The sequence below is a fragment of the Cellulomonas sp. H30R-01 genome (assembly GCF_010119915.1).
GTDB classification, from domain to species: Bacteria; Actinomycetota; Actinomycetes; order Actinomycetales; family Cellulomonadaceae; genus Cellulomonas; species Cellulomonas algicola.
On record NZ_CP048210.1, the window covers coordinates 3,389,964 to 3,446,971 of the forward strand.

The 57,008-nt window shown below is 74.9% G+C and carries 50 protein-coding genes and 1 tRNA gene (2 of these 51 cut by a window edge); 17 read left to right on the forward strand and 34 right to left on the reverse strand.

Annotated elements, in window-relative coordinates; genetic code table 11:
• Positions 1-565, reverse strand: partial view of a YdeI family protein gene (locus GXP71_RS15150; protein WP_162353322.1) — the 5' portion only. It extends 14 nt beyond the left edge of the window; 565 of the gene's 579 nt are visible here — the first part of the coding sequence; its start codon is at positions 563-565; its stop codon lies beyond the left edge, outside the window.
• Between the two features lie 51 nt (positions 566-616).
• On the opposite strand from GXP71_RS15150, the gene GXP71_RS15155 reads away from it, so the two are divergent.
• A complete protein-coding gene (locus GXP71_RS15155) occupies positions 617-1,315 on the forward strand; it encodes a GPP34 family phosphoprotein (RefSeq protein ID WP_162353323.1) in 699 nt (232 codons plus the stop codon).
• 104 nt (positions 1,316-1,419) lie between these two features.
• Here GXP71_RS15155 and GXP71_RS15160 read toward each other — a convergent pair whose 3' ends face one another.
• Together GXP71_RS15160 and GXP71_RS15165 are read right to left on the reverse strand one after the other, a co-directional pair.
• The gene (locus tag GXP71_RS15160; protein ID WP_162353324.1) at positions 1,420-2,487 is read right to left on the reverse strand and encodes a hypothetical protein; all 1,068 of its coding nucleotides are present in this window, start codon (positions 2,485-2,487) and stop codon (positions 1,420-1,422) included.
• Between the two features lie 3 nt (positions 2,488-2,490).
• On the reverse strand, positions 2,491-4,035 hold the full coding sequence (locus GXP71_RS15165) for an RNB domain-containing ribonuclease (protein WP_162353325.1): 1,545 nt from the start codon (positions 4,033-4,035) through the stop codon (positions 2,491-2,493).
• Between the two features lie 151 nt (positions 4,036-4,186).
• Here GXP71_RS15165 and GXP71_RS15170 point away from each other — a divergent pair, with 151 nt between their 5' ends.
• From GXP71_RS15170 to GXP71_RS15185, 4 genes are all read left to right on the forward strand, one after another.
• Positions 4,187-5,236, forward strand: a complete 1,050-nt coding sequence (locus tag GXP71_RS15170) for an alpha/beta hydrolase (RefSeq protein WP_162353326.1) — start codon at positions 4,187-4,189, stop codon at positions 5,234-5,236.
• Between the two features lie 241 nt (positions 5,237-5,477).
• Complete coding sequence (locus tag GXP71_RS15175) at positions 5,478-6,482, forward strand: acyl-CoA dehydrogenase (RefSeq protein ID WP_238402439.1); 1,005 nt, start codon at positions 5,478-5,480, stop codon at positions 6,480-6,482.
• Positions 6,476-7,945 carry a bifunctional PIG-L family deacetylase/class I SAM-dependent methyltransferase gene (locus GXP71_RS15180; RefSeq protein WP_162353327.1) on the forward strand — a complete coding sequence of 490 codons (1,470 nt, stop codon included), beginning with the start codon at positions 6,476-6,478 and terminating at the stop codon, positions 7,943-7,945. The genes GXP71_RS15175 and GXP71_RS15180 overlap by 7 nt, the downstream gene beginning before the upstream one ends.
• The gene (locus tag GXP71_RS15185) at positions 7,942-8,739 is read left to right on the forward strand and encodes a glycosyltransferase family 2 protein (protein WP_162353328.1); all 798 of its coding nucleotides are present in this window, start codon (positions 7,942-7,944) and stop codon (positions 8,737-8,739) included. Before GXP71_RS15180 ends, GXP71_RS15185 begins: the two co-directional genes overlap by 4 nt.
• A 102-nt stretch (positions 8,740-8,841) precedes the next feature.
• On the opposite strand, the gene GXP71_RS15190 is transcribed toward GXP71_RS15185, so the two are convergent.
• The 13 genes from GXP71_RS15190 to GXP71_RS15250 all read right to left on the reverse strand — a co-directional run bounded on the left by GXP71_RS15190 (position 8,842) and on the right by GXP71_RS15250 (position 22,367).
• Positions 8,842-9,711, reverse strand: coding sequence for a DMT family transporter (locus GXP71_RS15190; protein WP_162353329.1), 870 nt, complete (start codon positions 9,709-9,711; stop codon positions 8,842-8,844).
• A 91-nt stretch (positions 9,712-9,802) separates the two neighbouring features.
• Entirely contained in the window at positions 9,803-10,264 is a 462-nt protein-coding gene (locus tag GXP71_RS15195; protein WP_162353330.1) for a hypothetical protein, read from the reverse strand.
• Positions 10,265-10,394: 130 nt separating this feature from the next.
• Positions 10,395-10,883, reverse strand: a complete 489-nt coding sequence (locus tag GXP71_RS15200; RefSeq protein WP_162353331.1) for an SRPBCC domain-containing protein — start codon at positions 10,881-10,883, stop codon at positions 10,395-10,397.
• A complete protein-coding gene (locus GXP71_RS15205) occupies positions 10,880-11,206 on the reverse strand; it encodes a helix-turn-helix domain-containing protein (protein ID WP_162353332.1) in 327 nt (108 codons plus the stop codon). Before GXP71_RS15205 ends, GXP71_RS15200 begins: the two co-directional genes overlap by 4 nt.
• A gap of 89 nt (positions 11,207-11,295) precedes the next feature.
• Positions 11,296-12,048, reverse strand: a complete 753-nt coding sequence (locus GXP71_RS15210; protein ID WP_162353333.1) for a hypothetical protein — start codon at positions 12,046-12,048, stop codon at positions 11,296-11,298.
• Positions 12,049-12,053: 5 nt separating this feature from the next.
• Positions 12,054-13,106 (reverse strand): hypothetical protein, encoded by a 1,053-nt coding sequence (locus GXP71_RS15215; protein WP_162353334.1) that lies wholly within the window; start codon positions 13,104-13,106, stop codon positions 12,054-12,056.
• Between the two features lie 178 nt (positions 13,107-13,284).
• Positions 13,285-14,724, reverse strand: a complete 1,440-nt coding sequence (locus GXP71_RS15220; RefSeq protein WP_162353335.1) for a DUF2252 domain-containing protein — start codon at positions 14,722-14,724, stop codon at positions 13,285-13,287.
• Between the two features lie 71 nt (positions 14,725-14,795).
• Positions 14,796-14,887, reverse strand: a tRNA-Ser gene (locus tag GXP71_RS15225).
• Positions 14,888-14,985: 98 nt separating this feature from the next.
• Complete coding sequence (locus GXP71_RS20420; protein WP_238402440.1) at positions 14,986-16,026, reverse strand: PIN domain-containing protein; 1,041 nt, start codon at positions 16,024-16,026, stop codon at positions 14,986-14,988.
• Between the two features lie 143 nt (positions 16,027-16,169).
• Positions 16,170-16,781 (reverse strand): ATP/GTP-binding protein, encoded by a 612-nt coding sequence (locus GXP71_RS15235; RefSeq protein WP_124342967.1) that lies wholly within the window; start codon positions 16,779-16,781, stop codon positions 16,170-16,172.
• A complete protein-coding gene (locus GXP71_RS15240) occupies positions 16,762-17,139 on the reverse strand; it encodes a DUF742 domain-containing protein (protein ID WP_124342968.1) in 378 nt (125 codons plus the stop codon). Before GXP71_RS15240 ends, GXP71_RS15235 begins: the two co-directional genes overlap by 20 nt.
• Positions 17,140-17,161: 22 nt before the next feature.
• On the reverse strand, positions 17,162-17,611 hold the full coding sequence (locus GXP71_RS15245; RefSeq protein ID WP_162353336.1) for a roadblock/LC7 domain-containing protein: 450 nt from the start codon (positions 17,609-17,611) through the stop codon (positions 17,162-17,164).
• 85 nt (positions 17,612-17,696) lie between these two features.
• Positions 17,697-22,367 carry a sensor histidine kinase gene (locus tag GXP71_RS15250; protein WP_162353337.1) on the reverse strand — a complete coding sequence of 1,557 codons (4,671 nt, stop codon included), beginning with the start codon at positions 22,365-22,367 and terminating at the stop codon, positions 17,697-17,699.
• 225 nt (positions 22,368-22,592) lie between these two features.
• Between GXP71_RS15250 and GXP71_RS15255 the strand changes: the two genes are divergently transcribed.
• A complete protein-coding gene (locus GXP71_RS15255) occupies positions 22,593-23,570 on the forward strand; it encodes an NAD(P)H-quinone oxidoreductase (RefSeq protein WP_162353338.1) in 978 nt (325 codons plus the stop codon).
• Between the two features lie 20 nt (positions 23,571-23,590).
• On the opposite strand, the gene GXP71_RS15260 is transcribed toward GXP71_RS15255, so the two are convergent.
• Complete coding sequence (locus tag GXP71_RS15260) at positions 23,591-24,823, reverse strand: AGE family epimerase/isomerase (protein ID WP_162353339.1); 1,233 nt, start codon at positions 24,821-24,823, stop codon at positions 23,591-23,593.
• A gap of 76 nt (positions 24,824-24,899) precedes the next feature.
• Here GXP71_RS15260 and GXP71_RS15265 point away from each other — a divergent pair, with 76 nt between their 5' ends.
• Positions 24,900-25,505, forward strand: coding sequence for a bacterial proteasome activator family protein (locus GXP71_RS15265; protein ID WP_162353340.1), 606 nt, complete (start codon positions 24,900-24,902; stop codon positions 25,503-25,505).
• 4 nt (positions 25,506-25,509) lie between these two features.
• On the opposite strand, the gene GXP71_RS15270 is transcribed toward GXP71_RS15265, so the two are convergent.
• The 6 genes from GXP71_RS15270 to serS all read right to left on the reverse strand — a co-directional run bounded on the left by GXP71_RS15270 (position 25,510) and on the right by serS (position 32,258).
• Positions 25,510-26,385, reverse strand: a complete 876-nt coding sequence (locus GXP71_RS15270) for a DMT family transporter (protein WP_162353341.1) — start codon at positions 26,383-26,385, stop codon at positions 25,510-25,512.
• A gap of 145 nt (positions 26,386-26,530) precedes the next feature.
• Entirely contained in the window at positions 26,531-27,478 is a 948-nt protein-coding gene (locus GXP71_RS15275; RefSeq protein ID WP_124341070.1) for a carbohydrate ABC transporter permease, read from the reverse strand.
• A complete protein-coding gene (locus tag GXP71_RS15280; RefSeq protein ID WP_124341069.1) occupies positions 27,475-28,464 on the reverse strand; it encodes a carbohydrate ABC transporter permease in 990 nt (329 codons plus the stop codon). Before GXP71_RS15280 ends, GXP71_RS15275 begins: the two co-directional genes overlap by 4 nt.
• A gap of 146 nt (positions 28,465-28,610) precedes the next feature.
• Positions 28,611-29,987, reverse strand: coding sequence for an ABC transporter substrate-binding protein (locus GXP71_RS15285; protein ID WP_124341068.1), 1,377 nt, complete (start codon positions 29,985-29,987; stop codon positions 28,611-28,613).
• Positions 29,988-30,183: 196 nt separating this feature from the next.
• A complete protein-coding gene (locus tag GXP71_RS15290) occupies positions 30,184-30,978 on the reverse strand; it encodes an HAD family hydrolase (RefSeq protein WP_162353342.1) in 795 nt (264 codons plus the stop codon).
• A complete protein-coding gene (gene serS / locus GXP71_RS15295; protein WP_162353343.1) occupies positions 30,975-32,258 on the reverse strand; it encodes a serine--tRNA ligase in 1,284 nt (427 codons plus the stop codon). The genes GXP71_RS15290 and serS overlap by 4 nt, the downstream gene beginning before the upstream one ends.
• Positions 32,259-32,487: 229 nt before the next feature.
• On the opposite strand from serS, the gene GXP71_RS15300 reads away from it, so the two are divergent.
• Together GXP71_RS15300 and GXP71_RS15305 are read left to right on the forward strand one after the other, a co-directional pair.
• Positions 32,488-33,648 carry a diacylglycerol kinase family protein gene (locus tag GXP71_RS15300; RefSeq protein ID WP_162353344.1) on the forward strand — a complete coding sequence of 387 codons (1,161 nt, stop codon included), beginning with the start codon at positions 32,488-32,490 and terminating at the stop codon, positions 33,646-33,648.
• A gap of 416 nt (positions 33,649-34,064) precedes the next feature.
• Entirely contained in the window at positions 34,065-34,688 is a 624-nt protein-coding gene (locus tag GXP71_RS15305) for an SdrD B-like domain-containing protein (RefSeq protein ID WP_162353345.1), read from the forward strand.
• Positions 34,689-34,724: 36 nt separating this feature from the next.
• Here GXP71_RS15305 and pheA read toward each other — a convergent pair whose 3' ends face one another.
• A complete protein-coding gene (gene pheA / locus GXP71_RS15310; protein ID WP_162353346.1) occupies positions 34,725-35,729 on the reverse strand; it encodes a prephenate dehydratase in 1,005 nt (334 codons plus the stop codon).
• Between the two features lie 80 nt (positions 35,730-35,809).
• On the opposite strand from pheA, the gene GXP71_RS15315 reads away from it, so the two are divergent.
• Positions 35,810-38,401, forward strand: coding sequence for a hypothetical protein (locus tag GXP71_RS15315; RefSeq protein WP_238402441.1), 2,592 nt, complete (start codon positions 35,810-35,812; stop codon positions 38,399-38,401).
• On the opposite strand, the gene GXP71_RS15320 is transcribed toward GXP71_RS15315, so the two are convergent.
• Both GXP71_RS15320 and GXP71_RS15325 read right to left on the reverse strand, forming a co-directional pair.
• The gene (locus GXP71_RS15320; RefSeq protein ID WP_162354388.1) at positions 38,316-39,056 is read right to left on the reverse strand and encodes a glycosyltransferase; all 741 of its coding nucleotides are present in this window, start codon (positions 39,054-39,056) and stop codon (positions 38,316-38,318) included. The two genes, GXP71_RS15315 and GXP71_RS15320, sit on opposite strands and share 86 nt — an antisense overlap.
• 460 nt (positions 39,057-39,516) lie before the next feature.
• Positions 39,517-40,341, reverse strand: a complete 825-nt coding sequence (locus GXP71_RS15325; RefSeq protein WP_162353347.1) for a DUF5926 family protein — start codon at positions 40,339-40,341, stop codon at positions 39,517-39,519.
• Positions 40,342-40,490: 149 nt separating this feature from the next.
• Here GXP71_RS15325 and pgm point away from each other — a divergent pair, with 149 nt between their 5' ends.
• Entirely contained in the window at positions 40,491-42,167 is a 1,677-nt protein-coding gene (gene pgm, locus GXP71_RS15330; protein WP_162353348.1) for a phosphoglucomutase (alpha-D-glucose-1,6-bisphosphate-dependent), read from the forward strand.
• Positions 42,168-42,315: 148 nt separating this feature from the next.
• Here the strand turns inward: pgm and GXP71_RS15335 are convergent, their stop codons facing one another.
• The gene (locus GXP71_RS15335) at positions 42,316-42,834 is read right to left on the reverse strand and encodes a hypothetical protein (RefSeq protein WP_162353349.1); all 519 of its coding nucleotides are present in this window, start codon (positions 42,832-42,834) and stop codon (positions 42,316-42,318) included.
• A 134-nt stretch (positions 42,835-42,968) separates the two neighbouring features.
• Between GXP71_RS15335 and GXP71_RS15340 the strand changes: the two genes are divergently transcribed.
• Both GXP71_RS15340 and GXP71_RS15345 read left to right on the forward strand, forming a co-directional pair.
• A complete protein-coding gene (locus tag GXP71_RS15340) occupies positions 42,969-43,295 on the forward strand; it encodes a monooxygenase (RefSeq protein WP_162353350.1) in 327 nt (108 codons plus the stop codon).
• A gap of 56 nt (positions 43,296-43,351) precedes the next feature.
• A complete protein-coding gene (locus tag GXP71_RS15345; protein WP_162353351.1) occupies positions 43,352-44,077 on the forward strand; it encodes a hypothetical protein in 726 nt (241 codons plus the stop codon).
• Between the two features lie 244 nt (positions 44,078-44,321).
• Here the strand turns inward: GXP71_RS15345 and GXP71_RS15350 are convergent, their stop codons facing one another.
• The 4 genes from GXP71_RS15350 to GXP71_RS15365 all read right to left on the reverse strand — a co-directional run bounded on the left by GXP71_RS15350 (position 44,322) and on the right by GXP71_RS15365 (position 49,493).
• Entirely contained in the window at positions 44,322-45,719 is a 1,398-nt protein-coding gene (locus GXP71_RS15350; protein ID WP_238402442.1) for a UDP-glucose/GDP-mannose dehydrogenase family protein, read from the reverse strand.
• Between the two features lie 47 nt (positions 45,720-45,766).
• Positions 45,767-47,287 (reverse strand): glycoside hydrolase family 26 protein, encoded by a 1,521-nt coding sequence (locus GXP71_RS15355; protein ID WP_162353352.1) that lies wholly within the window; start codon positions 47,285-47,287, stop codon positions 45,767-45,769.
• Positions 47,280-48,785: a glycosyltransferase family 2 protein gene (locus tag GXP71_RS15360; RefSeq protein ID WP_162353353.1), complete on the reverse strand. Its 1,506-nt coding sequence runs from the start codon at positions 48,783-48,785 to the stop codon at positions 47,280-47,282. The genes GXP71_RS15355 and GXP71_RS15360 overlap by 8 nt, the downstream gene beginning before the upstream one ends.
• Before the next feature lie 417 nt (positions 48,786-49,202).
• Complete coding sequence (locus GXP71_RS15365) at positions 49,203-49,493, reverse strand: GNAT family N-acetyltransferase (RefSeq protein ID WP_162353354.1); 291 nt, start codon at positions 49,491-49,493, stop codon at positions 49,203-49,205.
• A gap of 75 nt (positions 49,494-49,568) precedes the next feature.
• Here GXP71_RS15365 and GXP71_RS15370 point away from each other — a divergent pair, with 75 nt between their 5' ends.
• Together GXP71_RS15370 and GXP71_RS15375 are read left to right on the forward strand one after the other, a co-directional pair.
• Entirely contained in the window at positions 49,569-50,975 is a 1,407-nt protein-coding gene (locus GXP71_RS15370) for an MFS transporter (protein ID WP_162353355.1), read from the forward strand.
• A gap of 143 nt (positions 50,976-51,118) precedes the next feature.
• Positions 51,119-52,228: a phosphotransferase family protein gene (locus tag GXP71_RS15375; protein ID WP_238402443.1), complete on the forward strand. Its 1,110-nt coding sequence runs from the start codon at positions 51,119-51,121 to the stop codon at positions 52,226-52,228.
• 162 nt (positions 52,229-52,390) lie between these two features.
• Here the strand turns inward: GXP71_RS15375 and GXP71_RS15380 are convergent, their stop codons facing one another.
• Positions 52,391-52,732, reverse strand: a complete 342-nt coding sequence (locus GXP71_RS15380) for a YciI family protein (RefSeq protein WP_162353356.1) — start codon at positions 52,730-52,732, stop codon at positions 52,391-52,393.
• An 83-nt stretch (positions 52,733-52,815) separates the two neighbouring features.
• Positions 52,816-54,096 carry an MFS transporter gene (locus GXP71_RS15385; RefSeq protein ID WP_162353357.1) on the reverse strand — a complete coding sequence of 427 codons (1,281 nt, stop codon included), beginning with the start codon at positions 54,094-54,096 and terminating at the stop codon, positions 52,816-52,818.
• A 330-nt stretch (positions 54,097-54,426) separates the two neighbouring features.
• Between GXP71_RS15385 and GXP71_RS15390 the strand changes: the two genes are divergently transcribed.
• Entirely contained in the window at positions 54,427-54,930 is a 504-nt protein-coding gene (locus GXP71_RS15390) for a gluconokinase (protein WP_238402444.1), read from the forward strand.
• Between the two features lie 277 nt (positions 54,931-55,207).
• On the opposite strand, the gene GXP71_RS15395 is transcribed toward GXP71_RS15390, so the two are convergent.
• Complete coding sequence (locus GXP71_RS15395) at positions 55,208-55,555, reverse strand: YtxH domain-containing protein (protein ID WP_162353358.1); 348 nt, start codon at positions 55,553-55,555, stop codon at positions 55,208-55,210.
• 241 nt (positions 55,556-55,796) lie between these two features.
• On the opposite strand from GXP71_RS15395, the gene GXP71_RS15400 reads away from it, so the two are divergent.
• Positions 55,797-57,008: the 5' portion of an APC family permease gene (locus GXP71_RS15400; RefSeq protein ID WP_162353359.1), read on the forward strand. Its footprint extends 213 nt past the window's final position; 1,212 of the gene's 1,425 nt are visible here — the first part of the coding sequence; it begins with the start codon at positions 55,797-55,799; its stop codon lies off the right edge, out of view.

Sequence of the window (57,008 nt, forward strand, 5' to 3'; positions counted from 1 at the left end):
GCTCGCCGGCCGCGGCCTTCACGGCGATCTCCTCGACGCGCGCCGCGCGGGTCGCAGGGCGCTTCGCGTCGACCAGCCACACCAGGTGCAGCCGCTTCACCGAGCGTGGGTACGCGTCCCACGTCGCGCGCGCGCCGGGGTGCGCGTCGAACGCGGCGGCGAGGTCGGGCGGGACGACGAGCGCCTCGACGTCGTCGAGCAGCGTCCACGACCCGTCGGCCTTCGCGGCGTCGACGACGGCCGTGCCCGCGAGGAGCATCCGCCCCTCGGCCTCGAGCCGGACCAGCCGCTCCTTGTTGGTGCGCGCCCACCCGGACCCCGGCTTGCGGCGCGCGAACCACTGCGCGGTCCGCTCGTCGTCGAGGGACCGCTGCGTCGCGTCGATCCAGCCGACCGTGAGCGCCTCCTCGACCGCGGCCTCGTACGGGACGGACGGCCGGCCCGTGGACCGGCGCCACGACACGAGCCACACGCCCGTCTCCGTCGCGTGGTGCGCGAGCAGCCAGTCCCGCCACTCCTCGACCGTCTCGACGTGCAGCTGCGGCGCGTCCTCCTGACCCGTCATGGGCCCGATTGTCCCCTCCCGGTGCGACACCGGCGCGACTACGGTGACGGCATGCTGCTGCTGGCCGAGGAGACGTTGCTGCTGCTCACCGACCCGGTCACCGGGCGGGCCCTCACGTCGGGCGAGCGGGTGGGCCTCGCGGCGGCCGGTGCGGTGCTCGTCGAGCTCGTCCTGTCGGGCCACGTCGACATCGCCGGACCGGGCCACCCGCTCGTCGCCCCCGGGCGCGTCGCGGTGCGACCGGTGCCCGCGACCGGCGACCCCGTCCTCGACGAGGCGCTGCACCGGCTCGCGCTCGACGCGCGGCCACGCAAGCCGCAGGAGGTGCTGCCGCGCCTCGCGAAGGGGCTGCGGGACGCGCTGCACGACCGGCTCGGCGCCTCGGGCGTGCTGCGCGCGGAGCCCGTGCGGGCGCTCGGCGTCACCTGGACGACCCGCTGGCCCGCCGTCGAGCCGGCCGGGCCGAGCGCCGCGCTGCGCACCCGGGTCCGCGACGTGGTGGCGGGGTCGCGCGCGCCCGACGCGCGCGACGCGACGCTCGTCGCCGTCGTCCACGCGGTCGGCCGGGTGCCGGACGTCGTGGGCGACCTCGGGCTGTCCCGCGGCGAGGTCCGGCGGCGCGCCGCGGCGGTCGCCGAGGGGCAGGTCGGCGGCGAGGCCGTACGTCGCGCCATCGCCGCGGCGGAGGCGGTGACCGCGGCGGTGGCCGCGGCGACGACCGCGTCGGTGATCGCGACGACGAGCAGCTGACCCGCGACGACGACCGCGTCGGTGATCGCGACGACGAGCAGCTGACCCGCGCCGACGACGCTGGGCGGTCCGCCGTCGGGCGTCGACCCACCGGCTGACCGCCGTCAGGCGCCGTCGAGGTCCGCGAGCGCCTCCTCGGCCCGCTCGACCGCCCGCGTCGCGTCCGCCTCGGCGCGCTCCGCGTGCCGCAGGTCCCGCTGCGCGGACGTGACCTCCTTCTCCCGCGCGTGCAGCGTCGACGTCGCGCGGGTCTCGGCCTCGTCGGCGCGGGTCGACGCCTTCTGCGCCGCGGCGAGCCGGTGCCGCAGGTCGACGAGCGCGGCGTTGAGGTCGTCGACCTCCTGCCGCGCGTCGGTGGCCGCCTGCTCGGCGTCCGCCGCGGCCTGCTGTTGCTCGTCACGCTCACGGGTCGCGTCGTCGAGCTGCTCCCGGGCGGTGCGCGACGCGTCGGCGGCCTCCTCCCGCGCGCGCCGGGCGTTCGCCACCGCGTCCTCGCGCTCGCGCCGACGGCGGCGGTCGGCAGCGGTCTCGCGCGGCTCCGGCTCGGGGTCAGGCTCGGGTGGCTCGACGACGCGCAGGTGCGCGCGGCTGCGCGGGGCGCTCGTCTTCGCGGCGGCGCCGCCGTCGTCGGCGTCGGTCGCGCGTGCCGACGGCGCCCGCGACGCGCGGGACGGCGCGTCGGTCGGCTCGCCCGACGCGATCCCACCGAACCCCACGAACTCCCGCCCGGCCGTGAGGCGACCCGACGTCACGTCGCGCGCGATCCCGGGGTCGGCGAGCGCGGCGGTGAGCGTCGCGTCGACCTCCTGCGCGACCGCGTCGCCGACCTTGTGCCCGGCCTGCCTCCCGAGCGCCTTCGCGCGGCCCACCAGCGAGGTCACGAGCGCACGACGCTGCCGCGACAGGTCGCGCATGCCTGCGCCGTCGAGCGAGCGCTCGGCCTCCCGCAGGCTGTCGCCGAGGGCGACGAGCTGCTCCGCGAGCCCCGGGACGTCGCGCAGCAGCGCGTTGACGAGCCACGCCGCGACCGTCGGCTTGCGCAGCGCCGTGATGTCGGCGGCCAGGTCCCGGTCCCCCGCCGCACGAGCCTCCTTGGCAGCGGCGTCGCGACGGGCCACGAACTGGTCCGGCGGCGCGCCGTAGAGGTCGTCGGCGACGTCGTCCAGGTCCACGGGTCAGCCCTCCGCGGCGCGCGAGGGCTGCTCGGGCGTGCCCGCCGGGTGCACGGTCGCCCCGGGCGCGGACGCGCGTGCGGCCGGCTGCCCGTCGAGCGCGAACCGGACGGCCCGTCGCGCCGCCGACACCTCGGTGAGCCGCACCCGCACGTGCTGCCCGACGGGCAGGTCGGTGCCCTCGACGCGCGCCCGCACCACGGGGTCGCGCAGCTGCACGACACCCGACGCGCGGTCGTCGTGCGCGTCGACGACGACCCCGTCGAAGACGTCTCCCACGCGCCCGGTCAGGAGCGCGGCCTCGAGCAGGTCGAGGCACCCGCGCTCGTACTCGTTGGCCCGCCGGTCGCCGCCCGCCATGAGCCCGGGCAGGTCGGGCAGCGCGGACCGCGCCCAGTCCGGCACCTCCTGCCCGGCCACGAGCGCGACGCACGTCTCGCCGACGAACCGGTCGACGAGCCGCCGCAACGGCGCGGTCGTGTGCGCGTACGGGGCCGCGAGCGCGGCGTGCTGCTCCTGCTCGGGCACCTCGCCGTCGAACGCGACGTACGCCGCACCGCGCAGCAGGGTCGTCGCCTCGGTGAGCAGCGCGGCGTGCGCGGGGATCGCCGCGTCGAGGCCACGGACGACGTCGCCGACGGGCGCGCCCTCGGGCCACGGGACGTCGAGCGCGTCCGCCGCGCGCCGCAGCCGGGCGACGTCCCGCGGGTCGGCCGGCGGGAGCGTGCGCAGGACGCCGATGCGGCCGTCGAGCATGAGCTGCGCGGCGCACAGGCCGGTGAGCAGCGAGATCTGCGCGTTCCACTCCTCGGCGTCGAGCGTCGAGCGGCTCACGAGCGCCCAGTGACCGTCGACCCGCTGCACCTCCTGCTCAGGCGTCGGCAGCGTGATCCCGCCGCGGGCGCGTTCCGCGTCCTGCCGGAGCCGGCCGACGTCCCGCAGCAGTGCGAGGGTCCCGTCCGCGGTCCCCGCGTCGTACGCCTGCTGCACCTCGTCGTAGGTGAGCTGCGCGCGCGAGCGGACCCGGGACCGCCGCACGTCGACGGCCGTCGGGGCGCCGCCCGCGTCGAGGTCGATCGTCCACAGCAGCGCGGGCACGTCCTGGTCGGGCAGCAGGCTCGCGGCCCCCTCCGACAGCGCGGGCGGGTGCAGCGGCGTGCGGCCGTCGGGCGCGTACAGGGTGACGACGCGGCGGCGCGCCTCGGTGTCGACGGCGCCCCCGGGACGCACCCACGTCGCGACGTCGGCGATCGCGTACCGCACGCGGAACCCGTCGCCCCGCCGCTCGATGTGGACCGCCTGGTCGAGGTCGCGCGAGCCCGGCGGGTCGATCGTGACGAACGGCACGCCCGTCGCGTCGGGCAGGTCGGCCGGCGCCCCGGCGGTCGCGGCGGACTCCGCCTCCGCGACGACGTCCGCGGGGAACGCGGCGGGGACGTCGAGCTGGTCCCGCAGGTCGGCGAGGCCGCGCTCGACGTCCGCGTCGACGGCGTCGGCGGAGCGTGCGACGGCCGGCGGCGGGGCGAGGTGGACGCGGCGTCGGGGCACCTCGCGAGCGTAGGACGGTCCCGCCGCTCCCGCAGCGCCGTCGGGCGGTGACCTGCGACGACGACCGTGGGCCGCCCGACCGACGCGGTGCCGCGGCGCGGTGTCCCGACGGGGTGTCCCGACAGGTGGTGGCCGCCCTAGGCTGCCCGCCATGACCGTGCCGCACGAGGCCACGACCGGGGACACCGGCACGAGCCGCACGCCGGTCTCCGCCGCACGCCCGGCGGGCCTGCGCGGGTTCGCCGGGCGCGCCGCGCTCGGGCTGCTCCGCGCGTCGCTCCTGGTGAGCCCCCGCCCGACGGTCCTGCTGGTGCGTCGGCAGTTCGCGCGCGGCGTCGTCGACCGCACCGCCCGGCTCGACGCGCAGGCACCGGCCGGCGTCACCGCGGTCCTCGACGAGCCGTACGGGCCCGGCGCCGACGACGTCCTCGACGTGTTCCACCCCGCCGACGCGGCCGGGCCGCTCGCGACCGTCGTCTGGACGCACGGCGGCGCGTTCGTCGGCGGCACGAAGGACGAGCTGCGCGGCTGGTTCCGGCTGCTCGCGAGCCACGGCGTCACCGTCGTCGCCCCGCGGTACACGCGCGCACCCGAGGCGCGTTACCCCACGCCCGTCCGGCAGGTCGCCGCGGCGCTGCGGCACGTGCAGGAGCACGCCGCACGGTTCCACGTGGAACCGTCGCGCCTGGTGCTCGCGGGCGACTCGGCGGGCGCGCAGATCAGCGCCCAGGTCGCGACGCTCACGACGGCGCCGTCCTATGCGCGCACCCTCGGCGTCGAGCCGACCGTGGACCCGGCCCAGCTGCGCGGCGTCGTGCTGTGCTGCGGCGTGTTCGACCTCGCCCGGCTCGATCCGCGGTCCCCGCTGCGGGACGTCCTGCGCGCGTGCGGCTGGGCGTACAGCGGCAACCGGCGCTTCCTCGACGACGAGGCGTTCCTGTCGTCGATGTCCGTGGGGCGGCACGTGACCGCGGCCTTCCCGTCGACGTTCGTCACCGTCGGCAACGCCGACCCGCTGCGGGGCCAGTCGCTCGCGCTCACGGCGACGCTGCAGGACCACGGCGTCGACGTCGAGACCCTGTTCTTCCCCGACGACCACACGCCCGCGCTGCCGCACGAGTACCAGTTCGAGCCCGGCAGCGCCGACGCCGACGCCGCGCTCGACCGCATCGTGCGGTTCGTGCGCCGCTGCACCGCCTGACGACCCCGACCGACGCCCCGCGTCCCCGGGCGAGCGCCCGCCGGGCTCCGACGACCGTCCCGGGAGGCCGCCGGGCGCCGACGCGAGCCACGACGAGGCGCCCATCGGCCGACCCCGCCGGGCGCGTCCGCACGGGCGACATCGCTCGCTCCGGTTGCAGGCGCGGCCACCGCACCGCACGATCACGTCGCCACTCGCCCCGTTGCAGCCACGCGAACCGGAGGGCCGTCCGACGATCCCCGTGCACCTCGACCCCGTCCCGCGCGTGCGGGAGCGCGGCGACGTCGACGTCCCCCGGACCGTCGACGACGCGCTCGCCGCCGTGCGCACGTGGTCCGACGACCTCGTCCCGGGAGCCGGCGCCACCGCGCGGCTCTGGGAGCTGCTCGCGACGCTGGCCGCGTCCGACCTCGCCGTCGCGCGGGCCGTGGAGCCGCACCTCGACGCCCGGGCGATCCTCGGCCAGGCCGGGGTGCGACCCACGGTGGCGGGCGACGACGCGACGTGGGGCGTGTACGCGGCCGAAGGTCCGGGCGTCCGGCTCGACGCGGTCGAGGGCGACGACGGCTGGCGGCTGCACGGCGTCAAGCCGTGGTGCTCCCTCGCCGACCGGCTCGACGCGGCGCTCGTGACGGCCCACCTGCCCGACGGCGGGCGGGGGCTGTTCGCGGTCGCACTGCGCGGCGCGGGGGTCACGTGCGGCGACGAGCCGTGGGCCGCGCGCGGGCTCGTCGAGATCCCCAGCACGTCCGTCCGGTTCGACGACGTCCCCGCCGAGCCCGTCGGCGCACCCGGCTGGTACCTCACGCGACCCGGTTTCTGGTGGGGCGGGGTCGGCGTCGCCGCGTGCTGGTACGGCGGTGCGGTCGGGCTCGCACGACGCCTCCACGACGGCGTCCGGGGGAAGGACGCCGCGCTCCTCCACGCGCACCTCGGCGCGGTCGACGAAGGGCTGCAGTCGGCACGACGCGCGCTCGCCGAGGCCGCGGCCCTGGTCGACGCCGGGACGCTCGACGCCGAGGCGGGCCGCCTGCTCGCCAAGCGCGTGCGCGGGACCGTCGCGCGCGTGTGCGAGGACGTCCTGACGCGGGTCGGGCACGCGCTCGGCCCCGCGCCGCTCGCGCTCGAGCCCGAGCACGCCAAGCGCAACGCCGACCTGCAGGTCTACGTGCGGCAGCACCACGCCGAGCGGGACGACGCGTCCCTCGGCGCCGCGCTCGCCGCGAGCGGCGAGGCACCGTGGTGACCCGCGACGCGAGCGCCCCGACGACGGGCGACGCCCCGGGCGCGGGTGCGGGTGAGCGGACCAGCGTGGACGACCGCGACGCCTCCGCGGGTGCGGCGGCCGGGCGGGTCGTGTTCGAGGGCCGGGACGCCCCGGCAGCCTCCCGCGACGCCTGGGCCGCCGACGCCCGGTGGGCCGACCTGCCCGCGCTCGCCCTCCCGGCGGGCCGGACGGTCGTGGTCGCCGCGCACCCCGACGACGAGTCGCTCGCGGTCGGCGGGCTGGTCGCGGAGCTCGCGGCGCGCGGCAACCCGCCGGAGGTCGTCGTCCTGACGGACGGCGCCGCGTCGCACCCCGGTTCCCCGACCCTGAGCCCCGCGGACCTCGTCGCCCGCCGCGCCGACGAGGTGCGTGCGGCGGTCGCGGTCCTGTCCCCGGCGTCGCCCGTGACGCTGCTGGGCCACCCCGACGGCGGCCTGCGCGAGGTGCGGGCCGCCGCCGAGGCCGACCTGCGCCGCCTGCTCGGCACGGCGCCGGTGGACACGCTCGTCGTCCCGTGGCGCGGCGACGGCCATCGCGACCACCGGGTCGCGGGCGAGATCGGCGCCGCGCTCGCGCACGAGACCGGGGCGCGGCTCGTCGAGTACCCGCTGTGGATGTGGCAGTGGGCGACGCCCGACGACGCGCGCGTGCCGTGGGAGCGGCTGCGGGTCGTCGACCTCGCCGACGGGTCCGTCGTCCGGCGGCACCGGGCCGTCGCGGCGCACCGTTCGCAGGTGCACCCGTCGTCCGACGACCCGCGCGACGCGGCCGTCGTGTCGCCCGACCTGGTCGCCGCGCTCGACCGCGACGTCGACGTGCTCGTCGTCGACGACGCGTCCGCGACGACGCTGGGGCAGCGCTACTTCGACGCGACGTACGCGCGCCGCGACGACCCGTGGGGCTTCGAGGACCGCTGGTACGAGGAGCGCAAGCGTGCCGTGACCCTCGCGGCCCTGCCCGACGCCCGCTACGGCCGGGTGCTCGAGGTCGGCTGCTCGATCGGCGTGCTGACCGCGGACCTCGCGACGCGCGGCGACGAGCTGCTCGCCGTCGACGTCGCACCCGCCGCCGTCGCCCGCGCCCGCGAGCGCGTCGCGTCCGCCGCGCACGTGCGCGTCGAGGTCGGCGACGTCGCCGCGCGCGTGCCCGACGGCCCGTGGGACCTCGTCGTGCTGTCCGAGGTCGGTTACTACCTGTCCCGTGCCGACCTGCTCCGCACGGCCCGCGCGCTGCGCGCGTCGCTGGCACCGGGCGGCACGGTCGTGGCCGTGCACTGGCGGCACCCCGTCGCCGACTACCCCCTGACCGGCGACGAGGTCCACCGCGTGCTGCGGCACGCCCTCGACCTCTCCCCGCTGGTCCGTCACGAGGAGGCTGACTTCGTGCTCGACGTGCTCGCCGCCGACCCGCGGTCCGTGGCCCGACGGACGGGGCTCGTATGAGCGTCCGGCACGTCGCGGTCGTCATCCCGGCACGCGACGAGGAGGACCTCGTCGGGCGGTGCCTCGCGTCCGTGTCGGCGGCCGCACGCCGGCTCCCGTCGGACGTGACCGTCGACGTCGTCGTCGTGCTCGACGGCTGCGTCGACGGCACCGCGGACGTCGTCGCGTGCTTCCCGGCCGTCCGCACGGTCGTGACGCGCGGCGGCAACGTCGGGCGGGCTCGTGCGGCCGGGGTGCGCGCGGCGCTCGGCCAGGTCCGCGGCGACCTGGCCGACGTGTGGGTCGCGTGCACCGACGCCGACTCGGAAGTCCCCGAAGGCTGGCTGACCGACCACGTGCGCCTCGCCGACGCGGGCGCCGACGTGGTCGTCGGGACGGTCCGCCCAGACCCGCGCGACCTGCTGGCGGACGAGGTCGTGCAGTGGCAGGGCACGCGCGTGCCCGGGCGGCCGAACGGCCATGTGCACGGCGCGAACCTCGGTGTCCGGGCGAGCGCGTACGTCGCCGCGGGGGGTTTCGCGCCGCGGCGGGAGCACGAGGACGTCGGGCTCGTCGCGGCGCTGCACGCGGCGGGGGCGCGGATCGTCGCGTCGGACGTGGTCGACGTGCTGACCTCGGGCCGGCGCGAGGGCCGGTCGCCGGGCGGCTACGCGGGCTACCTCACGTCGCGCTTCCCCCGGGCGGCGTCCACGGGCGCCGACGTCCACGAGCCGGTGCTCGACCCCGTCGGTGCCGACGTCCCCGCGACGAGCCGGGTCACCGAGCCGGCGACGCTGCTCGTCGCGGCCGACTGAGCGCACCGCTCGGCGTCGCGGGCCGGACGACGCGCACGTCGCGACGGGTGGAGCACGCCGTGCGTCGCAGGACCGGGCGGACCCGCCCGTCGCCGCGTCGCGTCACACGGCGCCCGGGGCGACCAGCGCACCGACGCCGGCGAGCACGACGGCCGCGCCCGCGAGCCGGTGCGGGCCCGAGCGCTCGCCGAGCAGCAGCCAGCCGGCGAGGCTGCCGAACACGATGCTCGTGCAGCGCAGTGTCGCGACGAGCGCGACGGGTGCGTCCTGCATCGCGACGAGCACGAGGACGTAGGACAGCGGGACGAGCACCGCGACGGCGGCCGCGGTCCGCCAGCTGGTGCGCAGCACGGCCACGCCCTGCGCGCGGCGCCGCCAGCACAGGGCGGTGAGGACGAGGCACTGCAGCACCGCGGTGCCGACGTAGTACACGAGCGGGTCGGCCCCGACGACGTTGATCGCGTGGTCGTCCCACAGCGTGTACCCGGCGATCGTCACGCCCACGAGGACGCCGTACGGGGCACCCGAGCCGGTCGTCGCTCCCGCTGGACCGGCGCCGCCGCGCGCGACGACGGCGACGCCGACGAGGATCGCGACGACCCCCGCGACCGCGAGCCACGTGAGTCTCTGGTGCAGCGCGACGACCGCGACCGCGACGACGACGAGGGGCCCGACGCCACGCGCGACGGGGTAGGCGACGTTCATGTCGGCGTGCGCGTACGCCCACTGGAGCGCGAGCGCGTAGACCATGTGCAGGACCGCGGACACGGCGCTCGCGCCGGCGACGGCGAGCGTGAGCCCGGTGCCCCGGACCACGACCGTCGCGGCGACGGGCACGAGCAGCACGACGGACAGGACCGAGTAGACCCACACGAACACCGGGCCGCCGCCGGGCACGCGCTTGACGAGCAGGTTCCAGACCGCGTGCGCGAGCGAGCTCGTGAGCACGAGGACGACGGCGACCGCGCTCATCGTCCCCCTCCCCGCCGCGGGCTGACGCCTCGCGCGCGGTGCACGAGCATAGGGGCCCACCGGGCCCGGTCGGCGACGGTCGGCGGGTGCCTCAGACCTCCGGGCGCGCCTCGTGGCCGGGTCGGCCGTGCGTCCGGTTCCGCTCCTTCAGCTGCGCCTCGTAGACGTGCCGGCGGCCCTCCATGAGCCGTTCGCGCGTGCGCCGCTCGGCGTCGGCGAACGTCCGGTAGTACCCGTCGTCGAACTCCTCGACGATCTGGAACGTCCAGCGCCCGTCCAGCACGTTGCGCCCGACGACCTCGGCGCGGAGCTCGTCCGCGACGTCGGGGTGGCCCGCCTCGGCGAGCTGGTCGAGCGCCTCGGCGAGCTCGGCGTCCGCGCGGCCCACGAGGCGGTGGAAGGCGTACAGCATGCCGCGGGCGTGCTCGATGACCTCGAACGCGGCGGTCACGCCGCCGACGGCCTCGACGACCTCGTCGCTGACCCCGGGGGGCGGCAGGTGGTCGTCGGTGGGCCGGTCGGGCGTGCGGGTGTCGGTGGTGGCGTCGCTCATCGCCCCATCGTCGGTGGCGTCGGCGCGCCGCGCTCGCCGTGCGTCCCCGGTGCGCGGCCGGGCGCGGGCGTGACGAGGGCCGCGGCGCCCACGTCGCGCGCCACGGCCCGTCGTCGTGCAGGAGTCCCGGTCAGTCCTCCGCGAGGATCGCGTCGACCTGGCCGAGCGCCCCCACCATGCCCTCCTCCATGCCCATGCTCACCATCTGCTCCATGGCCTGCGCCGACGGGAACTGCGACGTGATCGTCATGAGCGTGCCGGGGAACGCGCCGTCGAGCCTGACGACCGCGCGCGTGACGAGGCCGTCGTCCTGGGGCGCGCCGGACTGGTCCGCGAACCCGTCGTCGAACGTGAGGGCGTTCGGGGCGTCGATCGTGACGAACTCCCACCAGCCGTGGGCCTTCTCCCCCTCGGGGCCGGTCATGTAGTACTGCGCGCGGCCGCCGGGCACGAAGTCGTGCGACGTGAACGTGGCGGGCCAGGTCGGCGGCCCCCACCACCGCTCGAGCTTGCGCGGGTCCGACCAGACCTGCCACACCTTGTCGGGCGTGGCCGTGAACTCGGCCTTGATGGTCAGGGTCAGCGCCTGCGGGTCCTTGTGGCTCTCGACGACGGTCATGCGTCCTCTCCTTCGTCCAGCAGGGCGTGGATGCGGTCGATGCGTCCGCGCCAGATCTCCTCGTAGACGTCGAGGAGCCGGGCGGCTGCCCGGATCGCCTCGACGTTGCCGCGCACGAGCCGCTCGCGGCCCTGCGTGGTCTTGGTGACGAGCGCGGCGCGCTCGAGCACGGCGACGTGCTTCTGGACGGCGGCGAAGCTCATGTCGTACCGCCGGGCCAGCGCGGACACGGACTCCTGCTCGTGCAGGACGCGCCGGACGATGTCCCGGCGGGTCCGGTCGGCCAGGGCCGCGAAGACCCGGTCGACGTGCGCGGTGTCCATTCCTACAACCATGTGGTTGTACGTTACGCGCGCACGGCCGGCGCGGCAAGGGAGAGGACGGGCGGACGTGCGGGCGGGGCGGCCGCGGCTCAGGCGAACGCGACGTGCTGCGGGTCCGGCGCGATCAGCAGCGCCCCGTCGCCGTCGACCTCCCGCACGCCCCACAGCCGCCGGAAGCGGTCACGACCCGTGCGGTCCACCACCTCGTCGAGCACCCGCTGCGCCCGGTCGCGCGCCCCCAGGACCCACAGCGCCGTCGCCGCGAGCGACCCGCGCACCGGCGGCGCGTCCGCCGCGGTGGCGAGCGCCTCGAGCGCGTCGACCGCCGACGTCCGCCCCTCGTCCGCGAGGGCCCGCAGCGCGCTCGACACGACCGCCGGGTCGCCGTCCCCGGCCGCCGCCAGCAGCGCCGCCTCGCGTGCGTCGCCGGTCGGCAGCGCCGCGTACCAGCGCACGGCCGCGACCTGCCGCTCCAGGTCGGCGCTCGTCTCCTCGCCCACGACCGCGCCCGGCCCGTCGATCGGGACCGGCGGGCCGTCGTCCCGGACGACCGCGAACACGAGCGCACGCTCACGCTCCAGCACCGACGGGGCCAGCGCCTGCGACCCGTCGAAGTCCCGCGACGGCGGCGGCAGCGCCACGACGCCGTCCGACGCGCGACGGGCGTCGCCGAGCAGGACCGTCGACACCTCCAGGTCGCCCCCGCGCCCCTGACCGAGCGCCACGAGGTCCGCCCGCGCGCAGCGTGCCCCGACCGTCGACCGCGTCCGCCGGTCCAGGTGGTCGAGCCACGCCGCCGGCTCGTCCGCGAACGTCGTGACGGGGGTGACGATCGATCCCATGGCGGTCAGTAGGTGATGAGGTCGGCCGACGACTTCGTGCCGATGCTCGTCGAGCCGTTGCCGATCGTGATCACGATCCCGGCCGGCGTGGTCCGCGTGCCCGCCGCGCCGAACGAGTGCCAGCCGTTGCGGTCCCGGATCCCCGTCTTCATGAAGAGCGTGTCGTAGATCCCGGCCCACTTCGTCTGGTCGTTGCCGAGCCCGGCGTGCGTGAGCTTCGCGGTGATCTCGTCGAGCACCTTCTTCTCCGCCTCGGCGGCCGATGCCATCGGCGGGAACGTCTTGCCGATCACGTGGTCGGTCAGCACCTGCTCCGCCTCCGTGAGGGAGATGTCCCGCGCGTGCTTGATGTCGTCCGCGTGCTCCGCCTCCGCCTGGCTGTTGCGCGCCGCGATCGCCGCGCTGAGCTCGAAGAACACGTCCTTCCCGCCCTGCTGACCGGTCGTCTTGTGGGTGCCCGCACCGACGAACTGGCAGATGTTCGTGCCCTCGTCCATGTGCTGCAGCCACGTCGGCGAGCACGTGTACGTCGCCGGTCCGGCACCGCCCGGCACCGCCTTCGTCCCGAAGTCGAACTTCGGCGCCTTGAAGCCCGTCGGGGCCGTCGTCAGCCCGAGCCGCATCGGGTTCGGGGCGCTGCCGCCGTTCTGCACCGTCGCGATCGCCGTCGCGGTCGGCGCCGTTGCGAGCGCCTCGAACCCCTCGCCGGCGGCGAGCGACGTCGCCGGCACCTCGACGGGGGACGCGAGCCCCGACGCCTCGAAGACCCGGTCGCTGCCTGCCTCGACGGCCGGCTGGTCGGGCAGGAGGACGACCGACTCCGCCGCCCGCAGCCCGCGTGCGACGGGAACGTCCACGGGCAGCCCGCGCGCCGACATGCGCTCCACGTACGCCCCGACGGCCCGGTTGCCCGCCCGGCGCTGCAGGTCGACGAGCGCGGGGTCGTCCCGGTGACGCCGCGACGCGACCCCGCCGTCATGACCGCGCCCCACCCACGACACCCGCTCGTCGCGGAGCTCCGTGTCGCGGTGCGCTCGCACGGTCTGACGGCCCCTCATCGCAGCGCCCCCTCGGGTGAGGTGTCCGATTTTCGACACTAGACCCGGCGTCTGGACCCGACAAGGTCGACCCTCTGCCACCCGGCGCCCCGCCGTCGAGGCGCCCTCTCGTCCCGTCGTCCAGGCGTCCCGTCGTCCAGGCGTCCCGTCGTCCGGGCGTCCAGGCGTCGCGCGGGTGTCAGACGCCGCGGACCACAGGCAGCCGCCCGTCGTCGACCGCCTCCTCGAGCTCCGCGTGGTCCGCCTCCGTGCGGTCCGCGTACGACGCCGCGAAGTCCGCGAGCGCCTCGTCGGCCGCCGACGACCCGCCCAGGTACGCGCCGATCGCGATCGCGTCCCCCGACCGCGCGTGCGCCCGCGCGAGGGTCCACGCGCACAGCCGTCCGTAGACCTCGAGCCCCGCCGGTCGCGCGCCGGTCATGTCGAGCCCGCCCTTCCAGTCCCGCAGCTGCCGCACGTAGTAGTCGCGCGCGACCCCGTCCGGGCCCGCCGACCGCTGCCACCCGAGCATCACGTCGCTCACCGCCTGCATGAGCCGCTGGCCCTCGACGACCCGCTGGCCCTGCTGCGCGTACCCGCTCCGTCCGACGTGCGGCTCCAGGACCGAGGCCTGCGCCTCCTTCGCCTGCAGCACCAGCACGTCGTCGGAGTCCACGCCCTGCAGCAGCACGACGAACGCACGCGTCCCGACGCTGCCCACCCCCACGACCTTCCGCGCCATGTCCACCACGCGGTACCGCTCCGCGAGCCGCCGCCGGTCCGGCGCGAGCGACGCGCGGTAGTCGACCAGCAGGTCCGCGATGCCGCGCCGGAACACGGGTGCGGCGTCCGCCGGCAGCACGTCCTCGAGCGTCGACACCAGCGGCGGGTCCGCCACGAACCGCCGCTCGTCACCCTCCACGCGCGTGAGCCGCGCCGCCGCCTGCAGGTGGTCGCGCCGTCGCGCCTTGTCGAGCGCCGTCCGCGCCCGCCGCACCATGCGCTCGTCCTGCGGCACCGCGCCGACCAGGTCGCCCAGGTCGATCCGCGCGTACCAGACCGCCAGCGCCGTCTGCCCCGCGAAGTCCCGCACCGCCTCGCGGTACGCCCGCGCCGCGCTCACGACGATCTCCCGCCGACGCCGCCGCCCGACCTCGAGCGTGCGCGCGACCACCTCGAGACTCGCGAGCAGGCGCTTCACGTCCCACTCGAACGGCCCGGGATGCGTCTCGTCGAAGTCGTTGAGGTCGAACACGAGGTTGCGCTCGGGCGACCCGTACGTGCCGAAGTTCGCGACGTGCGCGTCGCCGCACAGCTGCACCCCGAGCCCCGAGTCCGCCGACGCGCCCAGGTCCGCCGCCATCACGACCGCCGACCCCCGCAGGTACGCGAACGACGACTCCGCCATCCGCCCGTACCGCACCGGCACCAGGTCGGGCAGCCGCGTCGTCGCCTGCGCCTCCAGCAGGTCCAGCGCGCCCGGCCGCCCACCGCGCCCCGCGACCTCCGCGAGCGCCGAGCGGGGCACCCGCTTGCGCGCGGCGCGCCCTTCCGCAGCCCGGGCGACACGCTCCGCCGAGGGGGGCGCGGCACGCTCCGCCCGACGGCGCCCGGCTTCCAGCCCTCGTTCCTCCGTCATCCGTCGACGGTAGGCCCGCACGCCGCGGCGCATCCTCGTCCCCGACGGGTGACCCCGACGTCGGGGTGGGGCGGAGGGCGTGGGATTCGAACCCACGAGGACGGGGGTGTCCCGCCCCAACGGTTTTCAAGACCGTCTCTTTCGGCCGCTCAGACAGCCCTCCCGACGCTGCTGGGTCCGCCTGCTCGAGGCCCGCGCGCTGGGGACGATCCTCCCACAGCGGCTCCGTGCGCCGACCCCCGTTCCGGGCCGGCGCGACGGTCACGACGACGCCCGCGCGCGCTCCCACCAGCCGGCCGGCCACCCCGGGCTGACGACCTCGAGCCCGTGCAGCACGGCCACCTGCGCGAGCTGGACGTCGTACGTCGCGACCGCCCCCACCTGCGCGTGCGCGACCGCCGCCCCCACGTGCAGCGCGACGAACGACGGCAGCACCGCCGCGACGCGGGCGGCCGCGTGCAGCGACTGGTCCGAGAACCGCACCACCTCGACGCGGTCCGTCACGTCGTGCGCGACTCCGTGCGCCTCGACCCCGCGAGGGCGTGCGACGCGGCGCAGCTCGCTCACGCCCAGGAACGTCGTGACGAGCCGGTCCTCGTGGTCGGCGACCCACGCGAGCCACGCGTCACGCGACGGCGCGCCGGCGAGGTACCGGCTGAGCGCCGACCCGTCGACGTAGACCCGCGGACGCGCGCGACGGGCGACCAGCGACCACGGCACCGGCTCGGGCTGGGCCGACGGTCCGGCCGACGCGTGGTCGGCCGCGTCCGCGCCGGCGGTGGTGCGCAGGTCGGCCGTCGGCTCGCCGGCCGCCGGTCGGCCGAGCGCCACGCCGTCGAGGGACGGGTCGTCGAGGGACGGGTCGTCGAGGGACGGGTCGTCGAGGGACGGGTCGTCGAGGGACGGGTCGTCGACGGCAGGTTCGTGGGTTGCCGGGTCGTCGGCTGCCGGGTCGCCGACGGCCGGGTCGTCGGCTGCCGGGTCGCCGACGGCCGGGTCGTCGGGGGCCGGGTCGTCGGGGGCCGGGTCGCGGACGGCCGGGTCGTCGGTGGGCGGGTTGCCGGGCGGCTGCACCGGCCCGAACGGGTGCGGGGCGCCGCGGACGGGCGTCGGTGTCGCGGTCGGCGCCCACGGCACGGGGCGGACGGTCGTGCCGTCGTCGCCCGGTGTGCGCGGCTGCGGCAGGGCGGAGACCCGGACCACGGCGTCACGCGAGCGTTCCGCGGCGCGACCGTCGAGCAGCACCGCGCGCCCGAGCACCGGACGGCGCTCGGGCGGTTGCGGGGGGACGACCGACGGCACCCCTCCATGATCCCGCACCGCGTCCGGGACCCCCGCCGTCGACGGGACCGTCGTCGAGGCGACGGTCGCAACGGTCACGAGGGCCGGACGCGCCGACGGCCGGCCCCCGTGCGGGGACCGGCCGTCGATCGGTGCGGGGTGGCTCACCGGTTGCGCAGACGCTCCATCGCGAGCTGCACGAGCGAGATGAGCGCCTGCTTGGTGGCGGCACGCGACCGGGCGTCCGTGTAGAGCACGGGCACGTGCGCCGGGATGGCGAGGGCCTCACGGACGTCGTCGAGCTGGTGCTTGGCGACGCCGTCGAAGCAGTTGACACCCACGACGAACGGGATGCCACGGCTCTCGAAGTAGTCGACCGCCGGGAAGCACTGGTCGAGACGGTCCGTGTCCACGAGGACGACCGCACCGATCGCGCCGCGGACCAGGTCGTCCCACATGAAGAGGAAGCGGTCCTGGCCCGGCGTGCCGAACAGGTAGAGCCACAGCTGGCCCGGCAGCGCGATGCGGCCGAAGTCCATGGCGACGGTCGTGGTGGTCTTGCGGTCCGACACGCCACCGGCGTCGTCGACGCCGACGGAGTGCTCGGTCATCGCGGCCTCGGTGTTGAGGGGCTCGATGTCCGAGATGGACCCGATGAAGGTCGTCTTGCCGACGGCGAAGCCGCCCGCGACGACGATCTTGACGACGGTGGGTGCGACAGACCCCGCGGTCCCCGCCGGAGCGGCGACGGCGGCGTCAGAGGGCGGAAATGCCATTGAGAACACTCTCCAGCACGCTCAGGGACAGGGCGGGGGACTCACCGGTGTTGACCTCGACCGGCTGAGAGGTGTGCACGCGCACGTACTGCTGGTCGGAGAGGTCGGACACGAGGATCCGGACCACCCCGAGAGGGAGGTGGAGCAGAGCCGACAGCTCCGCGACAGAGATGTAGGTGTGCGCGGCGTGCTGCAGGATCGCCCGCTTCTCGGGCGGCAGCCCCGCGCTCGTGACGGCGCCCGGCATCACCTCGACCAGCGCCTCGAGAGGCAGGTCGGAGCGCGCCGAGCGCACGCGGCCGCCGGTGACGGCGTAGGGCCGCACCGTCCTGGCCTCGTACTCGATGTGCTCACTCATGTTCGAGCCGTCTCCGTTCGGGTCAGGCCACGGGGGCGCGGGTCGCGCCGTCGACGGGGAGCTGGCCGCGCATCTCGGAGATGAGCTGCGGGGTCAGGGTCGCCTCGGTGCGCGAGACGAGCATCGCCATCTCGTAGCCGATGAGGCCGACGTCGCAGCTCGACTCGGCGACCACGGCGAGGACGGAGCCGTTCGAGACGCTCATGAGGAACAGGAACAAGTGGTCCATCTCGATGATCGCCTGACGCACCTCCCCCGCACGCAGCTGGCGCGACGCGCCACGGGTCAGGCTCGACATGCCGGAGACGATCGCCGCGAGCTGGTCGCCGCTGGTGCGGTCGAGCTGCTCCGACATCGCCATGAGCAGACCGTCCGCCGACACCACGAGCGTGTGGCGAGTGCCGGGCACGGTCCGGACGAAGTTGTCCAGGAGCCAGCCGAAGTTGGCTGCCTCGGTGCTGAGCGCGGTCACACTTCCTCCTTGCTGGTGCAGTCGGTGACGACTGCGGGGTGAGACGTCACCTGGGCGGAGACGGCTGGTCGGGAATCGTAGGCCGTCATGAGGCCTGGCCGTTGGGGCCGGTGGGGCCGTCCGAGGCACGACGGCCACGGCTGGTCCCGGACTGGAAGCTCGACAGGCGGGAGCGGAGCTGGTCCGCGTCACGCTGGACGGGCTTGCCCTCGTCCGCGGCCGGGACGGCCGACGGCACAGCTGAAGGAACACGCCGCTGCAGGGTCTCACCGGTCATGCCCATGGAGGCGGGCCGGTAGGCCGACAGCTGGCTGAGCTCGGACAGAGCCTGCTCCTGGATGTCGGACCGCATCGCGAGCATCGCGGCGACCTCGTCGTCGAGCGTCCCGATGCGGGGCGCGACCGACGGCGGGAGCGACGGGTGCGGCACGGTCGCGGCGGGAGCGGCAGCCGCCGGCGGGCGGGGTGCCCACTCGGGCGGCGCCCACCCGGCAGCCGGGCGCTGCTCGGTCGCGGCGGAGGCCGGGACCGGAGCCGGGGCCGGTGCGGGCGCCGGGGCGGCCGGTGCGGACCACGTCGCCGCGGCCCACGAGGGCGTGGCGGCGGGCGCGGGCGGCTGCTCGGCGTTCCAGGCCGACGTGCGGGCCGGGGCGGACTGCTCGGCGACCGGCGCGGGCGCGGCGGGCGTCGGCGCGGACGCCGTCTCGACGCCGTCCTCGCCCTTGCGACGGCCGAACAAGCCCCAGCGACGCTTCGGCTTGTCCTGCTCGCCACCCTGGACGAGGTCGTTGAAACCGGCGCTCGGTGCGGTCGGCTGCGCGGGCGCCTCGACCGGGAGGAACGCGGGCTGCGCAACGTTCCAGGCGGGCTGCTCGGCGGCGGGCTCGGCGGCGGCCGGCGGCTCGGCGACGGGCGGCTGCCACGCGGGCTGCTGCTCGGCGACGGGTGCCTGCCACGCCTGCTCGGCGACGGGTGCCTCCCACGCGGGCTGCTGGTCCGCGGCCGGCGGCTGCCACGCGGGCTGCTGCTCGGCGACGGGCGCCTCCCACGCGGGCTGCTGCTCGGCGACCGGCGCCTCCCACGCAGGCTGCTGCTCGGCGACCGGCGCCTCCCACGTGCGCTCGGGCTCGTCGTCGGGGACCAGCCGGACCGGCTCGAACGTCGGGGCGGCGGGCTCGGGCTCGGCGACCGGCTCGGCGACGGGTGCGTGCGCGGACTCGGCGGCCGGGTCGGCCGTCTCCCACGCGGGCGCCTGCCACGTCGGCGGCTCCCACGCGGGCGCTTCCCACGCGGGGGTCGGCCACGCGTCGGCCTCGGCGGCGGGCTCCTGCGGCTCCGCGACCGGGGCGGCCGTGGGCTCGGGGACGACCGGGACGGCGCCCGTGTGCCAGGCGCGCGCCTCGTCGAGAGCCTTCTCGAACGGGACGTCGGTCTGCGGCGTCGCGGAGCGGCCGGCCCAGCCGGCGTACCCGCTGTAGGACGTGAAGCCCTGCAGGCGCGAGGTCCAGACGGGCGCGTCGGCGGCGGGAGCGGCCGGGGCGGCGGGTGCCTCGTCGACCGGGGCGGCCCACGACGCGGCAGGAGCGGCCGCGGCGGCGGCGCGCGTCGGCAGCGCGGAGGGGGCGGCCGGCGCCTCGGGGGCGCTCCACGACTCGGCGGCCGGTGCCGCGGTGGCGGGCGTCGCGTCGGGCTGCGCGAACGTCGGGGCCCAGGCGGGCTCGGCCTCGGCGGCGGGCGTCGGGGCCCACGCGGGCTCCTCGGCCTCGGCAGCGGGCGTCGGCGCCCAGGCCGGCTCCTCCACCTCAGCGGCCGGCGTCGGCGCCCAGACGGGCTCCTCGACCTCAGCGGCCGGCGTCGGCGCCCAGACGGGCTCGACCTCGGCGGCAGGAGTCGGCGCCCAGGCCGGCTCCTCGACCTCGGCAGCAGGGGCCGGCGACCAGGCCGGCTCCTCGACCTCGGCGGCAGGAGTCGGCGCCCAGACGGGCTCCTCGACCTCGGCAGCAGGGGTCGGCGACCAGGCCGGCTCCTCGACCTCGGCAGCGGGCGTCGGCGCCCAGGCCGGCTCCTCGACCTCGGCAGCAGGCGTCGGCGACCAGGCCGGCTCCTCGACCTCGGCAGCAGGCGTCGGGGCCCACACGGGCTCCTGCACGTCGGGGGTGGCCTCGACGGCGACCTCGTCGGTCCGCTCGGTGTCCTCGGCCTGCTCGGCCGGCGTGGGCGACCACTCGTCGTCGTCGGCCAGCTGCGGGACGACCATGGGCTCCGGCGAGGCGGAGTGCGCCCCGAGGGACATCCACGGCGCGCGCACCGGGTCGGCGGGACGGCCGTCGTCGTCCGAGGCGAGCCCCGGGATCTCGATGCCGGAGGCAGGGGTACCCGTCGCCAGGTCGCCGCGACCGCGGAACCCGGAGAACAGGCCGGCACGGGCGGCGGGCGAGGACGGCGCGGCCGGGGTGGGCGTGGCCTCGGGCTCGGGGGTCGACGCCCACGCGGCGGTCGAGGCCCGCGAGCGGCTCGGCAGACCGGCGTTCAGCGGCGTCGTCGCGATCGTCGGCGGCGTCCACTCGCCCCCGGCAGAGCCGAGGTCGGCGCTGAGGTTCCCGGACGGGACCTCGGGCAGGACGATCTTGTCCTCGTCGAACGTCTTCGCGGAGCGCGTCGGCAGCCCGCTCGGCTGGCCGCCGCCACGGACGGGCAGCGCCGACGGCGCGACCTCGTTCTCGCCCGTGTCGTCGGTGCGCTTGCGGCGCGGCAGGCCGAGGCCCGTCTGCCCGTCGGTGAGCGAGGCGAGGTCGACCTCACGCACGACCGGCGCGTCCTCGACGGCCGGGGCCGGCGCGGCGGGGAGCTGCGCGGCCTGCTGCGGCGCGGACGGCGCGCCGTAGAGCGCGGTCTCGGTCGCGGCGAACAGCGTCGACGGGAACCGGACGATGGTCTCGGTGCCGGTGCCCTGCGAGCTCTTGTGCAGGCGGACCTCGGCGCCGAGACGCTGCGCGAGGCGGCCGACGACGAAGAGGCCGAGGCGCTGGGCGCCCAGGGCGTCGCTCGCGGAGACCGACACGATCTTCGAGTTCGCCGCCGCGAGCTCGGCCTCGGTCATGCCCAGGCCGTGGTCGAGGATGCGGACGTAGACGTGCTGGCCGGACACACCGGTCGTGACCGTGACGGGCGTCTCCGGCTCGGAGAAGATCGTCGCGTTCTCGAGGAGCTCGGCGAGCATGTGCGCGGCGCCCAGGGCGTTGAAGCCCAGCATGTGCGGGTCGACCTGGAGGTCGAGCTCGACGCGGTCGTACTGCTCGATCTCGGAGGACGCGGTCCGGATCACGTCGGACAGCGGCATCGCGTCCCGCAGGCGCCGACCGGAGTCGATGCCGGCGAGCACGAGGAGCGACTCCGCGTTACGACGCATGCGGGTGGCCAGGTGGTCGAGCCGGAAGAGGTTCGCCAGCGTCGACGGGTCCTCCTCCGCACGCTCGAGCGAGTCGATGAACGACAGCTGGCGGTTGAGCAGCACCTGGTCGCGGCGGGCGACGTTGACGAACATCTCCGCGATCGACCCACGCAGTGCGGCCTGCTCCTGGGCGACCTGGACGGTCGTGGCGTTCACGGAGTTGAACGCGTCGGCGAGCTTGCCGACCTCGTCGCGGGAGTTGACCGGGATCGGCTGCAGGACGATCTCGGGGCCCTCACCGGGGACGGCCACCTGCTCGACGAGCTTCGGGAGCTGCTCGCGGACGTCGGCGGCGGCGGCGGTCAGGCGCCGCAGCGGCGTGACGATCGCACGGGCGATGACGAGGGCGAAGAACAGGGACAGCGCGGCGGCGGCGACGGCGATCGCGATCGTGTAGACCGCACGCGTCTCGGACGCGGTCGCGGCGTCGTCGGCGATCTCGGACGCGCGCTTCAGGACGGCGTCGTTGACGCTGACGAGCGACGCGAGCTGCTGCTGGATGTCACCGGAGTACGCGGCAGGGTCGATACGGTCGAAGCCCTGCGAGTTGCCCTGCTGCATCCACGTACGCATCGACGTGAAGGACGAGGAGGGGTCACGGGCGGGCATCGCGATGCCGTTCTCGCCGAGCCGCTCGACGGCGGCACGGGCACGGGCACGCGACACCTCGGTCGTCGTGACGAGGTTCTGGTAGACGCGGGCGCCGGCGGCCTGCGCCTGGCGGGCACGCAGCAGGCCCTGCCCGGCGAGCATCTCGGTGACGAGGCCGTCGGCCGTCGCGGAGACGTCGCGGTACGCGGTGACGTACTGCGCGAGCGTGCGGTCGTCGAGGACGTTCGCGACCTGCTCGACGAGGTCGATCTGGCCCTTGATGATGGCCTCGTAGCTGTTGGCCGTCTGGTTCCGGTCGCCCTTGCCGTCGACGAGCGTGCGCACCTGCGGCAGCGCCGTGTTGTGCGCGAGCTGCACCTCCTGGAACTGCCGCACCACGGAGGGCGGGAACTCCTCGAGGTCGAGCTCACGCGTGATCGGCCGGACCTTCGCCAGCATCGAGTCGGTCGCGGACCGCGCGGCCGCGATCTCCTCGACCGGCGCGGCGTTCACCGACAGCACGCGCTCCGTCTGGATCGCGCTCGCGAGCGGGGCGTACGCCTGGAGCGCCGCCACGGCACCCTCGGCCGCCCGCACACGCTGCGCCTCGCGGATCGCGTCGTACGAGATGAACGCCCCAGCGCCGAACAGGACGAGCATGGGCACGGCAAGGACAGCCAAGATCTTGGCGCGGATGCCAAGCCGTCGCAGCATGTCGTTCCTCTCCTCCACCCGACACGGGTGTTGCCACCGGGGGGCGTGTCGGCCCTGCGTCCTGTCGGAACCCTCGAGGGGGTCCACCGCCACCATCGGCTCCTGGACACCGGACCATTAGCCCGCGCCAGAGTTTGCCACGGACCTCACCCGATGGGATACGCCGGGACGGGGCCAGGTGCGCACCCTATCTGCCGCGTCCTGACGGGCCGCTAGGGTGCGCAGATGAGGGCTGTCGTCGTCACGGAGCCGGGTCCCGCGGACGTCCTGCGGGTGGCCGACGTGGACGAGCCCGTGCCGGGCCCCGCCGAGGTGCTCGTGCAGGTCAGCGCGGCAGGGGTCAACCGGGCGGACCTCCTCCAGCGCGAGGGCCGCTACCCCCCTCCGCCGGGTGCGCCACCGTGGCCGGGCCTCGAGGTGTCGGGCGTCGTCGTGGCCGTGGGGGACGCCGTGGCGGGTCGCTGGGCGCCTGGCGACCGGGTCGCCGCGCTCCTGGCAGGCGGAGGTTACGCCGATCGGGTGACGGTCCACGCCGACCTGTGCCTGCCCGTGCCGGACTCCGTACCCCTCGAGGACGCCGCCGCGCTGCCCGAGGCGGTCGCGACCGTGTGGTCGAACCTGCGCGCGGCGCACCTGTCGCCGGGCGAGACGCTCCTGGTGCACGGCGGGTCCGGCGGGGTCGGCTCGGTGGCCGTGCAGCTCGGCCGAGCGCTCGGCACGCGCGTCCTCGCCACGGCGGGCGGCCCGGACCGGGTCGCGCGCGTCCGGGGGCTCGGTGCGGACGTCGCGCTCGACCACCGGGAGGACGACCTGGTGGGCCGCGTGCGCGCCGCGACCGACCACCGCGGCGTCGACGTCGTGCTCGACGTGCTCGGCGCGGGCGCGCTCGCGGACAACCTGCGGCTGCTCGCGGACGGCGGCCGCCTCGTCGTCATCGGGATGCAGCAGGGCCGGCGCGCGGAGCTGGACCTCGGCCTGCTGCTCGCGCGGCGCGCGTCGGTCATCGGCACGACGCTGCGGTCGCGCCCGCACGCGCAGAAGGCCGCGATCGTCGACGGGGTCGCGCGGCACGTGTGGCCGCTCGTCGCCGACGGCACGGTCCGGCCCGTCGTGCACGCGCGCGTCCCGCTCGCGGACGCCGCCGAGGCGCACCGCATGATGGAGCGCGGCGAGGTCTTCGGGAAGGTGCTGCTGGTCCCCTGAGCGCCGCGCCGCGACCGGCGTCAGTCCAGCAGGCCCGCCGCGAGCGCCGGGACGATCACGGGCGTGAGCGGCAGCCGCGGGACCAGCGTCGCCTGGACCGCGTGGTAGAGGTCGGCCTTACCCGCCCACACCGTGCGCGACACCGTGTTGTCGGTCCCGAGCTCGTGCCACCACGACCCGCCCTCGCGGTCGAGGTGGTGCGCGCCGACGTACTCCCACCACTGCGTGTAGAGGTCGTCGTACCGCGCCTCGCCGGTCGCGGCGTGCAGCGCGGCGGCCGCGGCGACGGCCTCGGCGGCGACCCAGTGCATGCGCTCGCGCACGACGGGCGCACCGTCCCAGTCGACCGTGTACACGAAGCCGGGTGCGCCGTCGACGTCCCAGCCCTCGCGCACGCCGGCGTCGAACAGCGCGACGGCGTCGTCCAGCAGCCACGTCGGGGCGACGTCGCCGCGCGCGGTCACGGCGGCGCGCGCGTGCAGCGTGAGGCGCGCCCACTCGAACCAGTGGCCGATGGTCGCGCCGTAGGGGCGGAACGGGTGCGCGGGCGTGTCGGCGTTGTACTCGAGGTCGGCGACCCAGTCCGCGTCGAAGTGCTCGGGGATCCGCCAGGAGTTGCCCTTCGCGAACCCGTCGACGACGCGCTCGACGATCCGCAGCGCACGGTCGAGCCAGACGCGGTGCCCGGTGACGTCGGCGGCCGCGAGGTACGCCTCGACGGTGTGCATGTTCGCGTTGACGCCGCGGTAGGTGTCGAGCGTCGTGAACGTGCGGTCCCACTGCTCGACCGCGAGGCCCGCCTGCTCGTCCCAGAACCACCGCTCGGAGACCGCGAGCGCCTCGTCGAGGAGCTCGCGCGCGCCCGGGCGGCCCGCGGCCGTCGCGCTCGACGCGGCGAGGATGACGAACGCGTGCGGGTAGGCGGCCTTGTCGGTGTCGCGCGGGGTGCCGTCGCGCTCGACCTCGGCGAACCAGCCGCCGTGCTCGTCGTCGTGGAAGACGCCGCGCAGCGCCGTGAGCCCGTGGTCGACGAGCGCCGCCGAGCCGGGGCGTCCCAGCAGGTGCCCGATCGCGTACACGTGCGTCATGCGGCACGTGATCCAGAGCTCGAGCGGGCCGTCCTGCGCGCCGCCCTGCTCGTCCTGCCGCGCGAACCCGCCGCCGGGCAGTGCCGACGCCCTCCCGAAGTCCAGCAACCGGTCGGTCTCGCCCTCGAGCCACCGGGCGTGCGCGGGCGTCGTCAGCCAGGACATGCGTCAACCCTACCGACGGTGGACCGGCGACCGGTCCAGGCTGCACGCCGCAGGACGGGCGGGACACAATGCCCGGATGAGCGACGACGAGGCACGTGACGAGGTCGGCACGGAGCAGCACGCACAGGGTCCGACGGGCGCGGGGCCGCGCGTCGTCGTGGTGCCGGTTCCCGGGGCCGGCGACGGCGCGCCGGACGACGGCCAGGACGAGGGCCGGGAGGACGTCTCCGACCTCGTGGGCGAGCCCGCCAAGGTCATGCGGATCGGCACGATGATCAAGCAGCTGCTCGACGAGGTCCGCAGCGCGCCGCTCGACGACGCCGCCCGCGCGCGCCTGGCCGAGGTGCACGAGCGGTCGCTCCAGGAGCTCGAGGACGGCCTGTCCCCCGAGCTCGTGGCCGAGCTGCACCGCATCACGCTGCCGTTCGTCGACGAGCAGACGCCGTCGGACGCCGAGCTGCGGATCGCGCAGGCGCAGCTCGTCGGGTGGCTCGAGGGGCTGTTCCACGGCATCCAGACGGCGCTCGTCGCGCAGCAGATGGCGGCGCAGGCGCAGCTGTCGCAGATGCGCCGCGCGCTCCCGCCGGGCCCCGGTGGCATGTCGGGCCGTCCCGGGCACCCCGGCCTGGCGATCGGCGACCCCGACGAGCCCGAGCGCCCCGGCACCGGTCAGTACCTGTAGATCGTCAGGCCGGCGGGGGCGCCTCGTCGGCGGCGGTGCGGTCGGTCGCGGTGAGCGCGATCGCGCCCGACACGAGGACCAGCCCGACGAGCTCGGCGGGGTGCGGGACCTGCTGCAGCACGACGGCCCCCACGACGGCGGCGGTCGCGGGCAGCAGCGCGAGCAGGACGGCGAACGTCGCGGGCCGGACGCGCCGCAGGACGACCTGCTCGAGCGCGTAGGGCACCACGGACGACAGGACGGCGACGCCGACGACGAGCAGCGCGAGCCGCGGGTCGACGACGACGGGTGCGGCGTCGAGCACGAAGAACGGCGCGAGCACGAGCGCACCCGCGGTCATCGCGACCGACAGACCGGTGACGCCCCCGCTCTCGGCGGTGGCGACGCGTCGCCCGAGCACGATGTAGCCGGCCCAGCACGCGGCGGAGACCCCGATCGCGACGAGCCCGACGACCGCGTCGCCGCCCGGCACCGCCCCCGACCCGAGCGTGACCCCGGCGAGCAGCACCACGCCGAGCGCGGCGACCCCGATCGCGACGCGGTCGCGCCACCCGTGCCCGGTGACGGCCGCGACGGCGACGGGTCCGACGAACTCGAGCGCGACGGCGGTGCCGAGCGGCAGGTGGTCGATCGCGACGTAGAACGCGACGTTCATCAGGCCCAGCACGACCCCGAACAGGACCGTGGTGAGCACGGCCCGGCGCGTCCACAGCCCGCGTGACCGCCACGGCCGTCGCCACAGCACGAGCACCACGGCGGCGACGGCGAGCCGCAGCCACGCGACGACCGCGGGCGGGAGCACGTCGAACAGCCCGACCGCGATCGCGGCGCCGAGGTACTGGGTGAGGCCCGACAGCACGAAGAGGAGCGGCGCGGGCACCCGCCCAGCGTAGGCACCGGCGCGACGCCCGCCCGACGGCGCGTGCCCGGGCACGCCGCCCACCTGCGCGCCGGTCCTGGCACGACGCGGCCCGCGTCACCCCGGAGGGTGCGCGGGGCGCGGGTCGTGCGGTCGGACGGTCGGGTCAGCCCTTGACCGCGCCGCCCAGCAGGCCGCGGACGAAGTACCGCTGGAGCGCGAGGAAGACGATCAGCGGCACGATCATCGCGATGAACGCACCCGCGGACAGCAGGTGCCACTGCGACCCCCGCGTGCCGGCGAGCTCGGCGACGCGGACCGTCAGCGGCGCGACGTCGGGCGTGCCGCCCGCGAACACGAGCGCGACGAGCAGGTCGTTCCACACCCACAGGAACTGGAAGATCGCGAACGACGCGATCGCGGGCGTGAGCAGCGGCAGCAGCACCTGGAAGAAGATCTTCACGTGCCCGGCGCCGTCGACGCGCGCGGCCTCGACGAGCGACGGCGGGATGTCCTTCATGAAGTTGTGCAGCAGGTAGATCGCGAGCGGCAGCGCGAAGATCGAGTGCGACAGCCACACGACCCAGAACGAGCCCGCGAGCCCCCACGACACGTACTGGGAGAGCAGCGGGACGAGCGTGACCTGGATCGGCACGACCTGGAGCGCGAACACGCCCACGAACAGCAGGTTGCGACCCCGGAAGTCGATCCAGGCGAACGCGTACGCCGCGAGCAGCGCGAGCGAGATCGGGATGAGCACCGCGGGCAGCGTGATGACGAGCGAGTTCAGGAAGTAGGTCGCCAGGCTCGTCGAGGACCCGAACAGCGCCTCCTGGTAGTTCTCGAGCGTGAGCTCGGGGTTCCACGGGAGCGTCCACCAGCCCGACGACCGGATCTCGGCGCGCGGGCGGAACGACGTCACGAACAGGCCGAACGTCGGGACGGTCCACAGGACGGCGATGACGATCGCGATGCCCGACGCCCACGGGGAGCTGAGCTTGCCCTTGACCGCCATCGCGCGCTTCTCCGCGCGGGACATCTTGCGCGCCGGCCGGGCGGCGCGGGTGTCGGCCTCGGTCTCGTCGACCAGGTTGGTGGGCGGGATGACGGTCATCGGATCTCCTCCGAGAGTCGCAGCTGCCGCACGTTGTAGACGACGATCGGGATGACGAGGACGAAGAGCAGCACCGCGAGCGCCGCACCGAACGCGGGGTTCTGGGCCCGGAAGGACTGCGTGTAGTACTCGTAGGCCACGACGGACGTGCCGAAGTTGCCGCCGGTCATCGTCCGGACGATGTCGAACACCTTGAGCGTCGCCATCGCGATGGTCGTGAGCACGACGACGAGCGCGGGCCGGATGCTCGGGACGGTGATGAAGCGGAACATCTTGGCGCCGCCCAGGCCGTCGAGGCGCGCGGCCTCGACGATGTCGTCCGGGATGGCCTTGATCGCCGCGGAGAGCACGGTCATCGCGAAGCCGGCCTGGATCCACACCATGACCGCGATGAGGAACAGCGTGTTCCACGGTTGGTTGAGCAGGAACTGCTGCGGTGGCAGCCCGAGCCAGACGAGGACCTGGTTCGCGAGCCCGATCTGCTGGATGTTGCCCTGGTCGGGCCGGTACTCGTAGACGAACTTCCAGATGATCGACGCACCGACGAGCGAGATCGCCATCGGCAGGAAGATCAGCGTCTTCGCGAAGGACTCGAACCGGGTCCGGTCCACCATCACGGCGTACACGAGGCCGATGAACGTCGCCGCGAGCGGGACGAGCACGACCCACAGCAAGGTGTTGCGCAGGACGATCTGGAACTGGTCCTCCGTGAACGCCTTCACGTAGTTGTCGAACCCGACGAACGCGTCACCGCTGTTCGTGTAGAAGGAGTCGCGGATCGTCCGCAGGCCCGGGTACAGCAGGCCGAACGTGAGGAACAGCAGCGTCGGGCCGAGGAACCCGAGCGCGACCACCCAGACGGGCAGCCGCTTGATCCGGTCGACGCCGAACAGGATCAGACCCATCACGACGACGAACAGCAGGATCGCGAGCACCATCAGCGTCAGCTTCTCGCCCGTCGTGTCAGGGCGGATCAACCAGTCCATGGCTCACCTTTCATCGCCGTCCAGGCCGGCGTCGATGCACGGGGGGAGGCGCGCGAGCCGTGCGCGCAGGGGACCGCCGGTGGGACGGCCGTGGTGGGGGCCCGCTGACGGACCCCCACCACGTCGGTGTCACACCGGTCGAGGCGTCACTGCGGCCAGGCCGCCTCGATGTTGTCCAGCGTCTCCTCGTCGGACTGGTTCTCCGCGATCCACGCCGTCATCTGCTTCCAGAACGCGTCGGCGCCGACGGCACCGGGCATCTGGTCGGACCCGTCGAACCGGAACGTGTACGAGTCGTCGGTGAGCAGGTCGAACGACAGCTTGTCGATCGGCGACTGCAGCAGCGCCGGGTCGAGGCCGTTGTTCGCGGACAGCCAGCCCTGGCCGGTGACCTCGGCCTTCTTGTTCGCCCACTCGGGGCTCGACAGGTAGGCCTGGAACGCCTGGACCTCGGGACGGTCGGCGAACGCCGTCACGAACTCACCGCCGCCGAGCAGCGGCTTGTCGTCCTCGGTCTTGCCCGGCAGGTAGAAGGCGTAGACGTCGCCGTCCTCCGCGACCTTGAGGCTCTCGTCCCAGTTGGCCTGGTAGAAGTTCGCCGCACGGTGCAGGAAGCAGGCGCCGTCCGGGATCGGCTGCGCCGCCTCGTTCCACGGGGTCGTCGCGATGGACGTCACGTCGCCCCAGCCGCCGTTGACGCGCTCGGAGTCCTTGAGGATCGAGCCGACGGTCCCGAGCGCCTCGAGGATCTGCGGGTCGTTGAACGGGATCTCGTGGTTGACCCACTGGTCGTAGACGTCCGCGCCTGCGGTCCGCAGGACGACGTCCTCGAGCCAGTCGGTGGCCGGCCAGCCGGTCGCGTCGCCGGACTCGATGCCCGCGCACCACGGCTGCACGTCGGGGTGGTCCTCACGGATCTGGTCGGTCAGCGCGATGAGGTCGTCCCACGTCGTGGGGATCTCGTAGCCGTTCTCCTCGAACGCCGTCGGCGAGTACCAGACGAACGACTTGACGTTCGCGCCGAGCGGCGTCGCGTAGAGCGTGCCGTCGACCGTGCCGTAGTTGACCCAGCCCTCGGTGTAGTACTCGTTCGCGTTGTCGATGACGGCCTGCGGGGCCGGCACGACGACGTCCGGGTACTGCTCGACGATCGACTTCAGGAACCCGGGCTGCGGGATGTACGCGATGTCCGGCGGGTTGCCCGCCTGCAGGCGCACCGGGAGCTGCGCCTCGAACTCGCGCGACCCCTCGTACTCGATCTTCGCGCCCGTGCACTCCTCGAACGGGGCGTAGGAGTCGATCTGCTGCTGCGACTCCGGGTCCACGATCGAGGTGTAGACGCTGATCGTCTTCCCCGACAGGTCGCCGTAGTCCTCGTACGCGGTGCAGTCCGTCGTCGACGACGCACCGTCGCCGCTGCCCCCGTCGTCGTCGCTGCCCGAACAGGCGGTGAGCACGAGCACGAGACCCGCCCCCGCCGCCGCTGCCGCGGTGTAGCCGCGGCGCTTGCGCAAGCCGTTCATGAGACCTCCACGTCGTCATGGTCCGGACGGCGCGACTCCACCCCGTCGCGCCCTCCCCAGCGATGCAAGTCGTTGCGCAAGGGTTTCGCAACCGGCGCACGGGGACAGAACGGTCACAATTGGGCAACGCACACGTGTCAGCGCCCTGACCGCCGTTGCGCGCGGCACCTGCGACGACGCCCGCGGGCGGCTCTCGTCAGTCGACGAGGCTCCGCAGGACCGCGACGGCGCCGTCGTCCTCGATCGTCCCGGTGACCTCGTCGGCCGCGGCGCGCACGACGTCGGACGCGTGCCCCATCGCCACGCCCCGCGCGGCCCACCGCAGCATCTGCACGTCGTTGGACCCGTCGCCCACGGCGACCGTCGCGAACGGCTCGACGCCCTCGTGCTGCCGGATCTCCTCGAGCGCGCTGGCCTTCGACACCCCGCCGGGCGTCAGGTCGAGCCACGCGGACCACCCGACGGCGTACTCGACCTCGTGCAGGCCGACGCGCTCGACGAGCGCGTGGAACTCCTCGGGGCTCGCCTCGGGCGCGCGGATGACGACGCGCGTCGCGGGCGTCGACGCGAGCTCGTCGAACGGCACGACCTGGACCCGCCCGGACAGCTCACCCGCCGGGAAGTCCGCGGACACCTTGAAGCCGACGCCGAGGTCCTCGACCGCGAACAGCGCGTCGGGCAGCTCCATCGCGATCGTCCGCAGCGCGGGACCGGGGTCGAACGTCACGGACTTCGTGATCTCGAAGCCGTCGTCGGTGCCGTCGATGCGGGCCGTGACCGCCCCGTTCGAGCACACGACCCAGCCCTCGGTGAGCCCCAGGTCGCGCGCGACCGGCACCGCCGAGTGCGCGCCACGACCCGTCGCGAGCACGACGTGCACCCCGGCCTCGCGGACCGCCGTGATCGCCTCGCGCACGTCGGCGGAGATCACGCCGTCGTACGACATGAGGGTGCCGTCGACGTCGAGCGCGACCAGCGTGCAGCGGCTCATCGCACGGGCTCCAGGACCTCGAGGCCGCCCAGGTACGGGCGCAGCGCCTCCGGGACGCGCACCGACCCGTCGGCCTGCTGGTGGTTCTCGAGGATCGCGACGATCCAGCGCGTCGTGGCGAGCGTGCCGTTGAGGGTCGCCGCCGCGCGGACCGTGCCGTCCGCGGTGCGCTCGCGCACGCCCAGGCGGCGGGCCTGGAACGTCGTGCAGTTGGACGTCGACGTGAGCTCGAGCCACCGCTGCTGGCTCGGCAGCCACGCCTCGCAGTCGAACTTGCGCGCCGCGCTGCTGCCCAGGTCGCCCGCGGCCGTGTCGATCACGCGGTACGGCAGCTCGACGAGGTCGAGCATCGCCTTCTCCCAGCCGAGGATGCGGCGGTGCTCGTCGGCCGCGTCCTCGACGGTCGTGTAGGAGAACGCCTCGACCTTGTGGAACTGGTGCACGCGGATGATGCCGCGCGTGTCCTTGCCGTACGACCCGGCCTCGCGCCGGTAGCACGCGCTCCACCCGGCGTACCGCTTCGGGCCGCTCGTCAGGTCGAGGATCTCGCCGCTGTGGTACCCCGCGAGCGCGACCTCCGACGTGCCGACCAGGTACAGGTCGTCCGCGGGCAGGTGGTAGACCTCGTCGGCGTGCGCACCGAGGTACCCGGTGCCGGCCATGACCTCGGGCTTGACGAGCGTCGGCGTGATGACGGGGGTGAACCCCGCCGCGAGCGCCCGGTCGACCGCCGCGTTGAGCAGCGCGAGCTCGAGCCGCGCGCCGATGCCCGTCAGGAAGTAGAACCGCGCACCCGACACCTTCGCGCCGCGCTCGGTGTCGATCGCCGCGAGGCCCTCGCCCAGCGCCAGGTGGTCGCGCACCGCGAAGTCGTCGCCGTACTCAGCGGCGAAGTCGCGCGGGCTCCCGACGTGCTCGAGCACGACGTAGTCGTCCTCGCCGCCGGCCGGGACGCCGTCCTCGACGACGTTGCCGATCCGCCGGGCCAGGTCCGTGGCGTGGCGCTCGGCCTCGTCGGCCTCCGCCTGCAGGCCCTTGACCTTCTCGGCGATCGTCTTGCCGTGCGCGAGCAGCGCCTGCTTCTCCTCGCCCTGCGCCTGCGCGACCTTCTTGCCGTGCGCCTTCTGCTCGGCACGCAGCGTCTCGAACTCGGTGAGGGCGGCGCGGCGGCGGGAGTCGGCGTCGAGGACCTGGTCGACGAGGGACGGGTCGTCGCCACGGAGCCGCTGGCTGGTCCGGACGAGCTCGGGTTCCTCCCGCAGGAGCCGCAGATCGATCACCCGCCGACTCTACCGACCACCCCGCATCCCCCGCCCCGCCCTGCCCCCGCTGCGCCGAGCTCGTCACCTCGCGTCCGGCTCGTGCGTCCTGGCGGACGAGCTCGACGCGGACTCACGAGCTCGCGGAGCGCGCCGAGGGGAGGGCGCGGGCTCCGCGAGGGGAAGGGGGAGGGAGGGGGCTCGGGGTGTTCGGGCGGGTCAGGGGCGGGGGTGGCCGTAGATTGCCCGTGTGTCGTGGGAGGGGTGGGTCGCGGTCGTCGCGGGTGCGCTCGCGCTCCTCTCGCTGCTCCTCGTCCTCGTGCTGCTCGTCCGGCAGCGCGAGCTCCGGCGGCGCATCGAGTCGCCCGGCAGCGCGCGGTCGGCCCGCGCGCTGCGGCTCGCGCGCGAGATCGAGGGCAGCGGACAGCTCGTCGCGTTCGTCGCGAACCCGTCGAAGCCCGACGTCGCGCACCTGCGCGCCGCGGTGCTGCGGCTGTGCGCCGAGCAGGAGCTGCCCGAGCCGCTCTGGCTCGAGACGACCGTCGAGGACCCGGGCGTGGGTCAGACGCGCGAGGCGGTCGAGCGCGGCGCGGACGTGGTCGTCGCGATGGGCGGCGACGGGACGGTCCGGGCGGTCGCCGAGGGTCTGGTCGGGACGGGCGTGCCGATGGGCCTCATGCCGCTCGGCACGGGCAACCTGCTCGCGCGGAACCTCGACATCCCGCTGTCGGACCCGCTCGCCGCGATGCGCGTCGCCGTCGAGGGCCGCGACCGCACGATCGACGTCGGCTGGCTGCGCGTGCAGCGCTGGGAGTCCGACGTGCACGACGACGTCGCCGAGGCCGCGGACGACCTGCCCGACGACGGGGACGTCCCGCGCGACCACATCTTCCTGGTCATCGCAGGGGTCGGGTTCGACGCGGCGATGGTCGCGGACGCCGACGAGCAGCTCAAGGCGCGCGTCGGCTGGATCGCCTACTTCGTCGCCGGCATGAAGCACCTGCACGGCCGGCGCAGCCGCGTGCACGTCCGGCTCGACGACCAGCCCGTCACCACGACCCGGCTGCGCAGCCTGCTCATCGGCAACTGCGGCAAGCTGCCCGGCGGCATCACGCTGCTGCCCGACGCGGAGCTCGACGACGGCTGGTTCGACGTCGCCGCGATCGACACGCGCGCCGGGATCGCCGGGTGGGCGCAGCTGTTCGGCGAGGTCGTGCTGCAAGGCGTCGGGGTCCGCAACGACCTGCCGGCGAAGATCGGCCGGATCGACCATACGCGCGCGCAGGAGGTGCGGCTGGTCGTGCCGGGCGGGGACCACGTGCAGGTCGACGGCGACGTCGTCGGGCGGGTCACCGAGCTCACGGCCCGGGTCGACCCCGGCGCGCTGGTGGTGCGCGTCCCGACCAGCTGAACGCCGCCCGTCCGTCGGGGCCGCCTCGGCGTTGCTCCGGGATGGTGAAGATCGTCCGGTTCCTCCCCCGATGTCCGACGTCGCCGTTACCGTGGACGAGTCGCCGCCGACGTGCGCGTGGGCGCGACGAGCCTCGGCTCGCCCGACCCCCAGCGGCGGGCTCGTCGACGGAGGACCACCGAGGAGCGCGGACGAGGAGGACGGTGACCACCGAGAGCCGCCCCGAGCCCCCGGGCGGGTCGCCGCACCGGACGGCGCCCACACCGGTGGTCCCGGTGCCGCCGCGCGTCGCGCCGTCGCCGGACGCCTTCCGCGGTGTCAGGCCCACGCCCCTCTCGACACCCTCGTCGCCCACGCTGGGGCGTGCTCCCGTCGTCGGAGCACCACCGTCCCGCCGGACGACGTCCGCCTCGCTCGTGCTCGCCACCGCCGGAGCGCTCGCGGCGGTCGCCGCCGTCGCCGCGTTCGCCGCCACGGCTCTCGTCGGGCAGACGGCCTTCCCGCCCGACGGCGACCGCCCGGCGGTGCTGCTGGACGACCGCACGGTGGCCCCGCCCGCGTTCGCGCTGGTGTCGCGCGCCTGGTCGGACGACGACGGCGACGGCCTGCGCGGCGGGACAGAGGCACCGCTCGCCGGGGTCGTCGCCCACCTGGAGACCGCCGACGCTCAGCCCGCCCGGCATCTCGACGGCAGCGCCGTCGCCGCGACGACGACCGGGTCCGACGGGACCGCGGTCTTCGACGACGTCGCGGCGGGCGTCTACCGCGTCCGATGGACCCTGCCCGTCGGCCACACGCCGACGACTGCCGTCGTCGTGCCCGGTCACGCGCTCGCGGACTCGGACGCCGAGCCGGTCGGCGACGAGGCCGGCAGCGGCACCGGCACCGCCGAAGGGCTCTCCGGACCGGTCGCGCTCACGGAGTCCGCGGGCCTCGACGCGCCCGACCCTCGCGACGGCGTCAGTGCCGACCGGCTGCTGCGCGGGGTCGACGTGGGCGCGGTCCCCGCGGCCGAGGTGCTGGTCGCCGCGCAGGGCTGACCTCGCCCCGACCGGCCGTCGCAGACAGGCGTCGGCTCAGGTCGCGGAGCCCTCGCGTACCGCGCGGAGCCAGTCGCGGGCGCCGACGAAGTCCGCGTCCGTGGTCCCGACGTGCACAGTCGGCTCGACGGCGTCGGCACGCGGGTACGACCCGAGGAAGCGCACGTGCGGGCAGCGGCGGTGCAGGCCCATGATCGCCTCGCCCACGCGCTCGTCGGTGATGTGCCCCTCGGCGTCGATGGAGAACGAGTAGCGGCCGAGCGCGTCGCCGATGGGCCGCGACTCGATCCGGGACAGGTTCACGCCGCGCACCGCGAACTGCTCGAGCATCGCGAGCAGGGCACCGGCCTCGTTGTCGGGCAGGTGCACGACGAGCGTCGTCTTGTCGGCCCCCGTGGGCGCGGGGACCTGGCCGGGGTGGCCGACGACCACGAACCGCGTCACGGCGCTCGGGTTGTCCGCGACGTGCTCGGCGAGCGGCACGAGCCCGTACGTCTCGACGGCGGCGGGCGGGACGAGCGCGGCGTCGAACCCGAGCTCGACGGGCTCGCCGTCCGCGGCGCGACCCGCGAGCAGCGCGGCGGGGGCGGTGTTCGACGTCGCGGGGACGTGCACGACACCCGGGAGGTGGTGCGCGAGCCAGCGGCGGCACTGCACCCACGCGTGCGGGTGCGCGGAGATGCGGCGCACGTCGCTCAGCGCGACGCCCGGGGCACCCGCGAGCGTGAACTGCACGGGCACCAGCACCTCGCGCAGCAGCACGAGCGGCGCGCCGCCGGCCAGGCTGTCGAGCGTCGCGGTGACGCCGCCCTCGACGGTGCTCTCGATCGCGACCACCGCGAAGTCCGCGTCGCCCGAGCGGACCGCCTCGATCGCGGCGCCGACGTCGGTCTGCGGGAGGTACTCGGCGTCGTCGGGCGTGACGACCTGCCGCAGCGCGGCCTCGGTGAACGTGCCCGCGGGACCGAGGTACGCGTACCGCGGACGACCGCCCCGCCCCGACGTCGACGTGCCGGACGCGACCGCTCCTGCCTCGGACATCACAGCTCCTCCTCAGGCGCTCCACGCGGCGTCGACCCCACCCGCCGGGGTCGAGGGTAGTGCGCCCGTAGGCTTGACCGGTGCCGACCTCCGCCCGCCCGCGCGCCCTGCGTCACCGCGTGCGCGCGCTCGCCGGCACGCTGCTCGCCGCCGCGACCGTGCTGCTCACCGCCCCGACGGCGGACGCCGCGACCCCCACCCCCGCCCCGTCGGCCGCGGCCGTCACCGCGACCGCTGCCGACGACGCCGCCACCGCGCCCGTCGTCCTCGTCGGCGTGACCGGCCTGCGCTGGGACGACGTCACGACGCTCACCACGCCGACCCTGTGGGACCTGTCCCGCGACGGGTCCATCGGCCTCGTCGCCGCGCGCTCCGTCGCGTCGCGCTCGTGCCCCGCGGACGGCTGGCTCGCGGTCTCGTCGGGCGAACGTGCCGCCGACCTGCCGGCCGACGACCGCACGTGCCGCACGCTCCGCGACCCCGGGGAGGACGGCGTGGTCCCCGGGTGGGACGACTACGAGGCGTCCGCGGACGCCGAGTCGTACGGCGCCCGCCCCGGCCTGCTCGGCGACCTGCTGGCCGGCTCGGGCACGCCCGCCACGGGCATCGGACCGGGTGCCGCGATCGCGCTCGCCGACGCCGACGGCCTGCCCGTCGGGACGCACGTCGCGCGTCCCGGCAGCACGGCGGCCCTCACGCGCACCGTCCGCGACGCGCTCGCCACCTCGCAGCTCGTCGTCGTCGACGCGGGCGTGCTGCGCGACCCCGGGTACGCGACCGCCGCCCGCGGGTCGTCGACGGCGCCCGACGAGGAGCTCGGCGACGAGATCCCCGGCATCGCGGACCCGACCGACCCCGAGCTCCCGACGCCCGGCGCGATCGTCGAGCCCACGCGCTCGGCCCAGGCGCAGACCCTCGACGACCGCATCGGCGCGGTCCTGCGCGCCACCGAGCGCACGGGGGCGACGGTCCTCGTCGTGTCGCTCGCCGACTCGAGCCGCGCGACCCTGCAGCTCGCCGCGGCGCTCGGCACCGCACCGAACGGCGACGAGTACGCGCGCAACCTGCTCACGTCGGGCGCGACGCGGCAGCCCGGGCTGGTCCAGACGGTCGACGTCACGCCCACGCTGCTGGCGGCCCTCGACCTCGACGACGACGCGCCGGCGCTCGCGGGCGCCACGATCGTGCCGACCGCGGGCCCGGCGACCGCGTCCGCCCGGATGGCGATGCTGCTCGACGTGCAGCAGCAGGCGCAGTGGGTCACGCGCGTCAGCGGCGGCTTCTCGACGCGCATGGTGCTCGCGCAGGCCGTGCTGTTCGTCGCCGCCGCGATCATCCTCACGCGCAAGGGCCGCTCCGACCGACGCCCGCTGCGGCCCGCGCTGCACGCGCTGAAGATCGCGTCGCTCGCGCTCGCGGCCGCGCCGGTCACCGCGTTCCTCACCGGCCTGGTCCCGTGGTGGCGCGCCGCCGACCCGCGCATGGCGTTCTGGTGGACCGTCCTCGCCTGGATCGCGCTCATCACGGCCCTGGCGCTCGTCGGGCCGTGGCGGCGGTCGGTCCTCGGCCCCGCCGGGTTCGTCGCGGCCGTGACCGTCGGCGTGCTCGTCGTCGACGCGTGCACGGGCTCGCACCTCGTCATCGACACCCCGATGGGTGCGCACCGGCTGCTCGCCGCCCGGTTCTACGGCATGAGCAACCAGGCGTTCGCGCTGCTCACCGCCGCGGGCCTGCTCGTGGCCGTCGCGATCGCCGACCCGCTCGTGCGCCGCGGCCGACGCGTCCTCGCGACCGTCCTGGTCGCCGCGCTCGGGCTCCTGCTCGTCGTCGTCGACGGCGCACCCGGCCTCGGCTCCGACTTCGGCGGCCCGCCCGCGCTCATCCTCGCGTTCGCGCTGCTCGGCATCGTCGTCAGCGGTCGTCGCGTGCAGTGGAGGACGCTCGCGCTGATCCTCGCCGTGGGCGCGCTCGTCGTCGGCGGGTTCGCGGTGCTCGACTGGATGCGCCCGCCCGCCGACCGCACGCACCTGGGACGGTTCTTCGCGACCGTCCTCGACGGTGGCCTGTGGGACGTCGTCTACCGCAAGCTGTCCGTCAACCTGCGCGTGCTCACCAACTGGCGCTACCTCGTGCTCGCGGTGTTCGGCATCGCGCTCACGTGGATCGTCCTGGCCGGCGACCGGCCGCGGCGGGGCGCCCTCATGGGTCCGCGCAGCCCGCTCGCCGGGCTCCAGGCCGCCGTCCCCCTCCTGCGACCCGCGGTCCTCGCGATCGGCGCGGGCCTGGGCGTCGGGTTCCTCATCAACGACTCCGGCATCGTCGTCCCCGCGACGGGCATCGCGGTCGCGGTGCCGTGCCTCGTCGCCGCGGCGGCGCAGTGGCGGCTGGAGAACCCCGAGCCGACGGCCGCCGCCGTCGCCGACGGACCTCCCGCAGGCGTCGCCGCGCGGGCGGGGACGGCAGTCGCGACGGACGCAGCCGACGGCGGGTCGGCGCAGGACGCGCCGGTCGACCGCGCCGGTTCGACCGCGGCGGTGGGGACCGACGAGGTCAGCGGTGCATCCGCCGCGGTCGCGACGGACGAGGTCAGCGGTGCGTCTGCGGCGGACGCTGACGCGGTGCGACCGTCTGCTTCACCGACGCCGCCGCCCCCCGCACCCGGCGCGCACTGACCGCGAGCTGCACGTCGCGGTACTGCGCGGCCCGGTGCAGCTGACCCTTGAGGTCGGACCCGGACGGCCGGTGCCGCAGCTCGCACGGCACCTCGATCACGCGGAAGCCCTGCCGGAGCAGGTCGATCGTCATGCCCGTCTCGACGCCCCACCCGCGCGCGAGCGGGGTCGCGGCCTCGAACGCCTCACGCGTGAGGCAGCGCATGCCGGACAGCGGCTGCGTGGGCGTCCACCCGGTCATCGACGCGATGGCACGACGCGCGGCGCCGACGACGATCCCGCGACCACCCGCGCCGGGCTGCGGCGGCAGCAGCGCGATCGACAGGTCGGCGTGCCCGTCGACGACGGGCGGCACGAGCGGCGCGGTGTTGACGGCGGTCTCCCCGAGGTCGCCGTCGATGAACAGCAGGACGCGCGGCAGTCGGTCGGGGGCGTCGCGCATCGCGACGACGGCGGCCCCGGTCTCCATCGCGGCGGCCTTGCCGCGGTTGTGGGAGTGCCGGACCACGACCGCGCCGGCCTCGCGCGCGACGTGCTGGGTGTTGTCCTCGGAGCCGTCGTCGACGACGAGCACGAGGTCGACGTGCGGGATGGCGCGCGCGGACCGCACGGTGGCGGCGATGCGCCGGGATTCGTCCTTCGCGGGGATGATCACGGCGACCCGCTGCTTGTGCCGGTGCGGCTTGGGCTCGCGTGCGTCGTGCGCGGGCTCACGCGCCGCGTCACGACCGGCGTCGCGGCCTCCGCGTCGCTGACGGCCGCCCGTGGCCGGGGCCTCGGGGGGCGCGTCGGACGTCGCGGCAGGGGCGTCGACACCCGTGTCGGTGGGCGTCGTGGCCTCGTCGACCGTCGTGGCGGCGGGCGTCGGGGCCTCGCCGACCTTCGCGGCGGCGGGCGTCCGGCCACGCGTGCGCGCGGGCGCGGTCGCAGCGGCCGTCGAGGCGTCGGTCGGGCCGGCCTCCGGCTGGTCGTCGGCGGCCTTCCCGCCCTTGCGCGTCACGGGCGTCAGCCTAGCGAGCCGGACGTGGACCGCCCGCCCGGAACCGCAGGCCGGGACGCCGACGGCACCCGTCCGGCGGGCGGCGTCGGCGTCCGCGGTGCGGGGCCGGCGGGCGTCAGCGGAGCGTCACCTGGCGGGCGACGAGACCCGCGCGGGCACGGCGCTCGTTCGCGTCGAGCGGCTCGGTCGACGCGAGCGCCTCGGCGAACGAGGGCGCGAACGCGGCGAGCGGCGCCTCGACGTCCTCGGCCTCCGACCCGCGGGCGAGCTCCCACACGGGGACGACGAGCCCGCTCGACCGGAAGTAGCCGACGAACTTGCCGCCGTCGAACCCGGACGCGCGGCGCGCGTGGAGGCGGGCGAGCGCGTCGAGGACGACCTGCTCGTCGTGCGGCTGCGCCCAGCGGAGGAACTCGCGCGCGCCCATGCGGCACCAGTACGCGGACTCGGCGGCGGCGAGCTTGCGGGTGTCGATGATGCCCGCGTCGGCCTCCTCCATCGCCGCGACCAGGTCGGGCGTGCGCTCGGTGTCGGGCGCGAGCCAGTAGGAGAACGACTCGTGGACCGTGACCTCGAACGGCACGGACAGGTCGAGCACGTCCTGGAGGCGCGGGCCCGGACCGGGCAGTCCGACCGTCTCGACGGCCGTGCCGGGCTCGACCTCGAGGGCCTCGAGCAGCGAGGCAGCGAGGTCGCGGCTGGCGTCGCCCGACGAGCCGACCGTCTGGAGCGCGAGGAGGACCACGCCGTCGGCGCGGTGCAGCGCGGGCCACGCCGTCGGGAGGACGGTGGTGACGAGGACGTCGCGCGCACCGTGCTCCTTCGTGGTGCGGGCGGTCGCGGTCGCCGCGGGGACGAGCTCCTTGAGCGCGACCCAGTCGGGCTCACCGGGCAGCCCCTCGAACGGACGCAGCACGAAGTCGGGCGTGTTCCTGGCCATGCCCCGAGGCTACCGGGCGTGACGGCGCCCGCCCGACCGCTCGTGTGGAAGGTCTGTCTCACCGGGTGTGACACACCTTCCACACCAGGTCCACGGACCGGGACCGTCGGGGGCTGCGCGGGCACAGGTCATACGGAAGGATCGACGGCATGGACCCGCGCGCCGGAACCCCTGCCCAGCCGTCCGACCTCGTCGACCTCGACGCCCTCCTCGGGGCCTACTTCGATCGGGAGCCCGACCTCGACGACCCCGCGCAGCGCGTGGTGTTCGGCACGAGCGGCCACCGCGGGTCCGCCCTCGACTCCGCGTTCAACGAGGCGCACATCGTCGCGATCACCGCCGCCATCGTCGAGTACCGCCGCGGGCAGGGCACCGACGGCCCGCTGTTCATCGGCCGCGACACGCACGGCCTGTCCGACCCCGCGTTCCGGTCCGCGCTCGAGGTGCTGGCCGCGGCCGGCGTCGAGGTCCGCGTCGACGCGCGGGACTCGTGGACGCCGACGCCCGCCGTCTCGCACGCGATCCTCAGCTTCAACGGCGCCGGCTCGTCGGAGGGCGTGCGCACGTCCGGGCCCGGGCTGGCCGACGGCATCGTCGTCACGCCGTCGCACAACCCGCCGCGCGACGGCGGCTTCAAGTACAACCCGCCGGACGGCGGCCCCGCCGGGTCGCAGGCGACCGCGTGGATCGCCGACCGCGCCAACGCGATCCTCGCGTCGGGCTGGCGGTCCGTGCCGCGCGTGAGCTACGAGCAGGCGCTCGCCGCCGAGACGACGCGCAAGCACGACTACCTGTCCGCCTACGTCGACGACCTCGCGAACGTCCTCGACCTCGAGGCGATCCGGACGTCGGGCGTGCGCATCGGCGCCGACCCCCTCGGCGGCGCGTCCGTCGAGTACTGGGGCGCGATCGGCGAGCGCTACGGCCTCGACCTCACCGTCGTGAACCCGCAGGTCGACCCGCGCTGGTCGTTCATGACGCTCGACTGGGACGGCAAGATCCGCATGGACTGCTCGTCGCCGTACGCGATGGCGTCGCTGGTCCGGCGCATGGCCGGCGGCGAGGCACCGTTCGACGTCGCGACCGGCAACGACGCGGACTCCGACCGGCACGGGATCGTCACGCCCGACGGCGGTCTCATGAACCCCAACCACTACATCGCCGTGATGATCCACTACCTGTACGGCGGCGCCCGCCCGGGCTGGCCGACCGGCACGGCGATCGGCAAGACGCTCGTGTCGTCGAGCCTCGTCGACCGCGTCGCCGCGCGGCTCGGCCGCCGGCTGCTCGAGGTGCCCGTCGGGTTCAAGTGGTTCGTGCCCGGCCTCGTCGACGGGTCCGTCGGGTTCGGCGGCGAGGAGTCCGCGGGCGCGTCGTTCCTCCGCAAGGACGGCACCGTGTGGACCACCGACAAGGACGGCATGCTGCCCGCGCTGCTCGCGTCCGAGATCATCGCGACCACGGGGAAGTCGCCGTCGCAGATCCACCGCGAGCTCGTCGGGGAGTTCGGCGAGTCCTGGTACGCGCGCGTCGACGCCGCCGCGACGCGCGAGGAGAAGAAGACGCTCGCCGCGCTCGACGCCTCCCAGGTCACCGCGACGACGCTCGCGGGCGAGCCGATCACCGCGCGCCTCACGCACGCGCCCGGCAACGACGCGGCCATCGGCGGCCTCAAGGTCACCACCGAGAACGCGTGGTTCGCGGCACGGCCGTCGGGCACCGAGGACGTCTACAAGATCTACGCCGAGTCGTTCGTCTCGGAGGAGCACCTCCAGCAGGTCCAGGACGAGGCCAAGCAGGTCGTCTCGCAGGCCCTCGGCAGCTGACGGTCGACGGATCCCCTCCCCCTGCGGGGTAGCGGCACGGGGCAGGGAATCCGTAGACTTGTCCGCGCCCGGAGAGTTGATCTCCGTGGAAGTCGAAGGCTCGTGACCCGTCTGGGACGTGGCGCACGGGCCTTTCGCATGTCTGGGTTCACACAGCCACGACCCGCTCGACGAGCGGCGCGACCCTGCGTCTCCAGTCACCGCCTCGTGCCCAGGCCCATGCGACCGCGTCGGGGATCGCGAGCAGCGGCTCCGCGGCGGCCGTCCGATGCTCGTACCGCAAGGTGTCGCGGCACCCGGCATCCCGAGTGAGCTCGACCAGGTCCCTGCGGTCACGCGCGTCCTGCGACTCGTCGGACTCGAGCACGAGGTGCTCGCACGTCCCGGCGACGTCGCCGATCAGCCTCGCAAGACAGGCGCGACGACGCTCGATGTCGGTCCGGTGCGTCCGCGCGTCGGCCTCGTAGACCGTGGCGCGCACACCGAGGCTCACGAGAGTCGACAGGACGAGGTGCTGCCACGGCGTCTTCTCCGCCTTCATGTGCAACCGTGGCTGGCCGGGGAGGATGAGGCGCCGCACGTGCCCGCGGACCACCGCGCACTCGGCAGGGTGCAGCGCGCTCGCCACGAGCACGTAGCCCTTCGCCTTCGTCTCGTCGACGTACACCCGGTGCGCGGCCGCAGAGTAGGGGGCTGAGCCGACACGAGAGCGCGCGATCCACCGAGGCGGGATGTCGGTGGGCGGTGGTCTTCTGAGCACCGGATGGGCGCCGGCCCATCGCACGGCGGAGAGGACCGATCATGGCGCACCTGCTGTTCTTCGACTTCCCGACCGACGGGCCCGTCGGGGACGAGGCCGTCACCGCGTTCGGCGACCTGGCGGCGGACATCGCCGCCGAGCAGGGGCTGCTCTGGAAGGTCTGGACGGAGGACGCCGAGGCCGGGACCGCGGGCGGCGCGTACCTGTTCACCGACCGCGCGTCGGCCGAGCGCTACCTCGCCAAGCACACCGCGCGTCTCGCGGGCTTCGGCATCACGGACGTGACGACCTTCTCGAAGCCCGTGAACGCGGGACTGTCCGCGATCACCCACGCACCCGAGTCGAGCCGCAGCGCAACGGAGGGCTGAGAAGCCATCTCGAGCCGGGGCCTCATCCCCGGCGGCGGCCGCGCCGATGATGGGGCGTGTCAGTTCGCGCTCTGCTGGACCAGTCCCTCAGCCCGAGCCAGGCGGTCGTCGTCCTCGCGCTCGTCGTGGGCGCGTTCCTGTTCGCCGGGGCGCTGGCGACGGACCTCCCGCATCGGAGGCGGATCTACCGTGCCGTGCGCTCGCATCCCGAACGGCCCGCGCGCTGGCGGGCTGCCGTGTTCGCGGCCCGGTGGGCTCCGGCCTCGCCTCGCGGCGGTCCCGACCGCCTCCGCCACCGGATCCGGCTCCAGCATATGGACGCCCCCGGCCTGTCCTTCCTGGCGCCTGCTCGCGCCACCCGTCCGCAGCTGAGCGCCGAGTCGGTGCAGGTCATGACGACGGTCGGATCGCACCTTCTCGTCGTCCACCTCGGGCGCCTCGGCGACGTCCACGCGGGAGAGGTGATCGTGCCGGCCGACGAGCGAGCCCGGGACTTCACCGGACCCGACGGTGGAGTCGGGTGGACACGCGTCGGCACCGACGTGCTGACCGTGCCGAGCGCCGCCGGGACCTGGTACCGAAGCACGATCACGGGCCGGGGGGTGACGCTGACCGACTCGCACGTCGACAAGGACGGACATGCCTTCGTAGTAGGCGTCCTCACCGCCCACGCGTGGTTCCAGGACCCGCACGACGTGGCCGTCGCCCGATGGGACCGGATGCTCACAACGTTCGCCTGGACGCCGTCGACCCGGGACGGCGGGGCGTCGCGCGCGGAGTGAGGCCACGGCCGGGAGCGTCGGCGACGGTCGCCCGGTCGCGTCGACCGGGGACACGGACGGGCCGCGCACCTGGTTGCGAGGTGCGCGGCCCGTCGTGCGGAGCGGCGTCGGGGCGCGACGCCGTCCGCTGCACGCACCCCCGACCCGACGCGGTCGGGTGGTGCGTGCGGGGGTGACCGCCGGACCGTGCCTCCGGCGGCCCGAGGTCGGCCGCCGACACCCCGGCGGCCGTTCAGGCGACCCGTCAGGCGGCGGTGCGGCCGAGGCCCCGGAAGGACCAGCCGGCCTGGCGCCAGCGCTGCGGGTCGAGCTTGCCGCGCGCGTCGATGACGTTCGCGTTGTGCGTGAGGGCGGCGAGCTTCGCCGGCTCGGCGCCGACGAACTCGTCCCACTCGGTGAGGACGAGGACGACGTCCGCACCCTCGACGGCCTCCTCGGCGGAGGTCGCGTAGCCGAGCGTCGGGAAGGACGCGCGGGCGGTGTCGCCGGCCTCGGGGTCGTACACGGTGACCTGGGCACCGCGCAGGTGCAGGGCCGCGGCGACGTTGAGGGCCGGCGAGTCGCGCACGTCGTCGGTGTGCGGCTTGAAGGCCGCCCCGAGGACGCCGACGCGACGGTTGAGGACGGAGCCGCCGCACGCCTCGAGGGCGAGGTCGACGACGCGGCCGCGCTGGCCCATGTTGATCTCGTCGACCTGCTGGAGCAGGGCCGAGGCCTGGTGCGCACCGAGCTCGTTGGCGCGGTGCATGAGGGCGCGGATGTCCTTGGGGAGGCAGCCGCCGCCGAAGCCGAGACCGGCGTCGAGGAACTGGCGACCGATGCGGACGTCGTGGCCGAGGGCGTCGGCGAGGACGGTCACGTCGGCGTCGGCGGCCTCGCAGACCGAGGCGATCGCGTTGATGAACGAGATCTTGGTCGCGAGGAACGCGTTGGCGCTCACCTTCACGAGCTCGGCGGTGGGCAGGTCGCACACGACGACCGGCGAGCCCTCGGCGATGGGCGTCGCGTACACGCGGCGCAGCAGGGCCTCGGAGTCGGCGGTGGTGCCGCCCATGACGATGCGGTCGGGGTGCAGCGTGTCCTGGACCGCCTTGCCCTCGCGGAGGAACTCGGGGTTCCACACGAGCTCGACGCGGACGTCCTTGCGCGCCTTCTCCGCCACCAGCGACCGCAGACGGGCACCGGTGCCGACGGGCACCGTGGACTTGCCGACGATGAGCGCGTCGTGCGTGAGGTTCTCCGCGATGGCCGTGGTGGCGGCCTCGACGAAGGACAGGTTCGCCGCGTGGCTGGTCTTGGTCTGCGGCGTACCGACGCACACGAAGTGCACGTCCGCGAACGCCACGGCCTCGGCCACGTCGGAGGTGAAGCGCAGGCGGCCGGTGGCGAGCTGCTCCTCGAGGAGCTCGGGCAGCCCGGGCTCGTAGAAGGGCACCTTGCCGGCCTGGAGCGCGGCGACCTTGGCGGGGTCGACGTCGTACCCGACGACCTCCATGCCGAGCGCGGCCATCGACACGGCGTGCGTGGCGCCGAGGTAGCCGGTGCCGAGCACCGAGATGCGAGGGGCGGGGGCGTCGGCGTCGAAGACGCGCCGGGGGAAGTGGTCCGCGACCGTGAGGTCCTCGGTGTGCTGCTCGGTCATGTCGTTTCTCCTAGAACGGCGGGGGTTGGCGGTGGGCGTCGCGGGCGTCATGACGCACCGCCCGGGAGGGCGAAGCCTGCGGCGGGGTCGTGCAGTCCCTCGACGAACGCGGCGAGGGAGTCGGCGCGGGACTCGACGCGCCAGTCGTTGGTGACGCGCTCGCCCTGGCTGATGGTGGTGACGGCGTGGTTGAACCAGGCGAACCCGACGACGTCGGCGTTCTCCGGCTTGGCGAGCGCGTCGAACAGGTCGGTGACCCACGCGGCCTTCTGGCCGCCGCTCTCCGACGCCCCGATCTCCGCGAGGAAGATCGGCTTGTGCGTGATGGCGCGCAGCTGGTCGAGCGACTTGTCGAACGTCCACGCGAACGTGGGCGTCTGGCCGTCGCGGTACGGCGGCCGGTAGTAGCCGGACAGGCCGACCCAGTCGACGTACTGGTCACCCGGGTAGAGCGACTTCGTGTAGGCGAGCGACTGGTTCGCGGCGGGCAGGTTGTTGACGATGTTCGGCGCCCACACCCACAGCACGTACTGGTTGGCGCCGGCGGCCTCGAACACGTCGTGCACGTGACGCCACATGGCCACGTACTCGCCGGGGCTGTTGCCGTTGACGGACGCGCCGCCCGAGCCCTGCTCGTTCCACGGGTACCAGGACGCGTTCATCTCGTGGTCGAGACGGATCGCGACGGGCAGCCCGAGGGCCGTGACGTCGGCGGCGTACTGCCGCAGGTACGCGTCGTAGCGGCCGTTGATGATCTCCTTGAGGGACCACTCGGGCTCCTCGACGACGTCGTTCGCCGTGGCCAGGTTGCGCGACTCCCACGTGAGCATGGGCATGGCGCCCTTCGCCCACGAGCGGGTCACGGCGTCGGCACGGAAGTTGCCGTCCCATCCCTGGAAGTACCCGACGATGCTCGGCTGCGTGCCGAGCTGCGCGGCGACCGCGTCCTGCTCGGCCCAGCTGAACGGCGCCTGCGGGGTGTAGAGGCCGAACTGGCGGGCCGTCGGCTGCCGGAGCTCGGCGAGCGACGGGGCGGTGGGCCTGACCTCGGGGGCGGGTCCGGACGACGACGGCGTGGCCGCGGCGGCGCGGGCCCGGGCGAGCGCGGCCTCGGCCTGCGCGGCACGGTCGCGCGCCTTGCCGCGCTCGGCGGCGGTCTTCTTCTCGGACGCGGCCTTGGCGGCGGACGCGGCCTTGGCCGCGGCCTGCTCCTCGGCGGCCTTCTGCTGCGCGGCGGCGTCGGCGGCGGCCTTCTCCTCGGCGGCCTTGGCCTTGCCGCGCTCGGCGGCGGCGGACCGCTCGGAGGCGGCCTTGCGCTGCGAGCGCTCGAGGTCGAGGACCTCCTGCTCGCGGGCCTCGAGCGAGTAGCGCAGCTTCTCGTTCTCCGCCTGGAGACGCATCTCCTCGGCGCTGGCGCGGGTGGGGACGACGCCGTCGACGGAGGGCGAGAGCCAGACGCCGACGGTGACGGCGACGAGGGCGAGCGCGATCGCGGCTGCGGTGAGCCGCTTGCGGGGGGACGGGCGGATCGCCCGGGTCCACCAGCCGTGGGCGGTGTGCTCAGACATAGACGAGTGCCTCCAGGGCGAAGATCAGCACGGCGGCCACGTAGGGGATGCCGGCGAGCGGGTTGAGACGACGGCGGCGACGCGGCGCGGGAGCCGGTGCGGGGGCCGCGGTGGCGCGGCGGACGCGCGCCGGCGCCTCGGTCAGGACGGTGCCGTCGGCGGACCGCTGGTGCGGGACGACTCCGTCGGGGGCGCGGTCGACGAGGTCGACGGGACCCTGCGGAGCCTGCTCGAGCTCCTCCATGAGGTCACCGCCGGCGTAGGCGCCGGCACGAGTGCCCCAGCCCGACGCGTGCGCCATGCGCAGGAAGCCGAGCAGGCGGACGGGCATGAGGAAGAACGTCGAGACGATGATGAAGACCGGCAGCCGCAGGAAGTCGGACGGCTTCTCGTGCAGGTGGCGGATCTGGCGGATCGCCATGGAGAGCACCGACGAGATGACCATCGTGGCGACGACCCAGACCCAGCCCTGCAGCCCCGTGTACGTCTCGAGGATCGCCTGGTAGAGGTTCACGCCCGTGCCGGACGCGGCGCGGTAGATCCAGCCCGCGATCGTCCCGACCAGCAGGAACGGCAGGATGATGTCCATCACGAAGAAGATCGCCAGGACGGGGGCGTGGCCCATCATCCAGGGCAGCATCCGCAGGGTGTTGTACTGGCTGCCGCGGGCCCAGCGGAGCTGCTGCTTGAAGAGCTTCTTCACCTGCAGCGGGGCGTCCGTGTAGACGAGGCTCGTGTACTGGTACACGCACTTGTAGCCGGCCTTGAGCGTCAGGTTGGTCAGCGTGCGGTCGTCGGAGACCTCGAGGAAGACGCCCATGAACTTCTCGTGCATGAAGTCGTCCATGACGTCGATGAGGATGTGCCGGCGGAACGCGATGGTGCGTCCGGGCAGGCAGCCGACCTGGCCGAGCGCGGACTGCGCGGGCATCGAGTAGAGCGCGCGGGTGTTCTCCAGCCAGTCGGCCCAGCGGGTGATCCAGGAGCGCTCGGGGTCGAGGATGCGCTGACGCGTGGTGACGCCGCCGATGTTGGGGTCGGCGAACGGCTTGACGAGCTCGGGGAGCGTGCCGTCGGTCCACACGGTGTCGGAGTCGACGAGCACGGTGATCTCGCCGCGCGACATCTCGGTGCCGATCTTGACGGCGTTGCGCTTGCCCGGGATCGGGGTGTGCACCCAGCGGACGAGCGGCGCGAACTGCTCGCTGACGCGCTCGAGGCCCGGGTTGGGCTTGCCGTTGATGACGACGATGACCTCGTCGGGCTGCTGCGCGACGATCCGCGAGAGCACGTCGTGGAAGAGGTCGAGGGGCTCGTCGACCACGGGGACGACGACCGAGGTGGTGCCGTGGTACTCGCCGGTGTACGGCTTGTACCGCCGCGAGAGCAGCACCTTGAGCAGCCACAACGCCCAGATCAGCGTGGAGAAGACAGCGAAGAGATAAAACTCCGACTGCCCTTCCAGCATATGACGCAGCTGAAGAACGAAAACAAACATCTGAATGGCCTACCCGACACGGTGGTGGCTTTTTCTGACCAGCTGTCACGGCGTCGTCGGCGATCCAGCGTGAACGTCACCGGCGGGTCAGCGAGGACCCAGCGGGCGCGTCGAAGGACCACTCATAGGCCTCTGACCTGCGAGTGGACGTGCGCAACCGCCCCCTGCAGATGGAGGCGCACGGACCGGTCGCGGTGCGGTGGACCCACGTGTGACCACAGCCCGGCGAACTCGGTAAATCGAACTTACCAGCCGGTAACAGCACATTGAGACGGACAAGCGTCCAAAAGTGACGGCGCTCACCGGAAGCGCTTACCTCTTGACCTGACATGTCCGCTTTGCCCGAGGCAACTTCACACGAAATTTACAAGAAGTTGCTCGGGAGGACGGTGTTCGTCAGGCTGGCACCGGGGTCTGTCACGGGCGGTGCAGGAGGTCCTGGTAGTCCGGGTGACGCGCCACCCACGCCTTCACGTACGGGCACAGCGCGACGACGTCCCGGTGGCTCTCCCGGACGGCGTCCAGCGCCTCGCGGACGAGGGTTGACGCGACCCCGCGACCCTCCGCGCGCGGGTCCACCTCGGTGTGCGTGAACACGACCGTCCGGCCCACCACGTCGTACACCGCGAACCCCAGCAGCTCACCCGCCTCGTCGCGGGCCTCGAACCGGTGCGCCTCGGGCGCGTCGCTGACCAGCACGTCCGTCATGCACCGATCGTGCGGCACACGGCGCCCCACCACCAGCCCCGGGCCACCGTCGGAGCGCGGTGCGAGACTGAGGGCATGCTCCAGCCCTACCGCGAGATCCTGTCGCGCCCGGGTGCCCTCGCCTTCTCCGTCGCGGGGATGGTCGCGCGCCTCCAGATGTCGATGATCGGGATCGGCATCGTCCTCATGATCTCCGCGCTGTACGGCTCCTACGGGCTGGCCGGACGGGTCTCCGCCGTCTACGTCGTCGCGCAGGCCCTCTGCTCGCCGCAGCTCGCCCGGCTCGTCGACCGGCACGGCCAGGCCCGCGTCATGCGCCCCGCCGTCGCCGTCGCGTCCGTCGGTCTCGTCACACTGGTCGTCGCGGCGCGCGCCGACAGCAACCCGTGGCTCCTCTACGTCGCCGCCGCCGTCACGGGCGCCGCCGTCGGGTCGTTCGGCTCGCTCGTGCGCGCCCGCTGGTCCGGCGTGCTCGGGGGCGACCCGCGCCCCATGCACACCGCGTACGCGCTCGAGTCGACCATCGACGAGTTCGTCTTCATCGTCGGCCCCGTCCTCGCCACGGTCCTCGCGACCGGCGTCGACCCCGCAGCCGGGCTGGTCGTGCCGCTCGTCGCGCTGGTCGTCGGCGGGTACTGGTTCCTCGCGCTGCGCGCCACCGAGCCCGCCCCGACCATCAGCGCCGGCGGCGAGCGCGTGCGCGGCTCCGTCCTCGCGAACCCCGGCATGGTCGTGCTCGCGCTCGTCTTCGTCGCCATGGGCGCGATCTTCGGCGCGACCGACGTCTCGACCGTCGCGTTCGCGGAGGAGTCCGGGAACACCGGCATCGCCGGTGTGATCCTCGCCGTGTTCGCGTTCGGGTCGCTCATCGCCGGGCTGCTCTACGGCACGCGGCACTGGGTCCGGCCGCTGCACCAGCGGTTCGCGATCGGCGTCGTCGTGCTCGCCGTCGGGGTCTCGTTCTTCGTCGTCGCGACCAACCTCGTCGTGCTCGCCGCGGTCATGTTCGTCACCGGCTTCGCCATCGCGCCCACGCTCATCAACGGCAACGCGCTCGTCCAGCAGCTCGTGCCGCCCGCGCGGCTCACCGAGGGCCTCACCTGGGTCGGCACGTCGCTCGGCGTCGGCGTCTCCTTCGGCTCGTCCATCGCGGGCGCCCGCATCGACGCCGACGGCTCGCACGGCGGGTTCCTCGTCGTCATCGTCTCCGCCGGGCTCGCGCTCGTCGCGACCCTCGCCGCGTACCGCACGCTGCGGCCGCGTCCCGACGCGAAGGCCGCCGACGAGCGCGTCGCGCGCGCCGTCGAGGACGAGTCGCCGTCGGCCACCGCAGGTGCGGCCGTCGCCGCGTGCGAGGTCGCCGACTGCGTCGACCCGCGCAGCGCCGTGCCGCAGCAGCGGGGCGCGACCGACGGCGAGGTCGGCAGCGCCGTCGAGCACCCCGCGCCACCCCGGCCGACCGGCGTCGCCGAGGACGGCTGAACGCCGCCGCGGGCTCTCCGGCAGGGCGTCACCGGCCTCGTCGCCGCGGCGACTCCCGACACCCCGGGCTCGTCCACTTTCGACACCACGAACGGCCCATCGGCCCTCCCCCGACGCGACGACCCCGCAGTACCGTGCGCGTCGTGACCCTCGCCGACGCGACACCCGTGACCGACTCCGCCACCCTGTCCGACCTGCCGTCGGACGGGCCGGGTGCGCCCGCCGACGCCCCCGCCGCCGGCACCGCACCGACCGACGACGCCCCGGCGGACGTGCCCGTCGACGCCCTGCGTGCCGTGCTCGCACCGCTCGGGGTGATCGCCGGGGTCGAGCGGCTCACGGGCGGGATGTTCGCGACGAGCTACCGCGTCACGCTCGACGACGGCACGCGCGTCATCGTCAAGACCGCGCCCACCGCGACCGACGCGCTGCTCACCTACGAGCACGACCTGGTCCGGTCCGAGGCGCACGTCTACCGGCTCGCCGAGCACCACCCGGAGCTGCTCATGCCGCGCGTGCTGCTCACCGACTTCACGCGCACGCACGTGCCGTCGGACGCGCTCGTCGTCAGCCACCTGCCCGGGGTGCCGCTGGTCGACGCCGGCTTCGGCACCGCGGAGGACGACCCCCGCACCGCGCGCGCGGAGCACGAGCTCGGTGCGTACATGGCCCGGCTGCACACCGCCGGACTGCCCGCGCCCGACGGCGGCTTCGGCTACCCGAACCCCGCGGCCGGGCTCAACGCCCCCACGTGGCGCGGGACGTTCACCGCGATGGTCGAGGCCGTCCTGACCGACGCCCCGCGCTGGGGCGTCGAGCTGCCCGCCGACGAGGTGCGCGCCGCGCTGCGCCGCCACGGCGACGCGCTCGACGACGTCACGACGCCCACGCTCGTCCACACCGACCTCTGGGCCGGGAACCTGTTCGTCGACCCGGCGACGGGCGGGATCGTCGGCGTCATCGACCCCGAGCGCGCGTTCTGGGGCGACCCGCTGCACGAGCTCGTCGGCGCCGACTGCCACAACGTCGGCCCCGTGAACCCGCGCGTGCTCGCGGGCTACGCGAGCGTCGTGCCCGGTGGCATCGACGTCACGAGCCCGTCGGCGCAGACGCGGCTCGCGCTGTACCGGACGTTCCTCACGCTGATCCTGACGACCGAGATCGTCCCCCGGTCGTTCGCGGGCGACTGGCTTCCGGGCTACCGCACGACCCTCGCCGACGCCCTGCGCACGCTCCTCGACTCGCTCGCGTAGATCGGTCGCGCGGCCGCTCCGGAGTGCTGCGCACCCTCGTCGGCATGCCCGCGTCGACGCGCTCGCGTCGACACGCCCGCGTCGGTGCACCGCGCTCGGCGCCGGAGCGTCGCCCGTGCTCGTCGACCCGCTCGCGCGTCGACGAGCCGGCGCCCGGGCGCGCTACTTGATGACCCGGACCTCCTGCGGCCAGCCGCACCCCTCGGCGACCCGTCCCGCCCACATCTTGGCCGTCTCCAGGTCGGGCACGTCGATGACCGTGATCCCGCCCAGGTACTCGGTGGTCTCGGCGTAGGGACCGTCGGTGATCGTGACCGTCCCGCTCGTCGCGTCGGCGGTGAACGCCTCGGCCAGGTCCTCCTCGAGCCCGCCGGCGAAGACCAGCACCCCGGCCGCCTCCATGTCGCGGACGACCGCCGTGCTCGGCTCGACGCGGGACTGGAACCACTCGGCCGGGTGGTCCCCGACCCAGTTCTGCTGGAAGTAGATGGCGTACCGGGTCATCGTCGCTCCTCGTGTGCCGGCCGCTCCGTGGCGGCGTGTCACCACTGTGACGGACGAGCCCCGCCGGAATCGACAGCACCCGGTCAGGGGGTGGGGTGGTGGGCGTCGTAGTGCCAGAACGTGCGCTGGACGCGCACCAGGACGCTCACGAGGACGACGCACGTGAGGCCACCGATCACCGCTGTCCAGCCTTCACCGACGCGCGTCGCGAGACCGCCGAGCAGCAGCTCGCCCAGCCGGGGCCCGCCCGCGACGACGACCACGAACACGCCCTGGAGGCGGCCGCGCATGTCGTCGGGCGTCGCGGTCTGCAGGATGCTCTGCCGGAACACCGACGAGATCGCGTCCGCGGCCCCCGCGACGACGAGCGTGAGGACCGCGAGCGCGAGCGCGCCCCACAGCACCTGGTCGGGCCGCGTCGCGTCGACGGTGACGAGGACCGCGCCGAACCCGGCGATCGCGAGCCCCCAGACGACGATCGCGACGGTGATGATGCGGCCCTGCCAGCGCACGTGCACGAGCCCCCCGGAGAACACCCCCGCGAGGACCGCCCCGACGGCGACCGCGGCGCTGACCACGCCGGTCGTCGTCTCGCCGCCGCCCAGGTAGAGGAGCGCGACCGCGGGGAACAGCACGCGCGGAGAGGCGGTGATCATGGCGACCAGGTCGACCGCGAACGTCATGCGGACGTTGCGCTGCGTGCCGAGGTAGCGCAGGCCGTCGACCACCGAGCCGAGCCCGACGCGCGCACGCCGGACGGACGACGGCTCGGGCGGGACCGGTGGGAGACGCAGCAGCGCGGCGAGCGCGAACGTGAACAGCGCGGCGTCGAGCGTGTACGCGGCGGCGTACCCGAACGCAGCGACGAGGCCGGCGCCGAGCAGCGGGCCGACGGTGAGGGCGACGTTCCAGCCGGTGGTCTGCAGCGCGTTGGCGGCGGGCAGCAGGGTCGGGTCGACGAGGCGCGGGATGATCGCGGTCCGCGCAGGGCTGTTCACCGCACCGGCGGCCGACTGCACGGCGACCAGCGCGTAGAGCAGCCCGACGTGCTCGTTGCCGAGCCACGCCTGTACCGCGAGCCCGAGCACCACGGTCCACGCGACCAGCGACGCGACGAGCGCGACCCGGCGGCGGTCGTAGTGGTCGACGATCGCGCCGCCGTACAGCCCGAAGACGACGAGCGGGACGAGCGCGCAGACACCGAGGACGCCGACGGAGAACGTCGAGCCCGTGAGGTCGTACACCTGGAGCCCGACGGCGACGACCGTGAGCTGCGTGCCGAGGTTCGACACGGACAGGCCCCACCACAGCCGCCGGAACGCCGGGCTGACGCGGAGGGGGGTGGTGTCGACGAGCACGGACATCGCCGCCACCCTACGTCGCCCGAGGCACCCGTCCCCGCCGCGCGTCCGCCGCCGGGCCCGCGCCCTCCCTCACGGCCCTCGGTGCGCCCCGAGTCCCACCCCCTCACGCCGCGGGCGGGCGCGGGCAGCGGGCGGGGGTGGGGCTCGGCGGGGTGGGCGTGGGCGGGGCGTGGGCGGGGCGTGGGCGTGGGCGGGGCGTGGGCGGGGTGGGCGTGGGCGGGGCGTGGGCGGGGTGGGCGTGGGCGGGGCGTGGGCGGGGTGGGTGTGGGCGGGGGGCGGGTGGGGCGTGGGAGGGTGGGCCGGTCCGGGAGTGTGAGCGGAGGAGAGTCGGTGGGCGTGCAGCACGTGGTCGTGATGGGGGTGTCCGGGACGGGCAAGACGACGATCGGGCGGCTCGTCGCCGAGGCCCTCGGGACCCCGTTCGTCGAGGGCGACGACCTCCACCCACCGGCCAACGTCGAGAAGATGGCCGCGGGCGTCCCGCTCACCGACGAGGACCGCGGGCCGTGGCTGCGGCTCGTCGCGGCCGCGATGACGGAGCACGCCGAGGCCGGTCGCGGGACCGTCGTCGCGTGCTCCGCGCTGCGGCGGACCTACCGGGACGTGCTGCGCGGCGCCGAGGGGCGCGTGCGGTTCGTGCACCTCGCCGTCGGCCACGACGAGCTCGCCCGGCGCATGGCGGGGCGGCGCGGGCACTTCATGCCGACGTCGTTGCTCGAGTCGCAGCTCGCGACGCTGGAGCCGCTCGGGCCGGGCGAGGACGGCGTCGAGCTGTCCGTCCACCGCGACCCCGCCCAGACCGCGGCCGCGGTCGTCGAGGCGCTGAACGCCTGACGGCACCGGCCCGGCGCCCCCGTCACGGGCGCCTGACCGACGGGGAGCACGCGCCCCACGCGACGCGGACGTCGACGTTCTCGCACCGACACGCGGAGACCGGCCCGCGAGGGACGAGCGGGCGACGGACGAGGTGCCCCGGCGGCACCCTCGCGCCGACACGCCCCCCACGCACCGACGCGCCCCCGACGTCCCGCCGGGTGGCGGTCGTCGGGGGCGCGTCGTCGTGGTCGGTCGCTCCCGGTGCTTCTCCCAGGCCAGCGGGAGCGGCGACTCGTCAGGGGGTGCGGTAGCGCGCGTCCTCCGCGTCGATGATCGGCTCGCCGGCGAGGACGTCCGGCGTCGGGTCGTCGGCCTCGGGCGTCGTCGTGGAGGAGCGCCACGGTGCGTTGCCCGCGACGGCAGACTTCGCGGCCTCGACGGCCTTGTCCTTGAGCGCCGAACCCTGCTGCTTGGCGAACTCGGTCGCCTGGCTCTCGACGTCCTGGACGTAGCCCTGGACGCGCGGGTCCTGCCAGACGTCGTTCGCCCAGCCCTTGATCTTCTCGAACTGACCCCGTCCCGCGCGGGTCCCGAGCACGTACCCGAGCCCGACGCCGACGGCGAACACGACCTTGCCCTTCATGAGCGGTCCTCCCGTGGGTCTGTGGCGGCGACGTCCGCAGTGCGCGCCGCCCGTCCGAAGGTCCGAGCGTAGGCACCGGCCCGCAGGTGCGCGCGTCGAACGCCACCCCCTCGCGGCCGTGCGGCGGGCGAGACCGGCGCCACGTGCGGGCGGCGCGTCGGTGGACACCGCGTCGTCACGCCGCGCGCACGAGCATCCGCGGGTCGACACTGGCGGCACGCGACGGCAGGGGGAGGTCGGCATGAGCGACCCGAGCACGGCCACGACGAGCGCGCGGTCGGCCGACGGCCCGCCGCTGCGGCGCACGATCGGCCGACGCGTCCTGCTGCTGTTCGTCGTCGGCGACATCCTGGGCGCGGGCATCTACGCGCTGACGGGCAAGGTCGCGGCCGAGGTCGGCGGCATGATCTGGCTGCCGTTCGTGTGCGCCTTCGTGCTGGCGACGCTGACGGCGACGGCGTACGCCGAGCTGGTCGGCCGGTTCCCGCAGGCGGCGGGTGCCGCGCTGTACGCGAACCGGGCGTTCCGTCGTCCCTTCCTCACGTTCCTCGTGGCGTTCGCGGTGATGATGTCGGGCATCACGTCGGCGAGCGCGGCCGCGCGGGCGTTCGGCGGCGACTACCTCGCGGAGTTCGTGTCGGTGCCGACGCTGGTCGCGGCGTGGTTCTTCCTGCTGCTCATCACGGGCGTGAACCTGCTGGGGATCTCGGAGTCGGTGCGCGTCAACGTCGTGCTGACGATCGTCGAGGCGACGGGCCTGCTGGTCATCCTCGCGATCGGTGCGTGGGCGCTGCTGACGGGCGAGGGCGACCCGGGCCGTGCGTTCGTGCTGGAGACCGACGGGTCGGCGTGGATGGCGGTGCTCGGCGCGACGGCGCTCGCGTTCTACGCGCTGCTCGGGTTCGAGGACTCGGTGAACCTCGCGGAGGAGTGCCACGCGCCGCGCCGCGACTTCCCGCGCGCGCTGTTCGGCGGGCTCGCGGTCGCGGGCCTCATCTACGTGGGTGTCGCGTTCACGTCGTCGATGCTCGTGGAGACGGACGTGCTCGCGGAGTCGACGGGCCCGCTGCTCGAGGTCGTCAAGGTCGCAGGGCTGACGTTCCCGCCCGCGCTGTTCGCGGTGATCGCGCTGCTCGCGGTGTCGAACACGGCGCTCATCAACATGCTCATGGCGTCGCGGCTGGTCTACGGGATGGCGCAGGAGCGGATCGTGCCGCGCGTGCTGGGGCGCGTGGGCGGGCGGCAGACGCCGTACGTGGCGATCGCGTTCACGGTGGTGATCGCGCTGACGCTCGTGGCGACGGGCGACCTGGCGGGGCTCGCGGACACGACGGTGCTGCTTCTGCTGCTCGTCTTCGCGACGGTCAACGTCGCCGTCCTGGTGCTGCGGCGCCGGCCGGACGACGGCACGGACGCGGACGCGGACGGCACCGCCGCAGACGACGCCGCGCGA

Excerpts from the sequence above, each read along its gene's own strand:
- GXP71_RS15155 (WP_162353323.1), top strand. The coding sequence starts at position 617 with ATGCTGCTGCTGGCCGAGGAGACGTTGCTGCTGCTCACCGACCCGGTC.
- GXP71_RS15170 (WP_162353326.1), top strand. The coding sequence starts at position 4,187 with ATGACCGTGCCGCACGAGGCCACGACCGGGGACACCGGCACGAGCCGC.
- GXP71_RS15185 (WP_162353328.1), top strand. The coding sequence starts at position 7,942 with ATGAGCGTCCGGCACGTCGCGGTCGTCATCCCGGCACGCGACGAGGAG.
- GXP71_RS15190 (WP_162353329.1), bottom strand. The coding sequence starts at position 9,711 with ATGAGCGCGGTCGCCGTCGTCCTCGTGCTCACGAGCTCGCTCGCGCAC.
- GXP71_RS15195 (WP_162353330.1), bottom strand. The coding sequence starts at position 10,264 with ATGAGCGACGCCACCACCGACACCCGCACGCCCGACCGGCCCACCGAC.
- GXP71_RS15200 (WP_162353331.1), bottom strand. The coding sequence starts at position 10,883 with ATGACCGTCGTCGAGAGCCACAAGGACCCGCAGGCGCTGACCCTGACC.
- GXP71_RS15205 (WP_162353332.1), bottom strand. The coding sequence starts at position 11,206 with ATGGACACCGCGCACGTCGACCGGGTCTTCGCGGCCCTGGCCGACCGG.
- GXP71_RS15210 (WP_162353333.1), bottom strand. The coding sequence starts at position 12,048 with ATGGGATCGATCGTCACCCCCGTCACGACGTTCGCGGACGAGCCGGCG.
- GXP71_RS15215 (WP_162353334.1), bottom strand. The coding sequence starts at position 13,106 with ATGAGGGGCCGTCAGACCGTGCGAGCGCACCGCGACACGGAGCTCCGC.
- GXP71_RS15220 (WP_162353335.1), bottom strand. The coding sequence starts at position 14,724 with ATGACGGAGGAACGAGGGCTGGAAGCCGGGCGCCGTCGGGCGGAGCGT.
- GXP71_RS15235 (WP_124342967.1), bottom strand. The coding sequence starts at position 16,781 with ATGGCATTTCCGCCCTCTGACGCCGCCGTCGCCGCTCCGGCGGGGACC.
- GXP71_RS15240 (WP_124342968.1), bottom strand. The coding sequence starts at position 17,139 with ATGAGTGAGCACATCGAGTACGAGGCCAGGACGGTGCGGCCCTACGCC.
- GXP71_RS15250 (WP_162353337.1), bottom strand. The coding sequence starts at position 22,367 with ATGCTGCGACGGCTTGGCATCCGCGCCAAGATCTTGGCTGTCCTTGCC.
- GXP71_RS15255 (WP_162353338.1), top strand. The coding sequence starts at position 22,593 with ATGAGGGCTGTCGTCGTCACGGAGCCGGGTCCCGCGGACGTCCTGCGG.
- GXP71_RS15260 (WP_162353339.1), bottom strand. The coding sequence starts at position 24,823 with ATGTCCTGGCTGACGACGCCCGCGCACGCCCGGTGGCTCGAGGGCGAG.
- GXP71_RS15265 (WP_162353340.1), top strand. The coding sequence starts at position 24,900 with ATGAGCGACGACGAGGCACGTGACGAGGTCGGCACGGAGCAGCACGCA.
- GXP71_RS15275 (WP_124341070.1), bottom strand. The coding sequence starts at position 27,478 with ATGACCGTCATCCCGCCCACCAACCTGGTCGACGAGACCGAGGCCGAC.
- GXP71_RS15280 (WP_124341069.1), bottom strand. The coding sequence starts at position 28,464 with ATGGACTGGTTGATCCGCCCTGACACGACGGGCGAGAAGCTGACGCTG.
- GXP71_RS15285 (WP_124341068.1), bottom strand. The coding sequence starts at position 29,987 with ATGAACGGCTTGCGCAAGCGCCGCGGCTACACCGCGGCAGCGGCGGCG.
- GXP71_RS15290 (WP_162353342.1), bottom strand. The coding sequence starts at position 30,978 with ATGAGCCGCTGCACGCTGGTCGCGCTCGACGTCGACGGCACCCTCATG.
- pheA (WP_162353346.1), bottom strand. The coding sequence starts at position 35,729 with ATGTCCGAGGCAGGAGCGGTCGCGTCCGGCACGTCGACGTCGGGGCGG.
- GXP71_RS15325 (WP_162353347.1), bottom strand. The coding sequence starts at position 40,341 with ATGGCCAGGAACACGCCCGACTTCGTGCTGCGTCCGTTCGAGGGGCTG.
- pgm (WP_162353348.1), top strand. The coding sequence starts at position 40,491 with ATGGACCCGCGCGCCGGAACCCCTGCCCAGCCGTCCGACCTCGTCGAC.
- GXP71_RS15340 (WP_162353350.1), top strand. The coding sequence starts at position 42,969 with ATGGCGCACCTGCTGTTCTTCGACTTCCCGACCGACGGGCCCGTCGGG.
- GXP71_RS15350 (WP_238402442.1), bottom strand. The coding sequence starts at position 45,719 with ATGACCGAGCAGCACACCGAGGACCTCACGGTCGCGGACCACTTCCCC.
- GXP71_RS15355 (WP_162353352.1), bottom strand. The coding sequence starts at position 47,287 with ATGTCTGAGCACACCGCCCACGGCTGGTGGACCCGGGCGATCCGCCCG.
- GXP71_RS15360 (WP_162353353.1), bottom strand. The coding sequence starts at position 48,785 with ATGTTTGTTTTCGTTCTTCAGCTGCGTCATATGCTGGAAGGGCAGTCG.
- GXP71_RS15365 (WP_162353354.1), bottom strand. The coding sequence starts at position 49,493 with ATGACGGACGTGCTGGTCAGCGACGCGCCCGAGGCGCACCGGTTCGAG.
- GXP71_RS15370 (WP_162353355.1), top strand. The coding sequence starts at position 49,569 with ATGCTCCAGCCCTACCGCGAGATCCTGTCGCGCCCGGGTGCCCTCGCC.
- GXP71_RS15380 (WP_162353356.1), bottom strand. The coding sequence starts at position 52,732 with ATGACCCGGTACGCCATCTACTTCCAGCAGAACTGGGTCGGGGACCAC.
- GXP71_RS15385 (WP_162353357.1), bottom strand. The coding sequence starts at position 54,096 with ATGTCCGTGCTCGTCGACACCACCCCCCTCCGCGTCAGCCCGGCGTTC.
- GXP71_RS15395 (WP_162353358.1), bottom strand. The coding sequence starts at position 55,555 with ATGAAGGGCAAGGTCGTGTTCGCCGTCGGCGTCGGGCTCGGGTACGTG.